Raw genomic sequence first — 44,318 nt, forward strand, 5'->3', positions numbered from 1 at the left:
TCGCTCGAGCGCCCCGCGGCAATCGCAGCCCAGAACGGCCTACAACTCTCTCGCAGAATTCCTTGGGACCGCGTCATCGCAACCTCCTTTGTCAAGGTGTTGCAACGACCGATTGAATTCGCCCTGGGTCGCCCGGTCAAGCCGGGCGACGACACCGAGATTGGAGCGGCGCTTGCGCCCCCTACCGTCGATACGCGCTCGCGCGCGAATAGCCCTGGCGGTTCTGCTGGTGGGGGCGGCTCGCCACGCTGACCCGCGCCTCGCTGGAGACCGGCGTTGCGAGCTTCAGCTCCTCCAGGAAGACCGGCCGCGAGAAGTAATAGCCCTGCGCGTAGCGGATCTTGGTCGCGGCCTGCAGATAAGCCAGCTCCTCGTAGGATTCGAGGCCTTCGGCAATCACGGTCATGCCAAGCGCCTCGCTCAAGGATTCGATCGCGCGCAAGATGCCCTGGCTGCGCGGGCGCTTATGGATGTCGGTGATGAAGGAGCGGTCGATCTTGATCTCGTCGGCGGTGATGTCGGCGAGCGCCGAGAGCGAGGAATAGCCGGTGCCGAAATCGTCGATGGAGATGCCGACACCGAGCTTGCGGAACATCGGCAGGATCTCGGCCTGGAAGTGATTCTTGGCGACGAAGGCGTCTTCCGTCACCTCGATCATGAAGCGATGGGGAAAGCCGGTGTCGTCCAGGGCCAGCGCAAAGCTGCGCATGAACTCGGGATTGCCGGCCTGCTTGGCGGCGACGTTGATGCTGATGGTCGCTTCCGCGCCGAACGTGTCGTTGATCAGGTCGATCGATTTGACGATCTCGGCGAGCACGAGATGGGTCAGCTCGTCGATCAGGCCGAGCTCGCCGGCGAGGTTGATGAACGAGCCCGGCGCCTGGATCACGCCTTCGTCGTCGCGCAGGCGTACCAACGCCTCGATGCCCTTCACGGCCTGTGTGCGGATGTCGACCTTGGACTGGAAGGCGCAGCAGAAGCGCTTCTCCAGGATGGCAAGCCGCAGCGACTGCTCGACCTTCATCCGCGCCTGCGCCTCGCGCTCCATGCTGGCATCGAAGAAGGCGGCCAGTCCCTTGCCGTTGTTCTTGATGCGGTACATCGCGATGTCGGCGTTCTGCCGCAGCGTCTCGAAGCTGCGTCCGTGGTCGGGATAGAGGCTGATGCCCACCGAGGTCGAGGCGAAGACTTCCGAATGGTCGATGAAGAACGGCGCGGTCAGCCGCTCCAGCGTCGATTGCATGAATTCGGCGACTTCCTCCTGGCTCTGGATCGGGGAGAGCAGCAGCAGGAATTCGTCGCCGGAGATGCGCGACAACATGTCGGAATCGCGCAAGTCGCGCCCGAGCCGCTTCGACAGCTCGACCAGCAGCGCATCGCCCACGGCGTGGCCGTAATAGTCGTTGATGTGCTTGAAATTGTCGACGTCGAGAAAGGCCAGCGCAAAGCGCTCACTGCTGCGATCGCGTGCGAGCAGGCTGTTGGCGCGATGCTCGATCACGCGCCGCGAGGGCAGCCCGGTCAGCTCGTCGAAATAGGCCGAGCGGAACAGCTGGTCCTCGAAATTCTTCTGCTCGGTGATGTCGGAGGACGCCGAGATCAGGAGCTCGCGCCCGGCGAGGCGAACGGGACGATGGGTCGTGAGCAGCACCTGGCGCGCGGCGCCGTCGTGCAGCGCTTCCTCGGTGACGACGGCCTGGCCGGCGCTCAGTGCCTTCCGGCAGGCTTCACGGCGCGGCGCCAGATCGGGCGAGGGACGGCTGCCGTCCATCCCGAGCTGGGCGGCGGCGGCATCGTTAACCAGCAGAAGCTCGCCATGCGCGTCCTGCACGGTGAGGCCGGCAGGCAGCATTCTAACGATTTCCTTGAGAAAACCGAGCTCGGCTTCAGTCGCGCCGAAATATTTATTGTCGTTCATAGAAGTCATGAATCTTGTTGTTTCAGCGCGCCTTTGCAATGGGCGCGATCTTGCGCGGTTCCCTCTTAGGTTTGGTTAAGGGGTACGGAGAAATACGGGGGTGTTTTGGAGAAAACCTGCGGCGATGCGGCGCGCGCTGGCGATCGTGATTAACAGAGGGTCAACGACGCATGCGAAAGCTCGCGTGACCTTCGCGCTTTGACTTGTGGCGGTCGCCTGAGCGAACGCCTCGTCCTTCGAGACGGCGCTTACGCGCCTCCTCAGGATGAGGCTGATCGACGTCAGTGCCCGTTGAAACCGCTGCCGCGCACTCCGTCCTCATCCTGAGGAGCCCGCCTAAAGCGGGCGTCTCGAAGGATGGCCGCAGAGAAAAGCTCTCAAATGCGATTCCCCCCGCAAGCGGGGGAGGGAGCACACCTCCCACACTGCGACATTTGAACCTAATCGCTAGCCGCTTCGCGGGATTCGGCATTGCATGATGCAATGCAGCCCGGTTTTCAGATACGAGATCTCGGTCCTGCCATCGAAGGCCGACAGCGCCGATTTCAGCAGCTTGGTGCCGAAGCCGGGCTCGGACACCTTGTCCACGCTCGGCCCCTCGGTTTCGTCCCAGGTGATGGTCAGGCGGTCGTCGTTGATGGTCCAGGATACCTGCAGCAGACCGCGTGGTGAGGAGAATGCGCCGTACTTGCCCGCATTGGTAGCGAGCTCGTGAAACATCAATGACAGCGTGACCGCGAGCTTCGGCGGCAGGAACAGCCGCTCACCATTGAGAGTGAAGCGGACATGGCCATAGGGCCCGAGCTCGGAGATCAGGAGGTCGCGGATATCGCAGCCCCCCTTGTCGATCCGCGAGATCAGATCGTCGGTCGCGGCCAGCGAGCGCAGCCGGGGATCAATCCGGGCCCAAACCTGCGGCTGTTCGTGGAGCACCTGGTGCAGCACGGCATGCACCGTCGACAGCTTGTTCTTCAGCCGGTGCTGGAGCTCGTCGACCAGCAGCTTGCGATAATCTTCTTCCTCGATCAGGCGTTTGGAGATCCGGCGCTGCTCCGCCAGCATGGTGCGATAGTGCTCGACACCCCAGATGGTGATCGCGCAGACGGCCCAGTAAAGCGCCAGCAGCGCAAATCGCGCGCGATCGGCAATGGCATCGCCGAAGTTCAGGACGACGCCGAGCACGCCGCCGACCAACGCCGTCACAATGCCGATCCGAAATCCTCCCAGGGCAGCGGCAAAGAACACGGCCGGGAAGTATGGCGTGAAGTAGATGTCGGGGCGAACCTGAGCGAGACCCCAGCGGACCAGGGTCGCGGCCAACAGGCAGATCACCGCAAACGAGATGCTCAGACCCAGCGAGGGCGGCGCCGCGCCCTGCCAGCCCTTGCGGAACTCGTCGATCAGCTTCCCCATGCGCAGCCCAGTTGCGATAGGCGTTCGACACTCGAGCGGCCCGCGAGGATGTTACGCATGCCGCCCGCACAAGCATAGCTTGCCTTGTCGGAAGCGGGCAGGGATAGTGGCCGCTCCGGCGCCGGCGGCGGCCGACATTCGCCATTTGGCATCAAATCGCTCGAAAACAGGAACATTCCATGGGCAGGCTGGACGGCAAGGTTGCGGTGATTACGGGGGCGACAAGCGGGATCGGATTGCGCACTGCGGAAGTCTTCGTTGCCGAAGGTGCCAAAATTGTGATCGCGGGTCGGCGCGTAGCGGAAGGCGAGGCGCTGGCGAAGCAGCTGGGAGAGGCTTGCATCTTCCGCCAGACCGACGTCACGGTCGAAGCACAGATGCAGGCGCTGATCGCGCTCGCGGTCGAGAAATTCGGCAGGATCGATTGCCTGTTCAACAATGCCGGCGGGCCGGCGCAGACCGGCGGCATCGAGGGCCTCGAGGTCGAGCGGTTCGATGCGGCCATGGCGACGCTGGTGCGCAGCGTCATGCTCGGCATGAAGCACGCCGCGCCCTACATGAAGAGCCAAGGGGCGGGCAGCATCATCAACAATGGCAGCATCGCCGGACGCCTCGCCGGCTTCTCGTCGTCGATGGTCTATAGTGCGGCCAAGGCGGCGGTGATTCATCTCACCAAATGCGTGGCGATGGAGCTCGGCGAATCCAACGTCCGCGTCAACGCGATCTCGCCCGGCGCGATCGCAACCGGCATCTTCGGCAAGGCGTTGGGGCTCTCGACCGATGCAGCGGAGAAGACGCCGGCTGTGATGCGCGAGGTCTACAAGACCGCGCAGCCGATCCCGCGCGCCGGCCTTCCCGATGACATCGCCCATGCCGCGGTGTTCCTGGCCAGCGACGAATCCAGCTTCATCAACGGCCACGACCTCGTCGTCGACGGCGCCATGACCGGCGGCCGCAACTGGAGCCAGCAGCAGCAGGGCTATGTGGCCTTGCGCAAGGCGTTCGATCAGGGGGCGTAGCGGGCGCTCTCGGGCCCGGACGCCAACCTAATGGTTGCTACGAGAGCGGCGATCTTGTGAGGTCTCGTGCCCCGGACGCAGTGCAGCGCTTCTTCAGCGGTGCGCTGCAGAGCCGGGGCCCATCTCTCCGAGCGTAACGTGCTTCAAGATTCTGGGTCCCGGCTCGCGCTTTGCGCGTCCGGGACACGAGAGTTGAGCGCTAAACCGCCTTCACCCGCACCCGCAACCCGTCCCGCGGCTTCGGGATCGGCCACATCTGCCAGTCCGGCTTGTAGCCGGGCGCCAGCGACACCTCGATGTTCTCCAGGAAATGCCGCGCGAAGCATTTCGCCTGCATATAGGCGAAGTGCAGCCCGAGGCACATATGCGCGCCGCCACCGAACGGCACGAAGGCGAAGCGGTGGCGGCCACGCTGCGCGTCCTCGGTGAAGCGCAGCGGATCGAAGCGCCCCGGCTCCGGCCAGATCTCCTTCATGTGGTGCGTATAGAGCGGATTGATGCCGACGGCTGTGCCGGCGGGGATCGCAAAACCCTTGAAGCTGAAATCGCGCATCGCGCGGCGCGGCATCGACGGCACCGGCGGTTTGATCCGCAGCGCTTCCTTGAAGGCCATCTCGGTCAGCGGCATTTTCTCGAGATCGTCGAAGCTGCTCGGTGCCCCCGGGGCAAGTCCGAGCGCGAGCACCTCCGCGCGCAGCCTGTCCTGCCAGTCCGGATTGGCGGCGAGCTCGCCGATGAAGGAGGTCAGCGATGAGGTCAGCGTGTCGTGCGCCGCCATCATCAGGAAGCTCATATGGTCGATGATGTCCTGCTCCGAGAGCAGCGCGCCGTCCTCATGGGTGGCGCGGCAGAGCTGCGAGAACAGATCGTCACCGCCATGATTGCCGCGGCGAAGCGGAATCTGCTCGCGGAAATAGGCGACGATGCGCTTGCGTCCCTTCACCCCTCGCGCCATCTGGGTGCCGGGCAGGGGGCGGCGGACCGGCGAGACGGAGGCGGCGACCATGTCGACGAAGGCGCGGTTGATCTCGTCGACCTCCGGCCCGATATCGGCGCCGAGGAACGAGGCTGCAGCGAGATCGAGCGTGAGTTGCTTCATTGCCGGATAGAGCAGCATCTCGCCCGGCTTTGCCTTCCATTGCGCGACGCGGGCGGAAATGCCGCGGTCGAGATCGCTGAGATAGGATTTCATCGGCCCGGACTTGAACGCGACCGACAGCGCCTTGCGATGCAGCCGGTGCTCGTCGAAATCGAGCAGCATGAGCCCACGCGGAAACAGCAGGCCGAGCACCTTGTTCCAGCCATGCGTCGAAGAGAACAGTTTCTGCTGGTCGAACAGCACGAGCTCGTTGGCCTCGGGCCCGAGCAGCACGACATTGGTCTCGCCGAAAAAGTGCGTACGGTAGACCAGGCCGTATTTGGCGCCGTTCGCTTCGATATGGCCCTTGGGATCGGCGAGCACCTGAAAGGTCTTGCCGATGATCGGCCAGCCTTCGTCGCCGGGGATGTGGGTCAGCTCATTGCGTCTCGGCGGGGTAAACTGAAGCGCAGGGGCGGCCACATTCTGCATCGACATCAGGATTGCTCCGGTTGGCTGGCCCGGCCAACATAGCACATCCGAGCGCGATGACGTGGCGGTCATCTTGCGCACAAAATCGTCACACACACGTCGTTGTCGTTCGGCGAAAGCCGGGACAATCGTATTTGAGAGCGGTTTTCCTGCGGCCGATCCTTCGAGACGCCCGCCTTCGGCGGGCCCTCAGGATGAGGACGGAGCGCGCGGCAGCAGTTTCATCGGATGCCGATGCCGCTTAGCCTCATCCTGAGGAGACCGCTGGAAGCGGTCGTCTCGAAGGACGAGGCGCTCGCTCAGGCGTCGCCAAGTCATATGCGACAGCCCTGCGGGATTGCAGATGCGCAACTACCGCTTCGCCGCTTCCTTCTGCAGATCCGGCGCGTTGACGGCGGGAATGGCGACGCGGCCGGGGCCGGTCACCTTCAGCGCCTCGGCGGCCTTTTCGTTCTCCATGATCTTGGCCATCACCGCCTGACCCGCACGCTCGAAGATCGCGCGGTTCTCGATCACGAATTTTTGCGACCTGCGCAGACCGTCGATATAGCCGTTGATCTCCGGCACGACGTAGCGCGCCACCATGTCCCAGCTGCGGCGGGTGTTTTCCGGATTGGCCCAGTCATGCACGAAGCCGATCACGGCGCCGACACCACCGGACACCTGCATCACGTTCTTGATCATCTTGACGAGATCGTCCGGCGTGCCGATCACGGATGCAGCGCCCTCGACGAAGGCGGTCTTGTCGACGGCTTCATCAGGTGAAGAGAATGCGGTGAGGCCAGGCCGCTGCAGCGTGCCGACATTATACTCGTTGTGCCAGCGCATCAGGCCCGCGCCGGCCTCGCGGCGGGCTTGTTCACGCGTTTCGGCGATGTGCCAGGTGAGGAGCACGCGCCAGTCGGCGCGGCTCACCGTGGTGCCATGCTTCCTGGCGGCATCCTCGGCGAACTGCCATTGCTGCTGCAGCGACATCAGTCCCTGCGTCGTCATCGAGCCCAGCGAGATGATGCCGATGCCGTATTTGCCGGCGAGCGTCATGCCGGAGGGCGAGATCTGCGAGGCCACCACGAATGGCATCTCCTCCTGCAAGGGCAGGATCTGCAGCGCGGCGTCGTTCATGGTGAACCAGTCGCTCTTGGCGGTGACGCGCTCGCCGTTGAAGAGGCGGCGGATGATGCCGATCGCCTCGTCCTGGCGGTCGCGCTGCGTCATCGGGTCGATGCCGAGCGTATGCGCATCGGAGGCGAGCGCGCCCGGTCCGGAGCCGAAGATGGCGCGCCCGCCGGTCATGTGGTCGAGCTGCACCATGCGCTGGGCGACGTTGAAGGGATGGTGATAGGGCAGCGACACCACGCCGGTGCCGAGCTTGATCCGCTTGGTGCGCTCGCCGGCGGCGGCCAGGAACATCTCGGGCGATGCGATCATCTCCCAGCCCGATGAATGATGCTCGCCGCACCAGAACTCGTCATAGCCGAGCGCATCCAGCTGCTCGACCAGGTCGAGATCGCGCCGGAACTGCAGCATCGGATGCTCCCCGATCGGGTGATGCGGGGCAAGGAAGGCTCCGAATTTCAGGCGCGCCATGGCGTTCTCTCCGGCTTCGATTTTCTGTTTGTTGAGGCGATCAGGCTACGTGCCTGATGGCACGAAGGCAATCGTACGATGTCCCGCATGGCGGAATGGAGGCATGCGTTGAGTCTTCTCCCTCCCCCCCAAGCGAGGAGAGGCGAAGCGCCGCCTCGGTGGAGAACCGCCGGAATCCTACCTGCGAGGTAATCGCCGCGCTGCATCCGATCTGAAACCATTTGGACTGCCAGGTCCGGAACAGCCGCCAATGCATCAGATCGTCACAAAGCAAGTCGATTCCTCGCGCCGCTGGTGGGTGCTCGCCATCGTCGTGGCCGCCCAGTTCATGTTCGGCGTCGATGCCTTCGTGGTCAATGTCGCGATTCCCACCATCGCGGTCGAGCTGAAAGCCTCGCCGGCCGAGATCGAATCCATCATCGCGATCTACCTGATCGCCTATGCCACGCTGGTCGTGACCGGCGGCCGACTCGGCGACATCCACGGCACCAAGAACATCTTCATCGCCGGCGTGCTCGGCTTCACCCTGACCTCGCTGTGGTGCGGTCTCGCACAATCCGGCGCCGAGCTGATCATCGCGCGGCTGGCGCAGGGCGCGACCGCGGCGCTGATGGTGCCGCAGGTGCTGGCGACGCTGCACCTGCTGTTCACCGACGGCCAGCGCAATCGCGCCTTCGCCATCTACGGCATCGTGCTCGGGCTTGCGGGCGCCGCGGGCTTCCTGCTTGGCGGCCTGCTGGTCACGCTAAATCTCGCCGGCACCGGCTGGCGCGCGGTGTTCTTCGTCAACGTGCCTTTCGGCCTCGCCATTGCCGCAGCCGCCTGGCGCATCATGCCGTCGGTGCCGCGCCGATCGGGTACAAGGCTCGACATCAAGGGCAGCGTGGTGCTGTTCGCGGGGCTGTTGTGCCTGATCGGCCCGCTGCTGTTCGGTCACGATGTCGGCTGGGCGCCGTGGCTGTGGGCGGTGATAGGAAGCGGCGCCGTGATTCTCGCCGCGTTCCTGAAGCTGGAGCACGCGGTCGCACGCGCCGGCGGCATGCCGCTGATCGATCTCATGCTGCTGGCGGACGCCGCCTTTCTGCGCGGCCTCGGCGCCGCATTCTTTTTCTTCTTCGCCAATCTCTCGTTCTATTTGGTGATGACGCTGTTCATGCAGCGCGGCCTGAACATCCCACCGCTCGCGGCCGGCATGGCCTTCATTCCGCTCGCGCTGGCCTTCGTCGTGGCCTCGCGCCACAGCGGCGTTCGGGCGCGCCATCGCGGCACCAAGGTTTTGCTCGAAGGCTGCGTGCTTCAGATCGCGGGCCTCGCCGCGCTCGCGCTCGTCGCGGGCTTTGTCGATGCGCCGTCGCCGCGCCTGCTTGCGCTGACCATGATCATCTTCGGCTATGGTCAAGGATTGGTGATGGCGCCGCTGTCGGGCGTGGTGCTCTCGACGGTGAAGCCGGTTGCCGCCGGCTCGGCCTCCGGTATCTACGGCACGACGGCGCAGATCGGAAATGCGGCCGGAGTGGCCGCAATCGGCGCGGTGTTCTTCGCGGTCGAAGCGGTGCAATCAGCGCGCGCAGGATTTTTCGTCTCGCTCGCACTGTTTGTGACGTTAATCATGGCCTGCATCGCATTTGTGACGTGGATGCGCCGCGCATCTGCATCAAGTTGAGGCATTGCGGTCAATACGTGCGGATTCCTGCTGAATTTCCAGTGATTTTCGCGAGATCGACAGCGCACGGTCTTTTTATTTTGCAATGCAGCAACTATCTGGTGGTGCTTAACGTTGAAAGTCGCCCACCAGGAAATTGCCGTGTCGTTAGCCAGAAATGTCGATCTGTTGAGACGTCTGCCCAGGCTGGACGGACTACGCTTTGCCGAGCTCGGCCGCAGCGCGGAATCATCCAGCCCGCTGCAAGAGGTCACGGGCTTCGGTGACAATCCGGGGGCCTTGCGCATGTTCGCGTTCGTGCCGGCGCAGCTGCAGAAGCCGCGCGCGCTCGTCGTCGTGCTGCATGGCTGCGGGCAGACGGCAGCCGCTTACGATCTCGGCGCGGGCTGGTCGACGCTCGCGAAGCATTACGGCTTCGCACTGTTGATGCCCGAGCAGCAGCGCATCAACAACGGCAACACCTGCTTCAACTGGTTCAATCCGGAGGACACCGCGCGGGACAGCGGCGAGCCGCGTTCGATCCGCGAGATGATCGCGCATATGGTCGAGGCGCACCGCATCGATTCCAGGCGCGTCTTCATCACCGGCCTGTCCGCCGGCGGCGGTATGACCTCGGTGATGCTTGCGACCTATCCGGAAGTCTTCGCGGCCGGCGCGGTCATCGCCGGCCTGCCCTACGGCATCGCCTCGAATCTGCGTGAGGCACTGGATGGCATGTTCCATTCCCCGGCGCGTCCCGCGCGCGAGCTCGGCGATCTCGTGCGCAGCGCCTCCGATCATCGTGGTCCGTGGCCGAAGATCTCGGTGTGGCACGGCAGCGCCGACCGCACCGTCAATCCCGGCAATGCCAACGAGATCGTCAAGCAGTGGCTCGATTTGCACGATCTGCCCGACGTGCCGATGGCGGAGACCAATGTCGACGGCTATCCGCGCCAGACGTGGTGGGGCAAGGACGGCGAGACGCTGGTCGAGTCCTACGCCATCACCAACATGGCGCACGGCACGCCGCTTGGCCTTGCCGACAACGACCAGCGCTACGGCGTCGAAGGCGCGTTCCTGATCGAGGCTGGCATCTCCTCGTCCTACCACATCGCAAAGTTCTTCGGCCTTACCGGCTGGATTCCGGATGCGGCGGCGAAGAAAGCGGAGGCCAAGCCTGCAACGAAGCCGGCGCTCTCGCCTGCGCCGCATCTCGCCCGCTCGATCCGCGCAGCAGTCGCCGAAGAGCTGGTCGAGCCGCAGCGCGAGAAGGCCCGCGGCTTCGATCTCGGTCAGATCATCACGCGCGCGCTGACCGCCGCGGGGTTGATGAAGTAGTTGGCACGCAGAATTATCTCCGATGTCGTCCCGGACAAGCGCGCCCCAAGCGCGCGCCGATCCGGGACCCATGCTCCCAGGATTGAGCGAGGCGCGAAAGCGCAACGCCTAGTCCCCGTAACCACATCTCCCTGTGGCTGTGGGTCCCGGATCTGCGCTGACGCTTGTCCGGGACGACAGTTGAGTTTGTGGCGACGTCGTCGCTTCATCACGACGCCGTCTGGTCGATCCATTCGATCGGCGTCACCGTCACCTCGCCGCCGGCAACCTTCCGCGTCGCCTCCTGATAGGCCCTGAAGAAGTCGCGCGATTGCAGAGCTTTCTGCGCGGCATCGTCGCTGGCGCTGGCAAGATGGAAGTAGCTGCCGTCGTCTCGAGCCTTCAGGACGCGATAACCGATCCGCCCTTTCAGCTCCGGATCGCCGTCGATCGCCTTGATGAAGCGGCCGATCTCCCGGTGCCAATCCTCCGTCGTGCCGTTCTTGAACTGGTATCTGATCATGAAGTGCTTCATGTGACGCTCCTTGCTTCGTCTTGTGCGTCATCATCTGCGGCTTGCGCGCGATCCCGCAAGTATGGACAAAATTGATAGTATGGACTTTTTCACCGCCGCTCCTATCCTCCTCGCTTGCTGGATGCTCGTGGAGGAGACGACATGGCAAAAGCAATTCCGGCGCGCGCCTGTCCGGTCGCGGCGTTTCAGAAGATGATCAGTGGCAAGTACAAGCTGCGTATCGTCTGGGATCTCAAGGACGGCCCGCGCCGCTACGGCGAGATCAGGAGCGGACTGCTGCGCGGCGCGGGCGGCAGTGCGGAAATCACCCCGCGTGTGCTCAGCCGCGAATTGAAGGCACTGACCGAAAGCGGCCTGATCGACCGCAAGGATTTTGGCGAGGTCCCGCCCAAGGTGGAGTATCGCCTGACGCGAAAAGGAAAGAGCTTCGTGCCCGTGGTTGCCGCCATCCGCGAATGGGGCGAGCGCAACCTGAATGAGGCGGCGGCCTTGGCCGACGCTGCCGAATAGTTACACTTTACATCTCGCCGGTGATGAACGGATTGGTCATCCGCTCCTGGCCGATGCTCGAGCCGGCGCCGTGGCCGCAGATGAAGCCGACGTCGTCGCCGAGCGGCAACAGCTTCGTCTTGATCGAGTTGATCAGCGCGGCGTGACTGCCGCCCGGGAGATCGGTGCGCCCGACCGAGCCTGCGAACAGGACGTCGCCAACATGGGCAAAACGCAAGTCCTTGTTGAAGAACACAACGCTGCCGGGTGAATGACCCGGGCAATGCAGGATATCGAACTGCAAGTCGCCGATCGACACGCTGTCGCCTTCATCGAGCCAGCGGTCAGGGGTGAAATCGCGTCCTCCGGTCATGCCGAAGCGCGCGCCGCTGGCGACGACATTGTCGAGCAGGAACTTGTCCGCGACATGCGGGCCCTCGATCGGCACCTTCAGCGCATCGCGCAGCTCGGCCGCGCCGCCGACATGATCGATATGGCCGTGGGTCAGCCAGATCTTCTCCACGGTGACGCCGGTTCTCTTGATCGCATCCAGAATCTTCGGCACGTCGCCGCCGGGATCGATCACCACGGCCTTCTTGGAAGGCTCGTCCCAGATGATGGTGCAGTTCTGCTCGAACAGCGTCACGGGAACGATGATCGCGCCCGCCTTGGCTTTGGTGTCGTTTTGCTCGCTCATGATCTCACAATGCCGATTTTTGCCAGGCCGCCAAGCAAAAGATTCGGGTCGACCAACGGGAACGAACCCGGGAACAACTGTCACACGACCGTCCCAATTGGCCTGCCAATTTGAACCGGGGCGTTGCCGTCGCGTTCTCCCGCGCGAGGCGCAGATTTTGGGTGGTTTTCGGCATGGCTCAAGGCAACGAGACTTGGTGGCGCGACGGCATCTTCTATCAGATCTATCCGCGCTCGTTTCAGGACAGCGATGGTGACGGCGTCGGCGACCTCGCCGGCATTTTACGACGGCTGCCTTATGTGAAATCGCTCGGCGTCGACGCGATCTGGCTGTCGCCGATCTTTCCTTCGCCGATGGCGGATTTCGGCTACGACATCTCGGACTATGTCGGCATCGAGCCGCTGTTCGGCACGATGGCGGATTTCGATGCGCTGCTCGCGGCCGCCCATGACAATGGCCTGAAGCTGATTCTCGACCTCGTGCCGAACCACACATCAAGCCAGCATCCCTGGTTCGTCGAGAGTCGGTCCTCGCGCGACACTCCCAGGCGCGACTGGTACATCTGGCGCGATCCGGCGGGCGATGGTGGCGTGCCGAATAACTGGCTGTCCGAGTTCGGCGGCAGCGCGTGGCAGTTCGACGAGACCACGGGCCAATATTACTACCACGCCTTCCTCGCCGAGCAGCCGGATCTCAACTGGCGCAATCCGGACGTCCGCGCCGCGATCTACGATGTGATGCGGTCCTGGCTGGACAAGGGCGTCGACGGCTTTCGCGTCGACGTGATTTGGCATCTGATCAAGGACGCCGAGTTCCGCGACAATCCGCCGAACCCGCATTATGTCGAGGGCCGGCCGCCGAACGAAAGGATCCTGACGCAATACTCGACCGACCAGCCCGAGGTGCATGACGTGATCGCCGAGATGAGGCGTGTCACCGATGCCTATGGTGCTCGCGTCTTGATCGGCGAGATCTATCTGCCGCTGCACCGTCTCATGGCCTATTACGGCAACGATCTCACCGGCGCGCAGATGCCGTTCAATTTCGCGCTGCTCTCGACCTTCTGGAGCGCGCGCTCGATCGAGAAGATCATCGAGGATTACGAGAAGTCGCTGCCGCGCGGTGCCTGGCCGAACTGGGTGCTTGGCAATCATGATCGCCCGCGCGTGGCGAGCCGCGTCGGTCCCGAGCAGGCCCGCGTCGCGGCCATGCTGCTGCTGACGCTGCGCGGCACGCCGACGCTTTATTACGGCGACGAGATCGGCATGCACCAACTCGCGATCGCGCCGGAGGACGTGCGCGATCCCTTCGAGAAGAACGTGCCCGGCATCGGTGTCGGCCGCGACGGCTGCCGCACGCCGATGCAATGGGATTCGTCGAACTTCGCCGGCTTTTCGGAAGTGAGGCCGTGGCTGCCGCTGCCGGAGGATCATATCCGGGAGAATGTCGCCAATCTCGAAGCCGATCCGCGCTCGATCCTCAATCTCTACAGGCGCCTGATCGCCTTGCGGAAGAGCTGTCCCCCGTTGATCGCGGGCGATTATCATCCGATCGCAGCGCAAGGCGATCTCCTGATCTATCGCCGCGAGACTGAGGGCAGGGCGGTGATCGTGGCGCTCAACCTCGGCCCCGACCCGATCGCGGTGACCACCAGCGCGATCCGTTTCGGCAGCGAGATATTGCTGTCGACCTTTCTGGATCGCGAGGGCGAGCGGCTGGAGGGTGTGCTGGATTTGCGTGGCAATGAGGGGGTGCTGGTGATGCCGCCTTAGCTGTCGTCCCCCGCGTTCGCGGGGACGACGGCGGAATATGGGCCGCAGTTCGCCTCCATTGAACGGTGTCCGCCCCTAGCGGAATCGGCTATCCTCCCCCCATGGACAACACCGCCCGCATCACCCTCGTGCCGCCGCCGGATCGCCGCCAGTCGGAGACGGCGCTCGCGGTCGCGCGCGGCACGGCGCGGCTCCTGCGCTCGCTCGGCTTCTCCTGCATCAGCGAATTGCCGCTGCCGTCGGGCCGGCGTGCCGATCTCGTGGCGCTGAACGAGCGCGGCGAGATCTGGATCGTCGAGATCAAGTCGTCGGTCGAGGATCTGCGCGCCGACCAGAAATGGCACGAATACCGCGCCCATTGCGACCGGCTGTTCTTCGCCTTCACGCAGGATCTGCCGTGCGAGATCTTTCCTGAAGACACCGGCCTGATCATCGCCGACGCCTATGGCGCGCACCTGCATTGCGAGGCGCCCGAGCACAAGCTCGCTGCCGCCACGCGCAAGCAGATGACGGTGCGTTTCGCGATGGCGGCGGCCTTGCGGATCAACCGCCTGGTCGATCCGCAGGGGCATGCGGATTTTTGGGAATAGGACGGTCTTGTGTCCCGGACGCGCCGCGCCGTAGGTCGGCAAAGCGAAAGCGTGCCCACAATTCAAGCCAATCAGGACTGAAGCAGAAATGGTGGGCACGGCGCTGCGCGCCTTTGCCCACCCTACGCAACCGTTACCGCGGCGCGCGCTTGGCCAGAATTCGTTGCAGCGTACGCCGGTGCATGTTGAGCCGGCGCGCCGTTTCCGAGACGTTGCGATTGCACATCTCGTAGATGCGCTGGATGTGCTCCCAGCGGACGCGGTCGGCAGACATCGGGTTGGTCGGCAGCTCGGATTTCTCCGCGCTGGTCGACAGCAGTGCCGCGACGACGTCGTCGGCGTCCGCGGGCTTGGAGAGATAGTCGATCGCGCCCATCTTCACCGCGGTGACGGCGGTGGCGATGTTGCCATAGCCGGTCAGCACGATCGCGCGCGCATCCGGGCGCTTCTTCTTCAGCGCCGAGACCACGTCGAGGCCGTTGCCGTCGCCGAGCCGCAAGTCCACCACCGCGAAGGCCGGCGCCGACTTGCCGATCTGCGCAAGTCCGTCCGAGACGGTGTCGCATGATGTCACGGCAAAGCCCCGCGTCTCCATGGCGCGCGACAGCCGCTCCAGAAACGGCTTGTCGTCTTCCACGATGAGAAGCGAGCGGTCGGTCTGTTCGTTCAGTTCGGCGATGGCGTTCAAGGTGTTGTCCTCTCTCCAGCGCATTGACATATGGCGTCGCAGTCGCGCGGTGCCAAGGCGGCAAATGGTCGGTCCGCCCCGTTGTGCGACGCAAGGTCGCGGCTATCCTATTGTTTCTTCGAGCGTCTCGATAGCCTCAAAACGCTGTCTCGGCCATGTGATCTGAACCACCGCACCGTGGTCCGGAAAGATCCGGTTGGTAAACGAGACCTTGGCGCCGGTGCGCTCCAGCAAGGTGCGCGCGATAAACACGCCGAGGCCCAGGCCACGCCGTTCGCCGCCGCCATCGTCCTGGGTTCGGCGCCGCGATAGATAAGGCTCGCCGATCCGGTTGAGAATATCGGGCGGAATGCCCGGTCCGTCGTCGGAGATCACGAGTTCGATATGGTCCTTGTTCCACCAGGCGTTCACCTCGACGGTGGTATGGGCGAAATCGACCGCGTTCTCGACGATGTTGCCGATGCCGTAAAGAATCGCCGGGTTGCGGGAGCCGACCGGCTCTGCCGCCGCGGCCACCGCGATCCGGACCTTGATCTCGACGCCGAAATCGCGGTGCGGCGCCACCACCTCCTCGATCAGTTCCGACAGCTTCATGCGGTCGAACGGTGCGCCGGTAGAGGAGAGCTGAGTGATCTTGCTCAAGATGTCGCGGCAGCGCTGGGTCTGCTCGCGCAAGGTCTTCAGGTCGGCGGCGATGCTCGGGTCCTTCACCGTCTTTTCCAGCTCGCGCGAGATCAGAAAGATCGTTGCGAGCGGCGTGCCGAGCTCATGCGCGGCCGCGGCAGCGAGGCCGTCGAGCTGGGTCAGATGCTGCTCGCGCGTCAGCACCAGTTCGGTCGCGGCCAGCGCGTCCGCGAGCTTGCGTGCCTCCTCGGTCACCTGGAAGGAGTAGAGGCTGGTGACGCCGATCGCGAGCGCGATCGAGAGCCAGACGCCGACGAGATAGATCGGCGGCAGCACCAAGGGATCGTCGAAATCCCACGGCAGCGGAAAATGGAAGAAGAACAGGACCGACGCGCAGGCGACCGCGAGCAGGCCGAGGCCGAAGGTGAAACGGGCCGGCAGCGCGGTGGCCGAGATCAGCACGGGCGCGAGGAACAGGAACGAGAACGGGTTCTGCAGTCCGCCGGTGAAGAACAACAGGCCTGCCAGCTCGACGATGTTCAGCGCGAGGAGGCCAGCCGCCTGCATCGGCTCCAGCCGCTGCATCGGATTGGCAGCGGTCTGGAGCGCCAGGTTGAGCGCTGCCGACAGGGCGATGATGCTGACGCAGGGGACGATCTCGACGTTGAACTCCAGCCCCTGCGCCACGATGAAGATCGCGGCGAGCTGACCGAGCACCGCGAGCCAGCGCAGCCGCAGGATCGTGTCCAGCCGGATATGCCGCTGCGCGTGGCGGAAGTCGGAATCGGCAATTTCGGTCATATCGGCCAATGTGGCGGTGCCTTTTCGATCACAAACGCTGGGCTCACGGAACCACCCGGGAATTACAAGCCTTGCGCTCTCGGCTGCAATAGCAGAAGAACGGCCAGCATGACCGAGAATGACAAGGCTTCAAGTCGGCCGACTGTCGCGGATCGAATTTCGTCCGCGGCAATCGCGGTCGATCACCTCGTCAAGGTCTACAAGCAGACCCGCGCCGTCGACGATATCTCGTTTTCGCTTCCGCGCGGCAGCATCACCGGGCTGCTCGGCGGCAACGGCGCCGGCAAGACCACGACCATCGCGATGATCATGGGCCTGGTGCTGCCGACCTCCGGCCGCGTCCAGGTGCTGGGGCATCGGATGCCCGAGGACAGCGCGTCCGTGCTGGGGCGGATGAATTTCGAGAGCCCCTATGTCGACATGCCGATGCGGCTCACGGTGCGGCAGAACCTCACCGTGTTCGGCAAGCTCTATGCGGTGAAGAATCTCGCTGACCGCATCGCCGAGCTCGCCGAGGATCTCGACCTCGGCGACTTCATCGACCGCGCCAACGGCAAGCTCTCCGCCGGGCAGAAGACCCGCGTTGCGCTGGCGAAAGCGCTGATCAACCGGCCCGAGCTGCTGCTCTTGGACGAGCCGACCGCCTCGCTCGATCCTGATACGGCCGACTGGGTGCGCGCGCATCTGGAGCGGTACCGCCGGGACAACAACGCCACCATCCTCCTGGCCTCGCACAACATGCTCGAGGTCGAGCGGCTCTGCGACCGCATCATCATCATGAAGCGCGGCCGCATCGAGGACGACGATACGCCGGAGGCGATCATGGCCCGCTACAACCGTACCACGCTGGAGGAAGTGTTTCTGGACGTCGCGCGTGGCCGGGTGAACGGCGCGAAGGAGGCGGCGCGATGAGGGCGAGCTGTAATCGTAGCTGCCGTAGCCCGGGTGAGCGCAGCGATACCCGGGAACGCTGCCGGCAAAGTCCCGGATGTCGCTGCGCTCATCCGGGCTGCGGGAGGGCGCGATGACCGAACTCTCCCTCCACCGCGGCATCTCCGTCCATCGCATCGGCGCGATGATCCTGCGCTATTGGTACCTGCTGATGTCGTCCTGGCCGCGGCTGCTCGAGCTGTTGTACTGGCCGGCACTGCAGGTCATCACCTGGGGCTTCCTCCAGCTCTACATCGCCGAGAACGCCAATTTCTTCGCGCGCGCCGGCGGCACGCTGATCGGCGCCGTCATCCTCTGGGACATCCTGTTCCGCGGCCAGCTCGGCTTCTCCATCTCGTTCCTGGAGGAGATGTGGGCGCGCAACATCGGCAACCTCATGATGAGTCCGCTGAAGCCGATCGAGTTTCTGCTGTCGCTGATGATCATGAGCCTGATCCGGCTTGCGATCGGGATCATCCCGATGACCCTGCTGGCGCTGGTCCTGTTTCACTTCAACGTCTATGCCCTCGGCCTGCCGCTGATCGCCTTCTTCTGCAACCTGATCTTCACGAGCTGGTCGGTCGGCATCTTCGTCTCGGGCCTGGTGCTGCGAAACGGCCTCGGCGCCGAGAGCATCGTCTGGACCTTGATGTTCGCAATCCTGCCGCTGGCCTGCGTCTATTATCCCGTCAGCGTGCTGCCTGCCTGGCTGCAACACGTCGCCTGGGCGTTGCCGCCGACCTACGCCTTCGAGGGAATGCGCGCGCTCCTGATCGAGCGCACCTTTAGGACCGATCTGATGCTGGAGGCGTTGGCCATCAACGCGGTGCTGCTGGTTGCATCTTTTGGGGCATTCCTTGCCCTATTGCGCAGCGCCAGAAAGCACGGCTCCCTGCTCTCGGGCGGCGAATAATGTCACTTTCCCGTGGATTCAGGCTGATTTAGCCGTTTCGGCTACGTAGATGTACGGAACCATGCATTGACGCAATATTGCGCATTCGGCAGTATGTTGCGATGCGAAGAGGAATATAACGATGCCCATTGGTGAGTTCGGCGGCGCGCCGCCCCTGGCGGCAGAAGGCAGTCCGGTCCTGACGACGCCGATGTACTGGATGTATGAGATGGCGCACGCCTCTCTCAATCCGGCCCGTGCGGTCACCGACGCGACAAAGCTGCTGTTTCAGAATCCGCTCAATCCCTGGACGCGCACCGAGGTCGGCAAGTCGGTCGCCGCAGCCTGCGAATTGTTCGAGCGCACCACGCGCCGCTACGGCAAGCCGGAATGGGGTCTCAACGACACCGAGGTCAACGGCATCCGCGTCCCCGTCGAAATCCGTTCGGTCTGGGAAAAGCCGTTCTGCAAGCTGCTCTACTTCGATCGCAAGTTCGCCCGCCCGCTGCGCAGCCCGCAGCCGCGCGTACTGATCGTGGCCCCGATGTCCGGCCATTATGCGACGCTTCTGCGCGGCACGGTCGAGGCCTTCCTGCCGGCGCATGAGGTTTACATCACCGATTGGGCCGATGCCCGCATGGTGCCCTTGAGCGAAGGCCGCTTCGATCTCGACGACTACATCGACTATGTCATCGAGATGCTGCATGTCCTCGGCGGCAACACCCATGTGATGGCGGTGTGCCAGCCATCCGTGCCCGTCGTCGCGGCCGTCTCGATCATGGAAGCGCAGCGCGATCCGTTCGTGCCGACCTCGATGACGCTGATGGGCGGTCCGATCGACACCCGCCGCAATCCGACCGCGGTGAACGACCTCGCCCAGCAGCGCGGCATCGACTGGTTCCGCAACCACGTCATCACCAAGGTGCCGTTCCCGCATCCGGGCATGATGCGCGACGTCTATCCCGGATTCCTGCAGCTCAACGGCTTCATCAGCATGAATCTCGACCGGCACATGGATGCCCACAAGCAGCTGTTCGCCAATCTGGTGAAGGGCGACGGCGACCTCGTCGACAAGCATCGCGACTTCTATGATGAATATCTCGCGGTGATGGATCTCTCCGCCGAGTATTACCTGCAGACCGTCGACACCGTATTCGTGAAGCACTCGCTGCCCAAGGGCGAGATGACCCATCGCGGAACCCGCGTCGATCCTTCCAAGGTCAAGCGCGTCGCGTTGATGACGGTCGAAGGCGAGAACGACGACATCTCCGGTCTCGGTCAGACCGAAGCGACGCACACATTGTGCAGCGCGATTCCTGATCATCGCCGCGTTCATTACGTCCAGAAGGGCGTCGGACATTACGGCGTGTTCAACGGATCGCGTTTTAAATCGGAGATCGTGCCGCGGATTCACGACTTCATGGTTTCGGCTGCGAATCCGAGCTCGTTACAGGCCCTCGCGGCCGAATAGAGCGTTTTCGAGCGAAGTGGTGGCCGGTTCGCGTCAAGAAAACGCGTCAGAATAACAATCGAGAGCCGTTCCGATTTCCATCGGAACGGCCCTCGTCGCGGATTTCGGCTTTCCCGTCGAAATTTCTGCCCCTGCCGGTGTCTCCGGTGGGGGCAAGTTCCCTCCAGATTCGCGGTATTTAGGTAGCTTTATAGGAGTGAGTCTTACCTCACCCCTTGGGGGGGGCGCATGCATCCGGCGGGGGCGAAAAAAGCCGGTTCCAACCCCAGTCTGTAGGGGCTCCCGGACGCCTGACCGCTGTATATTGGGCAAATGATTTGTTTTTGCGCCGAGCGCTTTCCCTGGCGGCGGTTATGGCAGAATCCGGGCGCTCTCCTGCCCCCCGGACTGACAGACATGGCCACTCGCGCACTCCTTTATCGTCGGCCCCACGAACCGAAGACCCTTGTCATCACCCACGGATCGCAATTTTTTGCCATCCGATTGCGCCGGCACCGCCACGCGCGCCGCTACACGCTCAGAATTCATCCGAGTGATCGCGAAGCCATCCTCACCATGCCCCCGCGCGGCACGCTCGCCGACGCCAAGGATTTCGCGCAGCGTCACGGTGCGTGGATCGCCGCACGTCTCGGCCGCTTGCCGAAGGCCGCACCCTTTCAGCCAGGCACGGTGATACCGCTGCGCGGCACGGCCCATCGCATCGTTCATCGCGCCGGCCAGCGCGGCACGGTGTGGACCGAGATGCGCGACAGCGGTGAGCGCATTCTCTGCGTCGCCGGCGGCCTCGAGCATGTCGATCGCCGCGTCAGCGACTTCCTCAAGCGCGAGGCGCGCCGCGACCTCCAGCGCTCGGCGGAAGCCTACGCCGCCGAACTCGGTGTCAGGGTCAAGCGACTCTCGATCCGCGACCAGTCCAGCCGCTGGGGCTCATGCACCTCGGCCGGCTCGCTGTCGTTCTCCTGGCGCCTGATCCTCGCGCCGCCCTTCGTGCTCGACTATCTCGCCGCCCACGAGGTCGCTCATCTCGTCGAGATGAACCACTCGGCGCGGTTCTGGCGCGTATGCGGCAAGATCTGCCCGTCGATGGAGCGCGCCAAGAAGTGGCTCGATACGTACGGCAACGATCTGCACCGGTATGGGGTCGAGGATTAGGGCGGTCCTGCGGATCGGTATCTCGCTGCCAACTCAGCAAACACTGTCATCGCCCGCGAAAGCGGGCGATCCAGTACGCCGCGGCAGTCGTTATGAATCTCGATGTCTCGGCGTACTGGATTCCCCGCTTTCGCGGGGAATGACGACGGAGCCGCGGGGCATGAAGCGCCACTCACGCACTGAAATCCGCACTCGTCCCCGCCTGCGCGCGCGATGCCAGATAGGCCGATTGCTGCTGCGCCGTGGCTTTTTGACCCTCGGCCAGCATCGCCTGGAAGGCCGCGTCGAGTTGCTCGCGGCTATAGGTCGTGGATCTGTTCTCACGCGGCGTCCATTGCGATTGCGTGATCGCGGTGGGTGCCTTTTCGACGGTGCCGCCAAGCCGCTCGGCGTATTGGTCAGCCCGCCACTGCGCCAGATCCGGTCCACTCAAACCGGGAGGATCCTTCAGCTTGCCGATCTTCCCGGCCGCTTGATTGGTCATCGCCGAGGACCCGGACTTGTACAGAGTGGCCACCACTTTGCCGTCGACTTTGACCTGAGCATAAAGGTTCTCCGGTGCGTTATCCGGGACGACCGATTGAGGTGCGCTCGTGTCGTGGGCGATCAGCCAATTTGTCGCCATCAGGTCGCGCAGGACGGGATCATCCGCCGCCGAGATCAGCTTGGCGCCTGACAGCGGCTTGACCTGCGAGACGTCAATCCGGAAGCCGTCGGTCTCAGCCTGGGTCGTATCCGGTACCATCGGCTGGAGACCTGATGTCGGAGCGGACGTTGATGCGGGCCGCAGATGAGGCAACGCCGCGCTGGATACACCTGAAATCATGGAACGCTCCTCAGCTACTCGCTCAACTTATGAGAGCAAATCACGGGCCGCTGACGGGAGCTTGAAGAGATTGGTGTTTTTTGCCTGCAGGGGAGTCGCCGGCCGCGGAGAATCTTGCCGCGCTAGGCAGGACTTGCCGAAGCGGTGGCGCAATGTACGGGTTGCCAGCCCGGCAAACACTGTCATCGCCCGCGCAGGCGGGCGATCCAGTACTCCGCGGCCGCAGTGATTGAGCCGAGAAGCTACGGCGTACTGGATTCCCCGCCTTCGCGGGGAATGACAGTGAAGAGCGAGGCAGCATTCTGCGCGCTTCGCGCGAGACTTGTCCTACCCCGCTACGATTGCGCCGGGCGCCTGACTAGCCCCGCCGTATCAAGCGCTTCGCAACATCCACCCAGCATCGCGCCGGACGTCGCGTTCTACTGTGCATGGGGTTGTTTTCGCAGTTTTTGTTTTGAGGTCACCGGGACCTCAGGCAAAACCTATCGATTGCCGCCAAACAGCCGGTCCATCAGCCAGCCGTCGAGCCCGGCCGCAGCTTCGGGGCGCACATTGGCGCGCGTGGGAGGCAGCGGGCGATAGCCGCCAGCGTTCGCGGGTGGCGGTGCCGCCGGCGTTGGCGGCGACACCTGCGAGGCCGCCTGCGCGAGATTCGACAGGCCCCAGCCGCCGGGCGAGCTCGGCAAGTTCGCGACCGGCACGCCTTCGTGGGCGGTGCGCATGAAGCGCGACCAGACTTCAACCGGCAGGCCGCCGCCGGTGGCCTTCTTGGTCGGCGAGTTGTCGTCGTTGCCGAGCCAGACGCCGGTGACGAGGCTGGCGGTGTAGCCGATGAACCAGGCGTCGCGGTAATCCTGGCTGGTGCCGGTCTTGCCGGCCGCCGGCCAGCCTGGGATCTCCGCCTTCTTGGCGGTGCCTGATATCAGCGTCTCCCGCATCATCGTGTTCATCATGCCGACATAGCGGGGGTCGATCACCTGATTGCGCTCTTCGGGCTGGCGCATGTAGAGCAGCTTGCCGCCGAGCGTCCTGATCCTCGTGACGACATGCGGCGCCACCGCGAAGCCGCCATTGGCGAAGGGTGCATAGGCGCCCACCAGCTCGACCACGGAGACTTCCGACGTGCCGAGCGCGATCGAGGCGTTGGGCTCGAGCTTGGAGGAGATGCCGAGCCGGTGCGCGGTGCGCGCCACGTTCTTCGGCCCGACCTCGAGGCCGAGGCGGATGGCGACGGTGTTGAGCGACATCGCCAGCGCCTGCGTCAGCGTCACGGCTCCGAAATATTCATGGGTGTAGTTCTCAGGTCTCCAGCCCTTGACCTCGATCGGCGCATCCTGGCGGACGGTATCGGGCGTCAGCCCCTGTTCGAGCGCGGTGAGGTACACGAACGGCTTGAACGAGGAGCCCGGCTGGCGCTTGGCGGTGACCGCGCGGTTGTACTGGCTCTCGGAATAGTTCCGCCCGCCGACCATGGCGCGCACCGCGCCGTCGGGCGTCATCGCCACCAGCGCGCCCTGGCTGACATTGAACTTCACGCTCTTGGCCGCGAGCTCGTCGATGATGGCGGCTTCCGCCACGCTCTGCAGCTTCGGATCGATCGTGGTCTCGACCTTGATGCTCTCGTCGATCTGGCCGACCAGGTCGTCCAGCACCTCGCCGATCCAATCCGCGACGTAGTTCACCGTGCCGGCGCCGACGGGCTTCACATTGTAGGAGGGATGGCCGATCGAGGCCTTGGCCTGCGCGTCAGTGATGAACTTTGCATCCGCCATCGCCGTCAGCACGATCTGCGCGCGCGCTTCGGCGCCTTCGGGGTTGCGGTTCGGCGCAAGGCGCGAGGGCGATTTGACGAGGCCGGCGAGCATCGCCGCCTCGGCGATGGTGACGCTCCTCGCCGACTTGCCGAAATATCTCTGCGCGGCAGCTTCGACGCCGTAGGCACCCGAGCCGAAATAGACGCGGTTCAGGTAGAGCTCCAGGATCTCGTCCTTGGAGTGCTTGCGCTCCAGCCAGATCGCGAGCTCGGCCTCCTGCAGCTTGCGCTGCATGGTACGCTCCTGGGTCAGGAACAGGTTTTTCGCGAGCTGCTGCGTCAGCGTCGAGCCGCCCTGCGAGACGCCGCGATGGAGCACGTTGGTGACCAGGGCGCGCAGGATGCCGACCGGGTCGATGCCGAAATGCGAGTAGAAGCGGCGGTCCTCGATGGCGATGAAGGCCTTGGGCAAGTACGGCGGCAAATCCTTCAGCGCGACATTGGCCCCGGCCATCTCGCCGCGCTGCGCCAGCATGCTGCCGTCGATGCCGACGATCTGGATCGTTGGCGGGCGCTTGGGAATTTCCAGCGACTGGATCGGCGGTAGATGAGCGCCGACATAGATCACGACGCCGATCACGGCGATGATGCCCCACAGGCTCAGCACCGCACCCCAATAGACCAGGCGGCCGAGGCTGAAGCCTCCGCGCGACTTCGCGCGCCGCTTGGCGCCGCTGCGGCCGCCTTGCGCCTTTCGTTCGCGCGGCGGCTCGTCGCCGGCGTCGTCGCTCTTGCGCTTGGCCGATGTCTTCGCAGACTTCTTCGGCTTGTCGTCGCCGCCGGGAATGCGGTCCGCCGGGGTGAGGCGCAGATCGGCGAGCGCCGCGGGCAAGCCGAACAGCGGCTCCTTCCGCGCACCTTTCTTCTTTCCCCACGCCATACGCAAACGCCCGGTCAGCCCGCCCCGCCGAGACGCTAGCGGTCGCTGTTTAAGGCCCGGTTACCCAGACCTTAACGCGCAATTAGGAGGTGCGGCATTCGCCGGCCGCAGTTCCGCTTCCGGGGCCGCAGGGCTAGGATCGCTGACATAAAACAGCAGGGAACTCAGGACGGGAGCACCATGGGCCACATCGATCCAACCAAGGAGATCTTCGCGCAATTCCGGGAGAACGATCGCCCGGGCCCGATCCACATGCTCAATCTGGTGCGCCTGCGGAAAGAGGCGGCCTATCCTGACGGCCGCAAGGCCAGCGGCGCGGAAGCCTATGCGGCCTATGGCCGTGAGAGCGGCCCGGTGTTCGAACGCCTCGGCGGCCGCATCGTCTGGCAGGGCAAGTTCGAGCTGATGCTGATCGGCCCGCAGGAGGAGCGCTGGGACCATTGCTTCATCGCCGAATATCCGACCGTTGCCGCCTTCGTCGAGATGATCCGCGACCCGGTCTATCGAGAAGCGGTGAAGCACCGCCAGGCCGCCGTGGAGGATTCGCGGCTGATCCGTCACGCGGTGTTGCCGGTTGGGAAGAATTTTGGGGAGATACCAGAGTAGGCGCCGCCCCGAGCGACAAGCTCTCCGGGTGACGGTGATGGATCGAGCCAAGCCAAAAAAATCGGCGGCCCGCAGGCCGCCGATCGTGTCGCGGAATTCAAGCAACTGCTAACCCGACGGGCCCGTGTCCTCGATGATCGGTCCGAACAGCTCCCAGCGTTCGCCGTTGAACCTCATCATCTGCATCTGCTTGTTGACGCGATAGTCGTTCGGCCCGGTGGTGATCTTGAGGCCGGGCAGCGCCAGGCTCGGCGTGTAGCCCTTGATGTTGGCGACCTGCTTCATCACGTTCTCGCGCGTCAAATCGTCGCCGCATTGCTTCAGCACCTGCACCAGCAACTCGGCGACCGAATAGGCGTAGGTGTTGACGGTGTTGAGCTTGTCGCCCTCCGGGAAATACTTGTCCATGAAGGCGAAGAAGGCCTTCACGCCCGGATCGTCCTTCCACTGGGGATCGCCGGGATCCTTGCCGTAATTGGTCGAGATGATGCCTTTGGAGATGTCGAGGCCGGCCGGCTTCAGCGTCGCCGACACCGGGCTCGCATTGATGTCGAGGATGTGCACCGGGCTCCAGCCGAGATCGGCAAGCTTCTTGATCGCCTGCGCCGCGAATTTCGGCGTCGAGGCGTCGTAGAACAGATCAACCCCCATCGACTTCAGCTTGACCACCTGCGAGTCGACGGTCGGGTCGGTAACCTCGTAGGAGACCTCGCCGACGATCATGCTGGCGGCCTTGTTGCCGAGACCGCTCTTGAGGCCGGCCAGATAGTCGCGGCCCATGTCGTCGTTCTGGTAGAGCACGCCGATCTTGGCGTTGGGATGATTGGCGAGAATGTATTTTGCGTAGATCCGCCCCTCGGACACGTAATTGGGATTATAGGCGATGGTCCAGGGGAAGTTCTGCGGATCGTTGAAGCGCGCGGCGCCGGTCGAGGCGAGGAGCTGGGGGACTTTCTTGCCGTTGAGGTACTTCTGCACGGCGGCGTTCGCGGCCGTGCCGATCAGCTGGAAGGTGAACAGCACCTCGTCGCCTTCGACCAGCTTGCGCACCTGCTCTACCGTCTTCGGTGGCGAATAGGCGTCGTCATATTGGATCAGGTTGATCTTGCGGCCGTTGATGCCGCCCTGATCGTTGATCATCTTGAAATACGCGGCCTGGGTCTTGCCGATATTGGCATAGACGGAATAGGCGCCGGAAAACGGCACGGTCTGGCCGATCTTGATCTCGGTGTCGCTTGCGCCGGTGTCGTATTTCTTCTGGGCGAGGGCCTGGCTGGTCGAGACTGCGACGGCGAGCGCCGCCGTGGCAGCTATGAAGGCTCTGCGGTTGTTCATGTTGGGTCGTTCCTCCTGACGGAATTTTAGGCCGATGGTCTTTCTCCGTTGATTGCAACGGTCGCCATCGCTGCCGAAGATTGTGGAGGAAGGTTCGCCGCCGCGCAAGGATCGCGGCGCTGCGCCGTAGCGGCTCAGGCGAGAAACAGTGCAATCAGCGCCATCGCCGCCGGCAGCGCCTGCACGATCAGGATCCGCGTGCTGACGGTCGCCGCGCCATAGGCGCCGGCCACGATCACGCAGAGCAGGAAGAACACCTTGATCTGGAACGCGAAAGCCGGGTTGCCCTGGAGCAGGCCCCAGACCAGGCCGACAGCGAGGAAGCCGTTATAGAGGCCCTGATTGGCGGCCAGCACCTTCGTGATCGCGGCCTTGTCAGGCGTATTGCGAAATACTTTCAGGCCCAGCGGCTTGTCCCAGAGAAACATCTCCAGGACCAGGAAGAAGACGTGCAGCGCCGCAACCAGCGCCACCAGGACATTGGCGATCAGGATCAAGGTGAGCTCCCCCAAAGCGTCAGCTTTCGGGTGGACGTTAGCACGGCCGACATGGCAAGTGCGATGGGAGTGTTTCGATGCAATGGTGTCGCAATGGCCGGCCGATCAACCAAACCATCTGCAAGCTTCGGTCTCGACCGCCTGGCTACGCCGATCGGGATCGCGCTGCTCGTCACGGATACCGAGGGCGCGTTGCGTGCGCTCGACTGGGAGGACTACGAGCACCGCATGCGTGGGCTGTTGCGCCTGCATTATGGCGCGGTGGATCTGAGTAATCAGTCTGCGCCCGCGGGTATGCGGAGGGCATTGTCAGGATATTTCGAAGGCGAACTCGGTCAGCTCACGGACATCGCGTGGCGCACCGCCGGCACGCCGTTCCAGCAAAAGGTCTGGGTCGCGCTTGCGCAAATCCCCGCTGGCACAACGCTGAGCTACGGTGCACTCGCCGCAAAGATCGGCATGCCCAAAGCGATTCGCGCCGTTGGCCATGCCAACGGCTCCAACCCGATCAGCGTGGTGCTGCCGTGTCACCGCCTGATCGGCGCGGACGGTTCGCTGGTGAAGTACGGCGGCGGCCTCGAGCGCAAGCGCTGGCTGCTGCGGCACGAGGGCGTGGAGGTTTGAAAGAGGAAGCGCTCGCCAATCTCTCCGCTCGTCATTCCGGGGCGCGCGAAGCGCGAACCCGGAATCCATCTCTCCGCATCGCTGGCGCGAAATGGATTCCGGGTTCGCCGCTATCGCGGCGCCCCGGAATGACAAGTGGAGAGAGGTGCGCCGGCCGCGCGCCTCACGCCGCCGGCTGCACCGCCTTGTCGCCGGCCATCACATGGGTCAGCGCGCTCTTGATCGCGGCCTGCCGCGTCGGCGCGTTGATCTGCGCGCCCAGCAGGTCCGTGACATAGAACACGTCGCGCGCGCGCTCGCCGAAGGTTGCGACATGGGCTGAGGCGATGTTGAGATTGAGCTTGGAGATGGCCGTGGTCAGCTCGTAGAGCAGGCCGGGCCGGTCGAGGCCGGAGACCTCGATCACGGTGTAGCGGTCGGACCATTGGTTGTTGATGGTCACCTCCGGCTCGATCACGAACGGCTTCGCCTTGCTGCGTACGGTGCGCCGCGCCACGGCTTCGGGCAGGCGCAGCTTGCCCTCCAGCACGTCCTCGATCATCTCGCCGATGCGTGTGGCGCGCCTTCCTTCGTCCTCGTCGCGGTCGTATTCCCTGGAGATCGAGATCGTGTCGAGCGCGCGGCCGTCGGTCGTGGTGTAGATCTGGGCGTCCACGATGTTGGCGCCGGCCGAGGCGCAGGCGCCGGCGATGATCGACAGCAGCCAGGGATGGTCGGCGGCGAAGATCGTGAGCTCGGTGACGCCGCGCACCTCGTCGAAGCCGACGTTGATCGCGAGCTTGTGGCCGGCCTGCTCGCTGGAGCGGACGAAGCGGGCGTGGCGGATCTTGCGCGGCAGCTCGACCTTGAGCCAGTAGGCCGGATAATGCCGCCCGATATAGGCATCGAGCTCCTCCGCCGGCCATTCGGCGAAGGCCATGCGGAATTCAGCGTGTGCGGCGGCGAGGCGCTTGCCGCGGTCGACTTCCGAGAAGCCGCCGGTGAGCACCGGCTCGGTCTCGTAGTACAGCGAGCGCAAGAGCTGCGCCTTCCAGCCGTTCCAGACGCCGGGGCCGACGCCGCGGATGTCCGCAGTGGTCAGAATGGTCAGGAGCTTCATCTGCTCGACCGACTGCACCACGGCAGCGAAATTCTCGATGGTCTTGCGGTCGGAGAGGTCGCGCGACTGCGCGACCGTGGACATCGTCAGATGCTCCTCGATCAGCCAGGCCACGAGCTCGGTGTCGGCCGGGCTGAAGCCGAGTCGCGGGCAGAGCCGTCGCGCCACCTTCGCGCCGGCGATCGAGTGATCCTCAGGCCTGCCCTTGGCGACGTCGTGCAGCAGCGTTGCGATGTAGATCACCGCGCGGTGCTCGGGCCGGGTCTTGCGCATGAGGTCGCTGGCGAGCGCGAACTCCTCGATGCCGCCGCGCTCGATGTCCTGGAGGAAGCCGATGCAGCGGATCAGGTGCTCGTCGACGGTGTAGTGATGATACATGTTGAATTGCATCATCGAGACGATCTTGCCGAAGGCGCGGATGAAGTGGCCGAGCACGCCGGTCTCGTTCATTCGCCGCAGCACGATCTCCGCATTGTCGGAGGTCAGGATCTCCATGAACAGCCGGTTGGCCTCGGGGTTTTCGCGCAAGCCCGCGTTGACCAGGCCGAGCGAGCGCGTCACGTCGCGCATCGCATCCGGGTGGAAGGCGAGGTTGTTCTTCTGCGCGAGGCGGAAGATGCGGATCAAATTGACCGGGTCGTGCTTGAAGACGTCGGGCGCGGCGACGTTGATGCGGTTGTTGTCGACGATGAAGTCGTCGCTGTCAGGGACACGCCGCTTCACCGCGGTCGGTCGCAGCCGCGCCATCATCCGGCTCAGCACCGGGGCCGGCTTGGCCTGCTGGTCCTCGAGCTTGGCGCAGAGGATGGCGGTGAGGTTGCCGACCTCCTTGGCGACCAGGAAGTAGTGCTTCATGAAGCGCTCGACGTCCTGCATGCCGGGATGCGAGGTGTAGCCGAGCCGCACCGCGATCTCGCGCTGGAGGTCGAAGGAAAGGCGCTCTTCGGCACGGTTGCAATAGAAATGCAGATTGCAGCGTACCGACCAGAGGAAATCGGCGCAGCGGCGGAAGCTGCGATATTCCTGGGCGTCGAACACGCCGCGCCCGACCAGCTCGTGGGTATCGCGCACGCGGTAGACGTATTTGGCGATCCAGAACAGTGTGTGCAGGTCGCGCAAGGCTCCCTTGCCGTCCTTGACGTTGGGCTCGACCAGATAGCGCGATTGGCCGCCGCGGCGGTGCCGCTCCTCGCGCTCGGCGAGCTTTGCGGTGACGAATTCCGACGCGGTGCCCTGCACGACTTCCTTGTCGAAGCGCTCGACCAGCTCCTCATAAAGCGGCTTGTCGCCCGTGAGGAAGCGCGTCTCCAGGATCGCGGTGCGGATCGTCATGTCGCCGCGCGCCTGCCGGATCGATTCGTCGACCGAGCGCGTGGCGTGACCGACCTTCAACCCCATGTCCCAGAGGCAATAGAGGATCGCTTCGGCGACCTGCTCGCCCCAGGCGGTCTGCTTGTAGGGCAGGATGAAGAGCAGATCGATGTCCGATTCCGGCGCCATCAGGCCGCGGCCGTAGCCGCCGGTCGCCACGACCGCCATGCGTTCGGCGCCGCTCGGGATCGGCGAGCGGTAGAGATGGCGGGTCGCGGCCGAATACAGGATGCGGATGATCTCGTCCTGCACGTGGCACAGCCGCTCGGCGCAGCGGCGGCCGTGACGGTCCTTCAGGAGGATCGCCTGTGCGGCGGCGCGCGCCGCGATCAGTTCCGCCTTGAGCAATTGCGCCATCGCCGTGCGGAACGCGTCCTCGCGGCCCTCATGCTTTTCGGCGAGCGCATCGACCGCGGCGGTGATCCGCGCGGTGTCGAAGCGGTCATCCGTCTCTGGCTTCTTCTCAATCGCGACGCTGTCCATGTCTCACCGGATATAAGAGGCGAGAGGCGCTGTCACCCGCCATTCTCTGGCAATAGGCGTTCCATGCTGGAAAGCTGCGGGTTTGCGCAAATCTGTTCTCGGGCCGCGCGCTTTCGGGGGGCGGATTTTCTCGTTGACCTCAAGATATAACTCATTGAAAAACAACGAAGTTTTTCAGGAGGCCGAGCATGGCTGGGATTGCACGACGTATTCTTCTGGCGGGAGCTGCGGCGCTCGCATTGACGCCCGCGGCCAAGGCGGCGGACCCGCTCAAGGAAATCCGCATCGACTGGGCGACCTACAATCCGGTGTCGCTGGTCCTGAAGCAGAAGGGGCTCCTGGAGAAGGAGTTCGCCAAGGACGGTATCACGGTCACCTGGGTGCAGTCGGCCGGCTCCAACAAGGCGCTCGAATTCCTCAACGCCGGCTCGATCGATTTCGGCTCGACCGCGGGCTCGGCGGCGCTGGTCGCCCGCATCAACGGCAACCCGATCAAGTCGATCTATGTCTATTCGCGCCCTGAGTGGACCGCGCTGGTGACTGGCAAGGACTCCAGGATCGCCGGCGTTGCCGACCTCAAGGGCAAACGCGTCGCAGTCACGCGCGGCACCGATCCGCACATCTTCCTGGTGCGCGCGCTGCTTGGCGCAGGCCTCACCGAAAAGGACATCACGCCGGTGCTGCTGCAGCATGCCGATGGCAAGACCGCGCTGATCCGTGGCGACGTCGAGGCCTGGGCCGGGCTCGATCCCATGATGGCGCAGGCTGAGGTCGAGGAAGGCGCAAAGCTGTTCTATCGCAAGGCCGACGCCAACACCTGGGGCATTCTCAATGTGCGCGAGCAGTTCTTGAAGGACCATCCCGACATCGCTCGCCGCGTCCTCGCCGTTTATGAGGAAGCGCGCAAATATTCGCTGGCGAATTACGACGAGCTGAAGAAGACCTTCATCGCGGTGACGAAGCTGCCCGAGGCTGTCGTCGACAAGCAGCTCAAGGAGCGCACCGAGCTCACCCACAGCCGCATCGGCGCGCCCCAGCGCGAGTCGATTCTCGCCGCCGGCCTCGCGCTCCAGCAAGCCGGCGTCGTCGATGCCAAGGTCGACGTCAAGGCGACGCTGGAAGCCCTGATCGACGACCAGGTCCCGCTGCCGACGAATTGAGGTTGGTTTGTAGCCCGGATGGAGGCACGTTGCCGCAACAAACTCCGTTGTCGTCCCGGGCAAGCGTAAGCGCAGACCCGGGACCCATAACCACAGGGAGTGGTTTGGCGAAGATTGGCACTACCGGCTCCTGCAACAACGCAGGCCTGTGATTATGGGTCCCGGATCTGCGCGCGCTTAAGGCGCGCTTGTCCGGGACGACAGCGGAGATTGCCGCCCGCCCTTGCATTCCCTCTCTAGACGCGCTTCCTACCGGCCATGATCTCCGACGCGCGAGTCCTGCAACAATCCTCTGATGCGGCCGAAAGCGCCGCCGCGCCGTCGCGGCTGTCGCGCTATGCGCGGCCGATGCTGGGCGTGCTGCTGCCGCTGACGCTCGCGCTCGGCTGGGAACTCGTGGTGTGGCTCGGCTGGTCCAACGGACGGCTGGTGCCGCCGCCCTCGCGCATCTTCACCACGATCACTGACCTCGCCCGTTCCGGCGAGCTGGTCCGTCACATCACAGCGACGCTGTGGCGCGTCTCGCTCGGCTTCGCCTTCGGCGTGGTTGCGGGCACGCTGCTGGGCGCCATCTCCGGTTATTGGTCGCTGGCGCGTCGGCTGCTCGATCCGACCGTGCAGGCATTGCGCGCGATTCCCTCGCTCGCCTGGGTGCCGCTGTTCATCCTCTGGCTCGGCATTTTCGAGACCTCGAAGATCGCGCTGATTGCGGTCGGTGTGTTCTTCCCGGTCTATCTCGGCGTCATGGGTGCGATCCTCTCGGTCGATCGCAAGATCGTCGAGGTCGGGCGCACCTTTCGCCTCTCCGGGTTCGCCATGATCCGCCGCATCCTGTTGCCGGCGGTGCTGCCGGCCTATGTCGTGTCGCTGCGCGTCGGTCTTGGCCTCGGCTGGATGTTCGTGGTCGCAGCCGAATTGATCGGCGCCTCCGAAGGGCTCGGTTATCTCCTGCTCGACGGCCAGCAGCTCGGCAAGCCCGCGCAGATCCTGGCCGCCATCGTCATCTTCGCCATCCTCGGCAAGCTCACGGATTGGCTGATCGAGCTTGCCGCCGCGCCCTTCCTGCGCTGGCAGGACGCCTTCGGCCAGGCAAAGGGAGCTTGAGGCGATGCTGGCGCTCGACCGGGTCAGCAAGACCTATCCCAACGGCGTCGCGGCACTGGCGCGCTTCTCCGCCGAGATCAGGCAAGGCGAGATCATCGCCATCATCGGCGGCTCCGGCTGCGGCAAGTCAACATTGCTCCGCGCCATCGCCGGGCTCGATCGCGCCAGCTCCGGCACGGTGACGCTCGACAACGAGACGATCAGCTCGCCCCATGCCAAGATCGGCATCATCTTCCAGGAGCCGCGTCTGCTGCCTTGGCTCAGCGTCGCCGACAATATCGGCTTCGGCCTCGCCGACCTGCCCGCGGTTGAGCGGCGCGAGAAGGTGGCGCGTGCGCTCGACCGCGTTGGCCTCGCCGAGAAGGCGCAGGCCTGGCCGCGCGAGCTCTCCGGCGGGCAAGCGCAGCGCGTCGCGATCGCGCGGGCGCTGGTGCCGCAGCCGGAGGTGCTGCTGCTCGACGAGCCGTTCTCCGCGCTCGATGCTTTCACGCGCAGGGATCTCCAGGATCATCTGCTCGACCTCTGGGCCGACATGCGGCCGACGCTCATCCTCGTCACCCATGACGTCGACGAGGCCGTGGTGCTGGCCGACCGCGTGCTGGTGATGCGGCCGCGACCGGGGCGACTGTTCGACCAGATCGAGATCAATCTCGGCCGGCCGCGCGACCGCAATTCACCCCTGTTCGAGAATTTCAAGCGCAGCGTGCTGACGTCACTCGACCGTTCGCTCGACCGCAACGTGCCCGACCGTGACGCAACCCAGGGTCCCGGTCAGGCCATGTGGTGGTGACAATTTCTCTCCCAGCCGGTACATCGAGAGGCGAATTATCCGGGAGAGAACAAGATGGACGCCGCAGCACTGCGCCAGATGCAGGCCCCGATCAAGGAGCGCTACAAGACCGATCCCAAGGCCGCGCTGATCACGCTGAAGGCCAAGGGCTCCACCGATAGCGAAGGCATCGCCTGCAAGGTCGAGACCGGCCGCGCCATCGCGATGGCTGGTCTGCACCCCGCCACCGGCGGCTCCGGCCTCGAGCTCTGCTCCGGCGACATGCTGCTGGAGGCGCTGGTCGCCTGCGCCGGTGTCACGCTGAAGTCGGTCGCGACCGCGATCGAGGTGCCCTTGAAGACCGGCAATGTCTATGCCGAGGGCGATCTCGACTTCCGCGGCACGCTCGGCGTCGACAAGGAGACCCCGGTCGGCTTTGCCGAGATCCGCCTCCGCTTCGAGGTCGACACGGCCGCGCCGCAGGACAAGCTCGATCTCCTGCTCAAGCTCACCGAGCGCTATTGCGTGGTCTACCAGACCATCAAGAACGGCCCGAAGGTCTCGGTGTCGATGCAGCGGATGTGACTCTGTGTACCCTCCCCTGGAGGGGGAGGGTCGATCGCGCGTAGCGCGAGCGGGGTGGGGTGATCTCTCCACTCGGGCACCGTGTCCGTCGAGAGACTGTCACCCCACCCCGTCTCATATTTCGCTGCGCTCCATATGAGCCGACCCTCCCCCTCCAGGGGAGGGTAAGAAGCCAAGATGTCCCTCGACCTCCACTTCATCCTCTTCCTTCTCCTGCGCATGGCGATTGCGGCGGCGTTCGTCGTGACGGCCTCTGTTATCACCGAGCGCTCGGGGCCGGTGATCGGCGCGCTGGTGGCGACGCTGCCGATCTCGGCGGGGCCTTCCTATGTCTTCCTGGCGCTCGACCATGACGCCGCCTTCATCGCGCAGGGCGCGCTGTCGAGCCTTCCGGTCAACGCCGCGACGATTGTCCTCGGGCTCACCTATGTCGTGCTGGCGCAGCGGAACAATCTGCTTGTGAGTGCCGGCAGTGCGGTCGCGGTGTGGATCGTGCTGGCCTCCATCATCCGTCTGTTCGACTGGACCCTGGCGGCCGGGCTCGTTGTCAATTTGGTTGCCTTCGGAATCTGCATTCCGCTGCTCGCAAGATACCGCCATGTGAAAATGCCGCTGGTGACGCGCCGCTGGTACGATATTCCGTTCCGCGCCTCGCTGGTCGCAACCCTCGTCGCGATCGTGGTCTCGACCTCGGGCTGGGTCGGCCCGCGCGTCTCCGGCGTCATCGCGCTCTACCCGATCGTCTTCACCAGCATGATGGTGATCCTGCACCCGCGCATCGGCGGCCCGCCGACCGCCGCCGTGCTTGCCAACTCCGCCTGGGGCCTGCTCGGATTCGGCATGGCGATTGCGGTGCTGCATCTCGGCGCCGCAAACTTCGGCTCCGCAATCGGCCTCAGCATGGGGCTCGCCACCTGCATCGCCTGGAATCTGACGCTGTGGTGGAACGGGCGCAGGAAGCGGCTGGCGGCGGCGGCTTCGTAGCAACCTAATGGTTGCTACCGCACCGTCACTGCTTCGGCAGCCTGGCCTTCAGCGCATAGAGCGCATCGAGCGCCTCGCGCGGGGACATCTCGTCGGGGTGCAGCGCCTTCACCGCTTCCATCAGCAGCTCCGCTTCGCTCGGCGGCGCGGCTTCGGCGGCGGCGCGCGAGGGCATGGCGAACAGCGGCAGATCGTCCACCAAGGCTCGCGCCGTCTGGCCGCGATCCTGTGCCTCCAGCTTGGAGAGCACGGACTTCGCACGCGTGATTACGGCCGGTGGCAGGCCGGCGAGCTTCGCCACCTGGATGCCGTAGGAGCGGTCCGCCGAGCCCGGCAGCACCTCGTGCAGGAACACGACGTTGCCCTGCCATTCCTTCACCCGCACCGTGGCGTTGAACATGCGCGGCAGTTTTGCCGAGAGCGCGGTCAGCTCGTGATAGTGCGTCGCGAACAGCGTGCGGCAGCGGTTGCTCTCGTGCAGATGCTCGATCGCGGCCCAGGCGATCGAGAGGCCGTCGAAGGTCGCGGTGCCGCGGCCGATCTCGTCGAGAATGACGAGCGCGCGCTCGCCGGCCTGGTTCAGGATTGCCGCGGTCTCGACCATCTCCACCATGAACGTGGAGCGGCCGCGGGCGAGATCGTCGGCGGCACCGACGCGCGAGAAAAGGCGATCGATGATGCCGATCCGCGCGCGCGTCGCCGGCACGAAGCTGCCGATCTGCGCCAGCAGCGCAATCAGTGCGTTCTGCCGCAGGAAGGTCGATTTACCGGCCATATTGGGTCCGGTGAGCAGCCAGAGCTGGCCGGATTTTTGTGCGGGGCTAGGTGAGAGATCGCAGGCATTGGCGATGAACGGCTCGCCATTGCGCTTGAGAGCCTGCTCGACCACGGGATGACGTCCGGCTTCGATCGCGAAGGCAAGCGATGAGTCCACCTCAGGCCGCACATAGTTCTCGTCGATCGCAAGCTTGGCGAGCGACGTCGCGACATCGAGCAGCGCAAAGCCTTGCGCCGCGGCACGCAGATCGTCGCTGATCTCGAGCGCCTTGGCGCAGAGCCGCTCGAAGATCTCGAGCTCGAGGCCAAGTGCGCGGTCACCGGCATTGGCGATCTTGGCTTCGATCTCGCCGAGCTCGGAGGTGGTGAAGCGCACCTGGCCCGCCAGCGTCTGACGGTGGATGAAGGTCGCGTTCAACGGCGCCGACATCAGCTTGTCGCCGTGCTGCGCGGTGACCTCGACGAAATAGCCGAGCACGTTGTTGTGGCGGATCTTGAGAGCCTTCACGCCGGTATCGTCGGCGTAGCGCGCCTGCATCGAGGCGACCACCAGGCGCGAGGCGTCACGCAGGGTGCGGGCCTCGTCCAGCGCGGGCTCGTAGCCGGCACGAACGAAGCCGCCGTCGCGCTTGATCAGCGGCAATTGCTCGTCGAGCGCGCTGGCAAATTCGGCGGCGAGCGCGCGCGACGGTCGCTTCAGCGCCGCCATCACGGCAGCAATCTCCTGCGGCGGCTGGTCCAGCTCGCCGAGCCGTGCCAGCACCTGGTCGGCGGCGATGATGCCGTCGCGCAGGCCCGCGAGGTCGCGCGGTCCGCCGCGGCCAACCGAGAGACGGGCGAGCGCGCGCGACATGTCGGGCGCACCGCGCAGAATGCTGCGGATGTCCTCGCGCGCGGCGGAATCGGCAACGAAGGCGCCGACGGCATCGAGCCGTCGCGCGATCGCTGGCGCATCGGTCAGCGGCGCGGCCAGACGCTGCGCGAGCAGACGCGAGCCCGCCGAGGTCACCGTGCAGTCGATGGCGTCGAGCAGCGAGCCGCGGCGCTCGCCGGCGAGCGTTCGCGTCAGCTCGAGATTGGCACGCGTGGCGGGATCGATCGCCATGGTCGCGCCCGAGGCCTCGCGCGCGGGCGGCGACAGCGGCGGGTGCTTGCCGACCTGGGTGCGGTCGACATAGGTGACGGCGGCGGCCGCGGCGGTGGCCTCCAAGCGGGTGAGCTGGGAGAGCCCGTCCATGGTCGCGACCGCAAAGTAGTCACACAGCCGCTTCTCGGCGGTGGCGCCGTCGAAGACGTCGCGGGTCAGCGGCGTCACCGCCGGCAGCTCGCGCAAGGTCTGGCCGAGCTCGTTGTCGTTGTAGAGCGCGTCGGTGACGATGGCCTCGTTCGGGTTGATGCGCGCCAGCGTCGCGGCGAGCTCGCCGTTAGAGCATTCGGTGACCATGAATTCGGCGGTCGAGATGTCGATCCAGGCGAGGCCGAAGCGGTCGCCGCCGGCTGAGGAGCGGGCGCGCGCGATCGCCAACAGGTAGTTGTTGGCACGCGCATCGAGCAGCGTGTCCTCGGTCAGCGTACCGGGCGTGACCAGCCGCACCACGCCGCGGCGCACCACGCTCTTGTTGCCGCGCGCTTTGGCCGCGGCGGGATCTTCGGTCTGCTCGCAGACCGCGACGCGGTGGCCGGCGGATATCAGGCGATGCAGATAATCCTCGGAGCGCTCGACCGGCACGCCGCACATCGGGATATCGGCGCCCTGATGCTTGCCGCGCTTGGTCAAGACGATGCCGAGCGTCCTGGAGGCGATCTCGGCGTCCTCGAAGAACAGCTCGTAAAAGTCGCCCATCCGGTAGAACAGCAGCAGGCCCTGATGCGCCGCCTTGATCTCCAGGTACTGTTCCATCATCGGCGTGACGCGCGTGGCAACTTCCGCCTGCGGCGCGGGCACATCGTCGGGGGGCGGTACGGGGATCGGTTGTTGTACTGTCATGGGCAGCGCAACCTACAAAATTTCGCCCGATGGTCCTATCGCTTTGGCCGGCGAGGGGAGGTTTTCCACGTTGTCCGCACCGCGGCATGCGCTAGCGGCGTGCGGGCCCTTCGGAACACGCAAGAAACCGTCAATTGACCTGCCGCGGGCGCCCTCCTAAAACTCCGCCGACATTGAAGAATTTGGCCGGACCGCGGCATTCAGGGAGAACAACGATGCGTGACGTCTTTATCTGCGATGCCGTGCGGACCCCGATCGGCCGCTTCGGCGGCTCGCTCGCCAAGGTGCGCGCCGACGATCTCGCCGCAGCCCCGATCAAGGCGCTGATGGCCAAGCATCCCAATCTCGATTGGGCGCAGGTCGACGAGGTGTTCTTCGGTTGCGCCAACCAGGCCGGCGAGGACAACCGCAACGTCGCACGCATGGCGCTGCTGTTGGCGGGCCTTCCGGACTCGGTTCCCGGCCAGACCCTGAACCGGCTCTGCGCCTCGGGCCTCGATGCAGTCGGCGCCGCGGGCCGCGCCATTCGCTCCGGCGAGATCGAGCTTGCGATCGCCGGCGGTGTCGAATCGATGACTCGCGCGCCATTCGTGATGGGCAAGGCGCAGGAAGCCTTCTCCCGTTCCGCCGAGATCTTCGACACCACCATCGGCTGGCGCTTCATCAATCCGCTGCTCAAGGCGCAGTACGGCGTCGACGCGATGCCGGAGACCGGCGAGAACGTCGCCGAGGAATTCCAGGTCTCGCGCGCCGACCAGGACGCCTTCGCCATCCGCTCGCAGCAGCGCGCCGGTGCGGCGATCGCGGCGGGTTATTTCGCCGAAGAAATCACGCCGATCACCATTCCCGGCGGCAAGGCCGGTCCGATCACCGTCGACAAGGACGAGCATCCGCGTCCCGAGACCACGCTGGAAGGTTTGGCAAAACTGAAGCCGATCGTGCGCAATCCCGGCACCGTCACCGCCGGCAACGCCTCCGGCGTCAATGACGGCGCCGCCGCCATGATCCTGGCCTCGGAGCTAGCTGTGAAGAAGCACGGCCTGACGCCCCGCGCCCGCATCCTCGGCCTTGCCTCGGCCGGCGTGCCGCCGCGGATCATGGGTATTGGTCCCGTGCCGGCGACCCGCAAGCTGATGGAGCGGCTCGGCAAGAAGATCAGCGATTTCGACCTGATCGAGCTGAACGAAGCCTTCGCCTCGCAGGGCATCGCCTGCATGCGTCAGCTCGGCGTCGCCGACGACGCCGACTTCGTCAATCCGCATGGCGGCGCCATCGCACTTGGCCATCCCCTCGGCATGAGCGGTGCGCGTCTCGTGCTCACCGCCGTGCACGGCATGGAGAAGCGCGGCGGCAAGCTCGCGCTCGCCACCATGTGCGTCGGCGTCGGCCAGGGCGTCGCGGTCGCGATCGAGAAGCTGAATTGATGGTCTCTCCTCTCCCTTTCCCCGCTTGCGGGGAGAGGGCAGGGGTGAGGGGCTTCTCTCCGCGCATGAGACGGTCGTGGGACCTGTACCCCCTCACCCGGATCGCAAGGGCGATCCGACCTCTCCCCGCAAGCGGGGCGAGGTGAAGAACCGGAAGCTCCGAAACCCGCTTCCCCAAATTAGTTATATCCTATAATGATTGGCGGAAGCGTTGACCGGCCGGACCACAATGGCCGGGGAGGAGTTCGCCAATGACATTCATCTATCCTGTCGACAGCAACAAGGCGCATCCGCTGCCGCTGTCGCCCGACTACAAGAGCTCGATCAAGCGTGCGCCGAACAAGCCCTTGATCCCGATGCGCCATACGTTGTCGGAGCTGACCGGCCCGGTCTACGGCCACGAGACCGTGCGCGAGGGTGACAACGACCTCACCACCCAGCACGCGGGCGAGCCGATCGGCGAGCGCATCATCGTGCACGGCCATGTGCGCGACGAGGACGGCCGCGGCGTGCCGAACTCGTTGATCGAGATCTGGCAGGCCAATTCCTGCGGCCGCTATGTTCACGTCCGTGATCAGCATCCGGCGCCGCTCGATCCGAATTTCACCGGTGCGGGCCGCACCGTGAGCGATGCTTCCGGCTACTACCGCTTCGTCACCATCAAGCCGGGCGCCTATCCCTGGGGCAATCATCACAATGCCTGGCGGCCCGCGCACATCCATCTGTCGGTGTTCGGCTATTCCTTCGTCACGCGCCTCGTGACGCAGATGTATTTCCCGAACGATCCCTTGTTCCCGTTCGACCCGATCTTCAATTCGGTTCCGGACGAGAAGGCGCGGGCGCGGATGGTCTCCTCGTTTGATCTCGAGAACACCAAACCCGAATGGGCGCTGTGCTACCGCTTTGACATCGTGCTGCGCGGCAAGAACGCCACCCCCATGGAGAACCATTAAGTGCAAGAGTCTGTGAAGCCCAACGGGATCACCCCATCGCAGACGGTCGGTCCGTTCTTCAAATACGGCCTGACGCCGAACGGCGAGTACGCCTGGAACGACGCGTTCACCAACTCGACGCTGACGCCTGATGTCACGGGCGACCGCATCCGCATCGAGGGCCGCGTGTTCGACGGCGACGGCGTTGCCGTGCCGGATTGCATGCTGGAGATCTGGCAGGCGGATGCGCAAGGACGTTTCGCCGACCCGCAGGACAAGCGCGCGCTACCGAATGCGAGCTTCCGCGGCTTCGCCCGCTGTGGCACCGACAAGGACGGCAACTACGCCTTCGAGACCATCAAGCCGGGCGCGGTGCCGGATCCCGACGGCAAGCCGCAGGCGCCCCATATCCTGCTTGCGGTGTTCGGCCGCGGCATGCTGCGGCATCTCTACACCCGCATCTATTTCAGCGACGAGGCCGGCAACGCCGCCGATCCCGTGCTGGCGCTGGTGCCGGGCGACCGCCGCGCCACGCTGACCGCGGTGCGCGAGGCCGGCAAGCCGGTCTACCGGCTCGACCTGCGGCTCCAGGGCGACGACGAGACGGTGTTCTTCGAGATGTGAGACAAGCGCGCCGGTGACCCCAGCTCGCCGGCGCCCCGTTCCTCGTCCAGCGCAATCGCCGCGGGGTGCTGCCTTGCATCAGGCTCGATGCGTCTCTTTGCTCGCCTGTGCGTCAGTCCCACTGACCCAAAAACCGATTTGAGAGACGGCCAGTTCCAGTAGTTTTGCGGAGCCTTTCTTCCGGGACTTTCCCGGGCTGCAATCCCGTATTTACCACATTGATCTAGGCTCCTCGCGGTTTCAGCGGCGCCCTGGATTATTTCATGAAGATTCGCCTTTCGTTGTCCTCCGCTATCATTGCGTTCGGGATCGTTCTTGCCATTGGCTTTACTGCGGTCGTTTCCACCAGCCTTTACGCCCTCAAGGAGCTCAAGGTCGGCGGCCCGCTCTATTCCGACATCAAGCTCGGCAACGACCTCATCGCCGACATCCTGCCGCCGCCCGAATACGTCATCGAGGCCTATCTCGAAGCCACCCTCGCCATGCGTGAGCCGGACCAGCTGGCGGCCCATGGTGAACGCCTGGTCCAGCTCCGTAAGGATTACGACGAGCGCAAGGCATACTGGGTCTCCTCCAGCCTCTCGCCAGATCTGAAGACCGCGCTGGTGTCGAAGTCCGATGCCGAGGTGCAGAAATTCTGGAAGGCGTCCGAACAGCTCCTGCCGGCCCTCAAGGCCAAGGACGCGGCGGCTTCCGAGCGCGCCTACGCGCAGCTCAAGGAGGCCTATACCGCGCATCGCGCGGTCATCGACAGCATCGTCGACAGCGCCAACAAGCAGAATGCCGCCATGGAGAAGCTGGCCGCGGACCGCGACAGCTCCATTCTCTATATTCTCCTCGGCGTCTCCGCCGCCGTCCTGGCCTTCATTGCCGCTGGTCTGCTCGGTGTTGCCCTCGGCGTGGTGCGTCCGATCGTGCGCATGACCGACACGATGCAGAAGCTCGCGACCGGCGATCTCGCCGCCGACATTCCCTTCGCGCACCGCCAGGACGAGGTCGGCTCGATGGCGGGGGCGCTTCTGGTGTTCAAGCAGGCGGCGGTCGAGAATTCCCGTCTGCGCGAGGAACAGTTGCGACAGGAGCAGGAGGCGTCGCTTGCCAAGCGCTCCGCCCTGCACCAGATGGCCGAAACCGTCGAGCGCGAGACCGGCCGCTCGGTGGATACCGCGACCTCTGCGACGCAAGGCGTCGAACGGGCCGCCTCCGGCCTGTCGGAGATCGCGAAATCGCTCTCGGCGCAGTCGCAGGCGGTCGCGGCGGCCTCTATGCAGGCCCTCGGCAGCTCGCAGTCCGTATCGGCCGCGGCCGAAGAACTGAGCGCCTCGATCCGCGAGATCGCAAGCCAGGTCGCGCGGACCAGCACCGTCACCAAATCGGCAGTTGCCGGCCGCGAGCAGGCGCGCTCGACCATTCAGGCGCTGGCCGGATCGGTGAAGAAGATCGCCGAGGTCTCCGACCTCATCGGCGGCATCGCGGGCCAGACCAACCTTTTGGCGCTCAACGCGACGATCGAGGCGGCGCGGGCCGGCGAAGCCGGCCGCGGCTTCGCGGTGGTTGCCGCCGAAGTGAAATCCCTGTCCGACCAGACCGCCAAATCCACCGAGGAGATCGGGCGGCTCATTGCCGAGATCCAGACCTCGACGCAGGCCGCGGTCGACGCCGTCGAGGCCATGGGTGGCCACATCGTCGAGATCGACGGCGTGGCGACCTCGGTCGCCGCCGCGATGGAAGAGCAGGATGCCGCGACGCGGGAGATCGCGCGGTCGATTTCCGAATCAGCCTCTGCGGCGAAGGAGGTCTCGGCCAAGATCGGCAATGTCAGCCGCGATGCCGCCTCGGTCAACGAGCGCGCCGCGGACGTGAGGCAGGCGATCGCCGGGATGGCGGCCAATCTCGAACAGCTGCGGTCGGTCGTCGTGCGGACTGTGCGCGACTCGACCGCGGCAGCCTGAGCCCGGCGGCAACTCGGCCGCTGGTGCCCGGGAGCGTGATCGTGCAGTATGGCGCGGGACAGGGGCATCGTGGTTTATGACATCTCCACAATTGCCGGCGGTCGTTGAGCCCGCCCGACTGACGGCCGCGCTGCGCAGGGGCGGCGTGCTCGACGCCGGTGCCGTGCGCGAGGTGAAGGTGCTGCACCAGCGCGACACCGTCGTGTCACATATCGTCCGGCTTGGCCTGCGCTATGTCGGGGAAGCCGCCGGCGCCCCGCAATCGCTGATCCTCAAGATGGCGCATGCTGCCTTTGCGGGGACGCTTGCTGATCGCGGCCGGCACGAGGTGACCTTTTACACACAGCTCTCGCCTAACATGCCGGGACTCGTGCCGCGCTGCTTCGATGGGCATTTCGACGAGGAGAGCGGGGCCTGGCATCTCTTGCTCGAAGACCTAACAAACAGCCATGAAATTGCGACCGTGCCGACGCTGCCGCCGTCGCGCGATCAGGCTGTAGCCATCGTCACGACACTGGCGCGCATGCATGCGGTGTGGTGGGATCATGCTGGCCTCGGCGAAACCATCGGTACCTGGGCGAGCACCGAGGACAGCGCTGCGCGCATGGAGACCTTCGCCGGTCATTACGATCGCCTTGCGGATCAGCTTGGCGACCGCCTCAGCGAGGAGCGGCGCATCCTCTACCGTCGGCTCATCGAACAGTCGGCCCGGTTATCGCAGCGCTACCACTCGCGCCGCCATGTCACGATTGCCCATGGCGACGCCCATACTTGGAATTTCCTGTTGCCGCGCGCCGGTGTAGCGGACACCGTGCGCATCTTCGATTTCGATCTGTGGAGCATCAATGTGCCCACTAGCGATCTTGCCTACATGATGGCGCTGCAGTGGTATCCCGAGCGTCGGCAGGCGCTCGAGCGGGCGCTGCTCAATCGCTACCACGAGACGCTGCTCGCACACGGCGTGACAGGCTACACGCGCGGTGCGCTCGATCAGGACTATCGCTGGTCGGTTCTCTGGCACATCACCAAGCCGGTCTGGCAATGGAGCATCAACCTCCCGCCGGGCATCTGGTGGAACAATCTGGAGCGGGTGATGATGGCGGTCGAGGATCTCGGCTGCGAGGAGTTGTTGGGGTAGGCGGCGCGCCACAATTTCGGTGCCGTCCCTGCGAACGCAGGGACCCATAACCACAAGGAGAGGTCGTCGCGCGAGCTGCTAACTCCGAGTCTTCGCCAAACTCCTCCCTGTGGTTGATGGTGTGGACGGCCCCCTACGGCATCATTTGTGCCAGAATGAGGTTGTCACACACTCATTCACAGGAGCCGTCCGTGAGCCAGATTATCCGCATTGGGATGGATACGTCGAAGCATATTTTCCA

Annotated in this window: 36 protein-coding genes; 22 read left to right on the forward strand and 14 right to left on the reverse strand. The window is 64.8% G+C overall.

The features are described 5' to 3' along the window. Positions 1–181 precede the first annotated feature (181 nt). Both CVM73_RS34550 and CVM73_RS34555 read right to left on the reverse strand, forming a co-directional pair. On the reverse strand, positions 182–1,918 hold the full coding sequence (locus CVM73_RS34550) for a putative bifunctional diguanylate cyclase/phosphodiesterase (RefSeq protein ID WP_167407228.1): 1,737 nt from the start codon (positions 1,916–1,918) through the stop codon (positions 182–184). A gap of 447 nt (positions 1,919–2,365) precedes the next feature. Beyond that, on the reverse strand, positions 2,366–3,331 hold the full coding sequence (locus CVM73_RS34555) for a sensor histidine kinase (RefSeq protein ID WP_100236241.1): 966 nt from the start codon (positions 3,329–3,331) through the stop codon (positions 2,366–2,368). A gap of 179 nt (positions 3,332–3,510) precedes the next feature. Here CVM73_RS34555 and CVM73_RS34560 point away from each other — a divergent pair, with 179 nt between their 5' ends. After that, the gene (locus tag CVM73_RS34560; RefSeq protein WP_100236242.1) at positions 3,511–4,350 is read left to right on the forward strand and encodes an SDR family NAD(P)-dependent oxidoreductase; all 840 of its coding nucleotides are present in this window, start codon (positions 3,511–3,513) and stop codon (positions 4,348–4,350) included. A 199-nt stretch (positions 4,351–4,549) separates the two neighbouring features. Here CVM73_RS34560 and CVM73_RS34565 read toward each other — a convergent pair whose 3' ends face one another. Continuing rightward, a complete protein-coding gene (locus CVM73_RS34565; RefSeq protein ID WP_167407229.1) occupies positions 4,550–5,926 on the reverse strand; it encodes a cytochrome P450 in 1,377 nt (458 codons plus the stop codon). 345 nt (positions 5,927–6,271) lie between these two features. Then, entirely contained in the window at positions 6,272–7,507 is a 1,236-nt protein-coding gene (locus tag CVM73_RS34570; protein WP_100236243.1) for an LLM class flavin-dependent oxidoreductase, read from the reverse strand. Positions 7,508–7,757: 250 nt separating this feature from the next. Between CVM73_RS34570 and CVM73_RS34575 the strand changes: the two genes are divergently transcribed. Together CVM73_RS34575 and CVM73_RS34580 are read left to right on the forward strand one after the other, a co-directional pair. Further along, positions 7,758–9,170, forward strand: a complete 1,413-nt coding sequence (locus CVM73_RS34575) for an MFS transporter (protein WP_100236244.1) — start codon at positions 7,758–7,760, stop codon at positions 9,168–9,170. Between the two features lie 141 nt (positions 9,171–9,311). Then, positions 9,312–10,487 carry an extracellular catalytic domain type 1 short-chain-length polyhydroxyalkanoate depolymerase gene (locus CVM73_RS34580; RefSeq protein ID WP_100236245.1) on the forward strand — a complete coding sequence of 392 codons (1,176 nt, stop codon included), beginning with the start codon at positions 9,312–9,314 and terminating at the stop codon, positions 10,485–10,487. Between the two features lie 208 nt (positions 10,488–10,695). Here CVM73_RS34580 and CVM73_RS34585 read toward each other — a convergent pair whose 3' ends face one another. Continuing rightward, positions 10,696–11,001, reverse strand: coding sequence for a hypothetical protein (locus CVM73_RS34585; protein WP_100236246.1), 306 nt, complete (start codon positions 10,999–11,001; stop codon positions 10,696–10,698). A 141-nt stretch (positions 11,002–11,142) separates the two neighbouring features. On the opposite strand from CVM73_RS34585, the gene CVM73_RS34590 reads away from it, so the two are divergent. After that, positions 11,143–11,511 (forward strand): winged helix-turn-helix transcriptional regulator, encoded by a 369-nt coding sequence (locus CVM73_RS34590; protein ID WP_100236247.1) that lies wholly within the window; start codon positions 11,143–11,145, stop codon positions 11,509–11,511. Between the two features lie 7 nt (positions 11,512–11,518). Here CVM73_RS34590 and CVM73_RS34595 read toward each other — a convergent pair whose 3' ends face one another. After that, positions 11,519–12,187 (reverse strand): MBL fold metallo-hydrolase, encoded by a 669-nt coding sequence (locus CVM73_RS34595; protein WP_100236248.1) that lies wholly within the window; start codon positions 12,185–12,187, stop codon positions 11,519–11,521. Between the two features lie 173 nt (positions 12,188–12,360). Here CVM73_RS34595 and CVM73_RS34600 point away from each other — a divergent pair, with 173 nt between their 5' ends. Both CVM73_RS34600 and CVM73_RS34605 read left to right on the forward strand, forming a co-directional pair. Continuing rightward, positions 12,361–13,959 (forward strand): alpha-amylase family glycosyl hydrolase, encoded by a 1,599-nt coding sequence (locus CVM73_RS34600; protein ID WP_100236249.1) that lies wholly within the window; start codon positions 12,361–12,363, stop codon positions 13,957–13,959. Between the two features lie 101 nt (positions 13,960–14,060). Further along, positions 14,061–14,549: an MmcB family DNA repair protein gene (locus tag CVM73_RS34605; protein WP_100236250.1), complete on the forward strand. Its 489-nt coding sequence runs from the start codon at positions 14,061–14,063 to the stop codon at positions 14,547–14,549. Between the two features lie 133 nt (positions 14,550–14,682). Here CVM73_RS34605 and CVM73_RS34610 read toward each other — a convergent pair whose 3' ends face one another. Together CVM73_RS34610 and CVM73_RS34615 are read right to left on the reverse strand one after the other, a co-directional pair. Then, positions 14,683–15,237, reverse strand: coding sequence for an ActR/PrrA/RegA family redox response regulator transcription factor (locus CVM73_RS34610; RefSeq protein ID WP_164934823.1), 555 nt, complete (start codon positions 15,235–15,237; stop codon positions 14,683–14,685). Positions 15,238–15,339: 102 nt separating this feature from the next. Continuing rightward, positions 15,340–16,662 (reverse strand): ActS/PrrB/RegB family redox-sensitive histidine kinase, encoded by a 1,323-nt coding sequence (locus CVM73_RS34615; RefSeq protein ID WP_100236251.1) that lies wholly within the window; start codon positions 16,660–16,662, stop codon positions 15,340–15,342. A gap of 108 nt (positions 16,663–16,770) precedes the next feature. Here CVM73_RS34615 and CVM73_RS34620 point away from each other — a divergent pair, with 108 nt between their 5' ends. The 4 genes from CVM73_RS34620 (at position 16,771) to CVM73_RS34635 (ending at position 21,107) form a co-directional block, all read left to right on the forward strand. Beyond that, positions 16,771–17,574, forward strand: coding sequence for an ABC transporter ATP-binding protein (locus CVM73_RS34620; protein WP_100236252.1), 804 nt, complete (start codon positions 16,771–16,773; stop codon positions 17,572–17,574). A gap of 112 nt (positions 17,575–17,686) precedes the next feature. Then, positions 17,687–18,505, forward strand: a complete 819-nt coding sequence (locus tag CVM73_RS34625; RefSeq protein WP_100236273.1) for an ABC transporter permease — start codon at positions 17,687–17,689, stop codon at positions 18,503–18,505. Between the two features lie 121 nt (positions 18,506–18,626). Further along, a complete protein-coding gene (locus CVM73_RS34630; protein ID WP_100236253.1) occupies positions 18,627–19,955 on the forward strand; it encodes a polyhydroxyalkanoate depolymerase in 1,329 nt (442 codons plus the stop codon). A gap of 312 nt (positions 19,956–20,267) precedes the next feature. Beyond that, entirely contained in the window at positions 20,268–21,107 is an 840-nt protein-coding gene (locus CVM73_RS34635) for a M48 family metallopeptidase (protein ID WP_100236254.1), read from the forward strand. Between the two features lie 172 nt (positions 21,108–21,279). Here the strand turns inward: CVM73_RS34635 and CVM73_RS34640 are convergent, their stop codons facing one another. Both CVM73_RS34640 and CVM73_RS34645 read right to left on the reverse strand, forming a co-directional pair. Then, positions 21,280–21,933, reverse strand: coding sequence for a hypothetical protein (locus tag CVM73_RS34640; RefSeq protein ID WP_208639274.1), 654 nt, complete (start codon positions 21,931–21,933; stop codon positions 21,280–21,282). Positions 21,934–22,415: 482 nt separating this feature from the next. Beyond that, entirely contained in the window at positions 22,416–24,626 is a 2,211-nt protein-coding gene (locus tag CVM73_RS34645) for a transglycosylase domain-containing protein (protein ID WP_100236256.1), read from the reverse strand. A gap of 180 nt (positions 24,627–24,806) precedes the next feature. Here CVM73_RS34645 and CVM73_RS34650 point away from each other — a divergent pair, with 180 nt between their 5' ends. After that, entirely contained in the window at positions 24,807–25,232 is a 426-nt protein-coding gene (locus CVM73_RS34650; protein WP_100236257.1) for a DUF1330 domain-containing protein, read from the forward strand. Positions 25,233–25,340: 108 nt separating this feature from the next. Here the strand turns inward: CVM73_RS34650 and CVM73_RS34655 are convergent, their stop codons facing one another. Both CVM73_RS34655 and CVM73_RS34660 read right to left on the reverse strand, forming a co-directional pair. After that, positions 25,341–26,567 carry an ABC transporter substrate-binding protein gene (locus tag CVM73_RS34655; RefSeq protein WP_100236258.1) on the reverse strand — a complete coding sequence of 409 codons (1,227 nt, stop codon included), beginning with the start codon at positions 26,565–26,567 and terminating at the stop codon, positions 25,341–25,343. Between the two features lie 134 nt (positions 26,568–26,701). After that, a complete protein-coding gene (locus CVM73_RS34660) occupies positions 26,702–27,064 on the reverse strand; it encodes a DUF1304 domain-containing protein (RefSeq protein ID WP_208639275.1) in 363 nt (120 codons plus the stop codon). A 93-nt stretch (positions 27,065–27,157) separates the two neighbouring features. Here CVM73_RS34660 and CVM73_RS34665 point away from each other — a divergent pair, with 93 nt between their 5' ends. Further along, complete coding sequence (locus CVM73_RS34665) at positions 27,158–27,688, forward strand: methylated-DNA--[protein]-cysteine S-methyltransferase (protein ID WP_100236259.1); 531 nt, start codon at positions 27,158–27,160, stop codon at positions 27,686–27,688. Positions 27,689–27,851: 163 nt separating this feature from the next. Here the strand turns inward: CVM73_RS34665 and CVM73_RS34670 are convergent, their stop codons facing one another. Beyond that, positions 27,852–30,641, reverse strand: a complete 2,790-nt coding sequence (locus tag CVM73_RS34670) for a [protein-PII] uridylyltransferase (protein WP_100236260.1) — start codon at positions 30,639–30,641, stop codon at positions 27,852–27,854. Between the two features lie 188 nt (positions 30,642–30,829). On the opposite strand from CVM73_RS34670, the gene CVM73_RS34675 reads away from it, so the two are divergent. From CVM73_RS34675 to CVM73_RS34695, 5 genes are all read left to right on the forward strand, one after another. Next, entirely contained in the window at positions 30,830–31,801 is a 972-nt protein-coding gene (locus CVM73_RS34675) for an aliphatic sulfonate ABC transporter substrate-binding protein (RefSeq protein WP_100236261.1), read from the forward strand. A 258-nt stretch (positions 31,802–32,059) separates the two neighbouring features. Further along, positions 32,060–32,905 carry an ABC transporter permease gene (locus CVM73_RS34680; RefSeq protein ID WP_100236262.1) on the forward strand — a complete coding sequence of 282 codons (846 nt, stop codon included), beginning with the start codon at positions 32,060–32,062 and terminating at the stop codon, positions 32,903–32,905. Positions 32,906–32,909: 4 nt separating this feature from the next. Then, complete coding sequence (locus CVM73_RS34685) at positions 32,910–33,695, forward strand: ABC transporter ATP-binding protein (protein ID WP_100236263.1); 786 nt, start codon at positions 32,910–32,912, stop codon at positions 33,693–33,695. 54 nt (positions 33,696–33,749) lie between these two features. After that, positions 33,750–34,259 (forward strand): OsmC family protein, encoded by a 510-nt coding sequence (locus CVM73_RS34690; RefSeq protein ID WP_100236264.1) that lies wholly within the window; start codon positions 33,750–33,752, stop codon positions 34,257–34,259. 177 nt (positions 34,260–34,436) lie between these two features. Continuing rightward, the gene (locus tag CVM73_RS34695) at positions 34,437–35,243 is read left to right on the forward strand and encodes a hypothetical protein (RefSeq protein ID WP_100236265.1); all 807 of its coding nucleotides are present in this window, start codon (positions 34,437–34,439) and stop codon (positions 35,241–35,243) included. Positions 35,244–35,268: 25 nt separating this feature from the next. Here CVM73_RS34695 and mutS read toward each other — a convergent pair whose 3' ends face one another. Then, entirely contained in the window at positions 35,269–38,007 is a 2,739-nt protein-coding gene (gene mutS / locus CVM73_RS34700) for a DNA mismatch repair protein MutS (protein WP_100236266.1), read from the reverse strand. Positions 38,008–38,222: 215 nt separating this feature from the next. Here mutS and pcaF point away from each other — a divergent pair, with 215 nt between their 5' ends. The 5 genes from pcaF to CVM73_RS34725 all read left to right on the forward strand — a co-directional run bounded on the left by pcaF (position 38,223) and on the right by CVM73_RS34725 (position 44,077). Next, positions 38,223–39,431 carry a 3-oxoadipyl-CoA thiolase gene (gene pcaF, locus CVM73_RS34705; RefSeq protein WP_100236267.1) on the forward strand — a complete coding sequence of 403 codons (1,209 nt, stop codon included), beginning with the start codon at positions 38,223–38,225 and terminating at the stop codon, positions 39,429–39,431. Positions 39,432–39,682: 251 nt separating this feature from the next. After that, complete coding sequence (gene pcaH, locus CVM73_RS34710; RefSeq protein WP_100236268.1) at positions 39,683–40,384, forward strand: protocatechuate 3,4-dioxygenase subunit beta; 702 nt, start codon at positions 39,683–39,685, stop codon at positions 40,382–40,384. Continuing rightward, positions 40,385–40,987: a protocatechuate 3,4-dioxygenase subunit alpha gene (gene pcaG / locus CVM73_RS34715; protein ID WP_100236269.1), complete on the forward strand. Its 603-nt coding sequence runs from the start codon at positions 40,385–40,387 to the stop codon at positions 40,985–40,987. A gap of 263 nt (positions 40,988–41,250) precedes the next feature. Continuing rightward, a complete protein-coding gene (locus CVM73_RS34720) occupies positions 41,251–42,939 on the forward strand; it encodes a methyl-accepting chemotaxis protein (RefSeq protein WP_100236270.1) in 1,689 nt (562 codons plus the stop codon). Between the two features lie 76 nt (positions 42,940–43,015). Beyond that, entirely contained in the window at positions 43,016–44,077 is a 1,062-nt protein-coding gene (locus tag CVM73_RS34725) for a phosphotransferase family protein (RefSeq protein WP_100236271.1), read from the forward strand. The last annotated feature ends 241 nt before the right edge of the window (positions 44,078–44,318 follow it).

Origin of the sequence: Bradyrhizobium forestalis (genome assembly GCF_002795245.1) — a bacterium.
Classification (GTDB): Bacteria; Pseudomonadota; Alphaproteobacteria; order Rhizobiales; family Xanthobacteraceae; genus Bradyrhizobium; species Bradyrhizobium forestalis.

Excerpts from the sequence above, each read along its gene's own strand:
- CVM73_RS34605 (WP_100236250.1), top strand. The coding sequence starts at position 14,061 with ATGGACAACACCGCCCGCATCACCCTCGTGCCGCCGCCGGATCGCCGC.
- pcaF (WP_100236267.1), top strand. The coding sequence starts at position 38,223 with ATGCGTGACGTCTTTATCTGCGATGCCGTGCGGACCCCGATCGGCCGC.
- CVM73_RS34575 (WP_100236244.1), top strand. The coding sequence starts at position 7,758 with ATGCATCAGATCGTCACAAAGCAAGTCGATTCCTCGCGCCGCTGGTGG.
- CVM73_RS34600 (WP_100236249.1), top strand. The coding sequence starts at position 12,361 with ATGGCTCAAGGCAACGAGACTTGGTGGCGCGACGGCATCTTCTATCAG.
- CVM73_RS34640 (WP_208639274.1), bottom strand. The coding sequence starts at position 21,933 with ATGATTTCAGGTGTATCCAGCGCGGCGTTGCCTCATCTGCGGCCCGCA.
- CVM73_RS34675 (WP_100236261.1), top strand. The coding sequence starts at position 30,830 with ATGGCTGGGATTGCACGACGTATTCTTCTGGCGGGAGCTGCGGCGCTC.
- CVM73_RS34615 (WP_100236251.1), bottom strand. The coding sequence starts at position 16,662 with ATGACCGAAATTGCCGATTCCGACTTCCGCCACGCGCAGCGGCATATC.
- CVM73_RS34620 (WP_100236252.1), top strand. The coding sequence starts at position 16,771 with ATGACCGAGAATGACAAGGCTTCAAGTCGGCCGACTGTCGCGGATCGA.
- CVM73_RS34555 (WP_100236241.1), bottom strand. The coding sequence starts at position 3,331 with ATGGGGAAGCTGATCGACGAGTTCCGCAAGGGCTGGCAGGGCGCGGCG.
- CVM73_RS34665 (WP_100236259.1), top strand. The coding sequence starts at position 27,158 with ATGGCCGGCCGATCAACCAAACCATCTGCAAGCTTCGGTCTCGACCGC.
- CVM73_RS34585 (WP_100236246.1), bottom strand. The coding sequence starts at position 11,001 with ATGAAGCACTTCATGATCAGATACCAGTTCAAGAACGGCACGACGGAG.
- CVM73_RS34565 (WP_167407229.1), bottom strand. The coding sequence starts at position 5,926 with ATGTCGATGCAGAATGTGGCCGCCCCTGCGCTTCAGTTTACCCCGCCG.
- CVM73_RS34725 (WP_100236271.1), top strand. The coding sequence starts at position 43,016 with ATGACATCTCCACAATTGCCGGCGGTCGTTGAGCCCGCCCGACTGACG.
- CVM73_RS34720 (WP_100236270.1), top strand. The coding sequence starts at position 41,251 with ATGAAGATTCGCCTTTCGTTGTCCTCCGCTATCATTGCGTTCGGGATC.
- CVM73_RS34645 (WP_100236256.1), bottom strand. The coding sequence starts at position 24,626 with ATGGCGTGGGGAAAGAAGAAAGGTGCGCGGAAGGAGCCGCTGTTCGGC.
- CVM73_RS34550 (WP_167407228.1), bottom strand. The coding sequence starts at position 1,918 with ATGAACGACAATAAATATTTCGGCGCGACTGAAGCCGAGCTCGGTTTT.
- mutS (WP_100236266.1), bottom strand. The coding sequence starts at position 38,007 with ATGACAGTACAACAACCGATCCCCGTACCGCCCCCCGACGATGTGCCC.
- CVM73_RS34680 (WP_100236262.1), top strand. The coding sequence starts at position 32,060 with ATGATCTCCGACGCGCGAGTCCTGCAACAATCCTCTGATGCGGCCGAA.
- CVM73_RS34560 (WP_100236242.1), top strand. The coding sequence starts at position 3,511 with ATGGGCAGGCTGGACGGCAAGGTTGCGGTGATTACGGGGGCGACAAGC.
- pcaH (WP_100236268.1), top strand. The coding sequence starts at position 39,683 with ATGACATTCATCTATCCTGTCGACAGCAACAAGGCGCATCCGCTGCCG.
- CVM73_RS34625 (WP_100236273.1), top strand. The coding sequence starts at position 17,687 with ATGACCGAACTCTCCCTCCACCGCGGCATCTCCGTCCATCGCATCGGC.
- CVM73_RS34685 (WP_100236263.1), top strand. The coding sequence starts at position 32,910 with ATGCTGGCGCTCGACCGGGTCAGCAAGACCTATCCCAACGGCGTCGCG.
- CVM73_RS34635 (WP_100236254.1), top strand. The coding sequence starts at position 20,268 with ATGATTTGTTTTTGCGCCGAGCGCTTTCCCTGGCGGCGGTTATGGCAG.
- CVM73_RS34570 (WP_100236243.1), bottom strand. The coding sequence starts at position 7,507 with ATGGCGCGCCTGAAATTCGGAGCCTTCCTTGCCCCGCATCACCCGATC.
- CVM73_RS34590 (WP_100236247.1), top strand. The coding sequence starts at position 11,143 with ATGGCAAAAGCAATTCCGGCGCGCGCCTGTCCGGTCGCGGCGTTTCAG.
- CVM73_RS34670 (WP_100236260.1), bottom strand. The coding sequence starts at position 30,641 with ATGGACAGCGTCGCGATTGAGAAGAAGCCAGAGACGGATGACCGCTTC.
- CVM73_RS34630 (WP_100236253.1), top strand. The coding sequence starts at position 18,627 with ATGCCCATTGGTGAGTTCGGCGGCGCGCCGCCCCTGGCGGCAGAAGGC.
- CVM73_RS34695 (WP_100236265.1), top strand. The coding sequence starts at position 34,437 with ATGTCCCTCGACCTCCACTTCATCCTCTTCCTTCTCCTGCGCATGGCG.
- CVM73_RS34690 (WP_100236264.1), top strand. The coding sequence starts at position 33,750 with ATGGACGCCGCAGCACTGCGCCAGATGCAGGCCCCGATCAAGGAGCGC.
- CVM73_RS34650 (WP_100236257.1), top strand. The coding sequence starts at position 24,807 with ATGGGCCACATCGATCCAACCAAGGAGATCTTCGCGCAATTCCGGGAG.
- CVM73_RS34655 (WP_100236258.1), bottom strand. The coding sequence starts at position 26,567 with ATGAACAACCGCAGAGCCTTCATAGCTGCCACGGCGGCGCTCGCCGTC.
- CVM73_RS34595 (WP_100236248.1), bottom strand. The coding sequence starts at position 12,187 with ATGAGCGAGCAAAACGACACCAAAGCCAAGGCGGGCGCGATCATCGTT.